The 57,671-nt window shown below is 42.4% G+C and carries 54 protein-coding genes (1 of these 54 running past the window's edge); 32 read left to right on the plus strand and 22 right to left on the minus strand.

Annotation, left to right across the window (positions count from 1 at the left end; genetic code table 11):
• The 4 genes from FTU38_RS01750 to FTU38_RS01765 all read left to right on the plus strand — a co-directional run.
• Window positions 1-254: transposase family protein (locus FTU38_RS01750; protein WP_180065296.1), on the plus strand; the 254-nt coding region annotated here is incomplete at its 5' end.
• Between the two features lie 40 nt (window positions 255-294).
• Window positions 295-1,107, plus strand: coding sequence for a M48 family metallopeptidase (locus FTU38_RS01755; RefSeq protein WP_180110441.1), 813 nt, complete (start codon window positions 295-297; stop codon window positions 1,105-1,107).
• A gap of 246 nt (window positions 1,108-1,353) precedes the next feature.
• Window positions 1,354-3,765 carry a YgiQ family radical SAM protein gene (locus FTU38_RS01760; protein WP_180005214.1) on the plus strand — a complete coding sequence of 804 codons (2,412 nt, stop codon included), beginning with the start codon at window positions 1,354-1,356 and terminating at the stop codon, window positions 3,763-3,765.
• 434 nt (window positions 3,766-4,199) lie between these two features.
• Entirely contained in the window at window positions 4,200-4,742 is a 543-nt protein-coding gene (locus FTU38_RS01765) for a DUF2726 domain-containing protein (protein WP_078189487.1), read from the plus strand.
• Window positions 4,743-4,823: 81 nt separating this feature from the next.
• On the opposite strand, the gene FTU38_RS01770 is transcribed toward FTU38_RS01765, so the two are convergent.
• The 6 genes from FTU38_RS01770 to mdtD all read right to left on the minus strand — a co-directional run bounded on the left by FTU38_RS01770 (window position 4,824) and on the right by mdtD (window position 11,208).
• Window positions 4,824-5,180, minus strand: coding sequence for a RidA family protein (locus FTU38_RS01770; RefSeq protein ID WP_180005213.1), 357 nt, complete (start codon window positions 5,178-5,180; stop codon window positions 4,824-4,826).
• A gap of 29 nt (window positions 5,181-5,209) precedes the next feature.
• Window positions 5,210-6,526, minus strand: a complete 1,317-nt coding sequence (gene shiA, locus FTU38_RS01775) for a shikimate transporter (RefSeq protein ID WP_180005217.1) — start codon at window positions 6,524-6,526, stop codon at window positions 5,210-5,212.
• A gap of 235 nt (window positions 6,527-6,761) precedes the next feature.
• Entirely contained in the window at window positions 6,762-7,817 is a 1,056-nt protein-coding gene (gene dinB / locus FTU38_RS01780; protein ID WP_180110442.1) for a DNA polymerase IV, read from the minus strand.
• Between the two features lie 63 nt (window positions 7,818-7,880).
• Window positions 7,881-8,894: an MBL fold metallo-hydrolase gene (locus FTU38_RS01785; RefSeq protein ID WP_180110443.1), complete on the minus strand. Its 1,014-nt coding sequence runs from the start codon at window positions 8,892-8,894 to the stop codon at window positions 7,881-7,883.
• A gap of 59 nt (window positions 8,895-8,953) precedes the next feature.
• The gene (locus FTU38_RS01790; RefSeq protein WP_180110444.1) at window positions 8,954-9,739 is read right to left on the minus strand and encodes a GH25 family lysozyme; all 786 of its coding nucleotides are present in this window, start codon (window positions 9,737-9,739) and stop codon (window positions 8,954-8,956) included.
• A gap of 77 nt (window positions 9,740-9,816) precedes the next feature.
• Complete coding sequence (gene mdtD, locus FTU38_RS01795) at window positions 9,817-11,208, minus strand: multidrug transporter subunit MdtD (protein WP_180110445.1); 1,392 nt, start codon at window positions 11,206-11,208, stop codon at window positions 9,817-9,819.
• A gap of 200 nt (window positions 11,209-11,408) precedes the next feature.
• Here mdtD and FTU38_RS01800 point away from each other — a divergent pair, with 200 nt between their 5' ends.
• Both FTU38_RS01800 and FTU38_RS01805 read left to right on the plus strand, forming a co-directional pair.
• Window positions 11,409-11,546, plus strand: a complete 138-nt coding sequence (locus tag FTU38_RS01800) for a hypothetical protein (RefSeq protein ID WP_180005189.1) — start codon at window positions 11,409-11,411, stop codon at window positions 11,544-11,546.
• A 156-nt stretch (window positions 11,547-11,702) separates the two neighbouring features.
• Window positions 11,703-12,668: a hypothetical protein gene (locus FTU38_RS01805; protein WP_180005208.1), complete on the plus strand. Its 966-nt coding sequence runs from the start codon at window positions 11,703-11,705 to the stop codon at window positions 12,666-12,668.
• 85 nt (window positions 12,669-12,753) lie between these two features.
• Here FTU38_RS01805 and FTU38_RS01810 read toward each other — a convergent pair whose 3' ends face one another.
• Entirely contained in the window at window positions 12,754-13,374 is a 621-nt protein-coding gene (locus FTU38_RS01810) for a TIGR00730 family Rossman fold protein (protein ID WP_078189478.1), read from the minus strand.
• A gap of 320 nt (window positions 13,375-13,694) precedes the next feature.
• Here FTU38_RS01810 and FTU38_RS01815 point away from each other — a divergent pair, with 320 nt between their 5' ends.
• The 6 genes from FTU38_RS01815 to FTU38_RS01840 all read left to right on the plus strand — a co-directional run bounded on the left by FTU38_RS01815 (window position 13,695) and on the right by FTU38_RS01840 (window position 22,503).
• A complete protein-coding gene (locus FTU38_RS01815; RefSeq protein WP_180005207.1) occupies window positions 13,695-15,266 on the plus strand; it encodes a TerC family protein in 1,572 nt (523 codons plus the stop codon).
• Between the two features lie 389 nt (window positions 15,267-15,655).
• Window positions 15,656-16,123, plus strand: a complete 468-nt coding sequence (locus FTU38_RS01820) for a YchJ family protein (protein ID WP_180110446.1) — start codon at window positions 15,656-15,658, stop codon at window positions 16,121-16,123.
• A 59-nt stretch (window positions 16,124-16,182) separates the two neighbouring features.
• Window positions 16,183-16,827: a trimeric intracellular cation channel family protein gene (locus FTU38_RS01825; protein ID WP_078189475.1), complete on the plus strand. Its 645-nt coding sequence runs from the start codon at window positions 16,183-16,185 to the stop codon at window positions 16,825-16,827.
• Between the two features lie 144 nt (window positions 16,828-16,971).
• The gene (locus tag FTU38_RS01830) at window positions 16,972-18,291 is read left to right on the plus strand and encodes an MFS transporter (RefSeq protein WP_180110447.1); all 1,320 of its coding nucleotides are present in this window, start codon (window positions 16,972-16,974) and stop codon (window positions 18,289-18,291) included.
• Between the two features lie 163 nt (window positions 18,292-18,454).
• Window positions 18,455-20,674 (plus strand): DNA topoisomerase IV subunit A, encoded by a 2,220-nt coding sequence (gene parC, locus FTU38_RS01835; protein WP_180024223.1) that lies wholly within the window; start codon window positions 18,455-18,457, stop codon window positions 20,672-20,674.
• Window positions 20,675-20,823: 149 nt separating this feature from the next.
• Complete coding sequence (locus FTU38_RS01840) at window positions 20,824-22,503, plus strand: long-chain-fatty-acid--CoA ligase (RefSeq protein ID WP_168378241.1); 1,680 nt, start codon at window positions 20,824-20,826, stop codon at window positions 22,501-22,503.
• Between the two features lie 58 nt (window positions 22,504-22,561).
• On the opposite strand, the gene FTU38_RS01845 is transcribed toward FTU38_RS01840, so the two are convergent.
• The gene (locus FTU38_RS01845; protein WP_168378240.1) at window positions 22,562-22,951 is read right to left on the minus strand and encodes a hypothetical protein; all 390 of its coding nucleotides are present in this window, start codon (window positions 22,949-22,951) and stop codon (window positions 22,562-22,564) included.
• A 107-nt stretch (window positions 22,952-23,058) separates the two neighbouring features.
• On the opposite strand from FTU38_RS01845, the gene FTU38_RS01850 reads away from it, so the two are divergent.
• Together FTU38_RS01850 and ppa are read left to right on the plus strand one after the other, a co-directional pair.
• Window positions 23,059-23,457 carry an MAPEG family protein gene (locus tag FTU38_RS01850; protein ID WP_078189470.1) on the plus strand — a complete coding sequence of 133 codons (399 nt, stop codon included), beginning with the start codon at window positions 23,059-23,061 and terminating at the stop codon, window positions 23,455-23,457.
• Between the two features lie 115 nt (window positions 23,458-23,572).
• The gene (gene ppa, locus FTU38_RS01855) at window positions 23,573-24,109 is read left to right on the plus strand and encodes an inorganic diphosphatase (protein ID WP_168378239.1); all 537 of its coding nucleotides are present in this window, start codon (window positions 23,573-23,575) and stop codon (window positions 24,107-24,109) included.
• 103 nt (window positions 24,110-24,212) lie between these two features.
• Here ppa and FTU38_RS01860 read toward each other — a convergent pair whose 3' ends face one another.
• Window positions 24,213-25,553 carry an OprD family outer membrane porin gene (locus tag FTU38_RS01860; RefSeq protein ID WP_180005203.1) on the minus strand — a complete coding sequence of 447 codons (1,341 nt, stop codon included), beginning with the start codon at window positions 25,551-25,553 and terminating at the stop codon, window positions 24,213-24,215.
• 706 nt (window positions 25,554-26,259) lie between these two features.
• Between FTU38_RS01860 and FTU38_RS01865 the strand changes: the two genes are divergently transcribed.
• Window positions 26,260-27,036, plus strand: coding sequence for a TorF family putative porin (locus tag FTU38_RS01865; protein WP_180005202.1), 777 nt, complete (start codon window positions 26,260-26,262; stop codon window positions 27,034-27,036).
• Window positions 27,037-27,432: 396 nt separating this feature from the next.
• On the plus strand, window positions 27,433-28,170 hold the full coding sequence (locus FTU38_RS01870; RefSeq protein WP_180008086.1) for a TorF family putative porin: 738 nt from the start codon (window positions 27,433-27,435) through the stop codon (window positions 28,168-28,170).
• A gap of 43 nt (window positions 28,171-28,213) precedes the next feature.
• On the opposite strand, the gene FTU38_RS01875 is transcribed toward FTU38_RS01870, so the two are convergent.
• Complete coding sequence (locus FTU38_RS01875) at window positions 28,214-29,704, minus strand: YifB family Mg chelatase-like AAA ATPase (RefSeq protein ID WP_180110448.1); 1,491 nt, start codon at window positions 29,702-29,704, stop codon at window positions 28,214-28,216.
• A gap of 66 nt (window positions 29,705-29,770) precedes the next feature.
• Window positions 29,771-29,998: an accessory factor UbiK family protein gene (locus FTU38_RS01880; RefSeq protein WP_168378234.1), complete on the minus strand. Its 228-nt coding sequence runs from the start codon at window positions 29,996-29,998 to the stop codon at window positions 29,771-29,773.
• A gap of 278 nt (window positions 29,999-30,276) precedes the next feature.
• Here FTU38_RS01880 and glnK point away from each other — a divergent pair, with 278 nt between their 5' ends.
• From glnK to FTU38_RS01915, 7 genes are all read left to right on the plus strand, one after another.
• On the plus strand, window positions 30,277-30,615 hold the full coding sequence (gene glnK / locus FTU38_RS01885) for a P-II family nitrogen regulator (protein ID WP_067763174.1): 339 nt from the start codon (window positions 30,277-30,279) through the stop codon (window positions 30,613-30,615).
• 61 nt (window positions 30,616-30,676) lie between these two features.
• Window positions 30,677-32,083: an ammonium transporter gene (locus FTU38_RS01890; RefSeq protein ID WP_180022078.1), complete on the plus strand. Its 1,407-nt coding sequence runs from the start codon at window positions 30,677-30,679 to the stop codon at window positions 32,081-32,083.
• Between the two features lie 138 nt (window positions 32,084-32,221).
• Complete coding sequence (gene nrdR, locus FTU38_RS01895; protein ID WP_067763170.1) at window positions 32,222-32,680, plus strand: transcriptional regulator NrdR; 459 nt, start codon at window positions 32,222-32,224, stop codon at window positions 32,678-32,680.
• 36 nt (window positions 32,681-32,716) lie between these two features.
• A complete protein-coding gene (ribD, locus tag FTU38_RS01900) occupies window positions 32,717-33,820 on the plus strand; it encodes a bifunctional diaminohydroxyphosphoribosylaminopyrimidine deaminase/5-amino-6-(5-phosphoribosylamino)uracil reductase RibD (protein WP_180110449.1) in 1,104 nt (367 codons plus the stop codon).
• Window positions 33,817-35,109 carry a DNA adenine methylase gene (locus FTU38_RS01905; protein WP_078189462.1) on the plus strand — a complete coding sequence of 431 codons (1,293 nt, stop codon included), beginning with the start codon at window positions 33,817-33,819 and terminating at the stop codon, window positions 35,107-35,109. Before ribD ends, FTU38_RS01905 begins: the two co-directional genes overlap by 4 nt.
• A 33-nt stretch (window positions 35,110-35,142) precedes the next feature.
• A complete protein-coding gene (locus FTU38_RS01910) occupies window positions 35,143-35,802 on the plus strand; it encodes a riboflavin synthase (RefSeq protein WP_180110450.1) in 660 nt (219 codons plus the stop codon).
• A 112-nt stretch (window positions 35,803-35,914) separates the two neighbouring features.
• Window positions 35,915-36,460: a VTT domain-containing protein gene (locus tag FTU38_RS01915; protein WP_078189460.1), complete on the plus strand. Its 546-nt coding sequence runs from the start codon at window positions 35,915-35,917 to the stop codon at window positions 36,458-36,460.
• A gap of 62 nt (window positions 36,461-36,522) precedes the next feature.
• Here FTU38_RS01915 and FTU38_RS01920 read toward each other — a convergent pair whose 3' ends face one another.
• The 4 genes from FTU38_RS01920 to FTU38_RS01935 form a co-directional block, all read right to left on the minus strand.
• Entirely contained in the window at window positions 36,523-36,741 is a 219-nt protein-coding gene (locus FTU38_RS01920) for a hypothetical protein (protein ID WP_180035948.1), read from the minus strand.
• 142 nt (window positions 36,742-36,883) lie between these two features.
• Complete coding sequence (locus FTU38_RS01925; protein ID WP_078189458.1) at window positions 36,884-37,522, minus strand: hypothetical protein; 639 nt, start codon at window positions 37,520-37,522, stop codon at window positions 36,884-36,886.
• A gap of 39 nt (window positions 37,523-37,561) precedes the next feature.
• Window positions 37,562-37,969 (minus strand): DNA polymerase III subunit chi, encoded by a 408-nt coding sequence (locus FTU38_RS01930; RefSeq protein ID WP_078192594.1) that lies wholly within the window; start codon window positions 37,967-37,969, stop codon window positions 37,562-37,564.
• Window positions 37,962-39,410, minus strand: a complete 1,449-nt coding sequence (locus FTU38_RS01935) for a leucyl aminopeptidase (RefSeq protein ID WP_180110451.1) — start codon at window positions 39,408-39,410, stop codon at window positions 37,962-37,964. Before FTU38_RS01935 ends, FTU38_RS01930 begins: the two co-directional genes overlap by 8 nt.
• Before the next feature lie 159 nt (window positions 39,411-39,569).
• On the opposite strand from FTU38_RS01935, the gene lptF reads away from it, so the two are divergent.
• From lptF to FTU38_RS01955, 4 genes are all read left to right on the plus strand, one after another.
• Window positions 39,570-40,670 (plus strand): LPS export ABC transporter permease LptF, encoded by a 1,101-nt coding sequence (lptF, locus tag FTU38_RS01940; RefSeq protein ID WP_180110452.1) that lies wholly within the window; start codon window positions 39,570-39,572, stop codon window positions 40,668-40,670.
• A gap of 1 nt (window position 40,671) precedes the next feature.
• Window positions 40,672-41,742: an LPS export ABC transporter permease LptG gene (lptG, locus tag FTU38_RS01945; RefSeq protein WP_180010687.1), complete on the plus strand. Its 1,071-nt coding sequence runs from the start codon at window positions 40,672-40,674 to the stop codon at window positions 41,740-41,742.
• A gap of 122 nt (window positions 41,743-41,864) precedes the next feature.
• The gene (gene gpmI, locus FTU38_RS01950) at window positions 41,865-43,412 is read left to right on the plus strand and encodes a 2,3-bisphosphoglycerate-independent phosphoglycerate mutase (protein WP_180084517.1); all 1,548 of its coding nucleotides are present in this window, start codon (window positions 41,865-41,867) and stop codon (window positions 43,410-43,412) included.
• 17 nt (window positions 43,413-43,429) lie between these two features.
• Entirely contained in the window at window positions 43,430-44,605 is a 1,176-nt protein-coding gene (locus FTU38_RS01955; protein ID WP_180110453.1) for a S41 family peptidase, read from the plus strand.
• A 22-nt stretch (window positions 44,606-44,627) separates the two neighbouring features.
• On the opposite strand, the gene FTU38_RS01960 is transcribed toward FTU38_RS01955, so the two are convergent.
• The 3 genes from FTU38_RS01960 to FTU38_RS01970 are packed head-to-tail and all read right to left on the minus strand — an operon-like array spanning window position 44,628 to window position 48,298.
• Window positions 44,628-46,055 (minus strand): sigma-54 dependent transcriptional regulator, encoded by a 1,428-nt coding sequence (locus FTU38_RS01960; protein WP_180004697.1) that lies wholly within the window; start codon window positions 46,053-46,055, stop codon window positions 44,628-44,630.
• Window positions 46,056-46,074: 19 nt separating this feature from the next.
• The gene (locus FTU38_RS01965; RefSeq protein WP_180110454.1) at window positions 46,075-47,640 is read right to left on the minus strand and encodes a PAS domain-containing sensor histidine kinase; all 1,566 of its coding nucleotides are present in this window, start codon (window positions 47,638-47,640) and stop codon (window positions 46,075-46,077) included.
• 22 nt (window positions 47,641-47,662) lie between these two features.
• On the minus strand, window positions 47,663-48,298 hold the full coding sequence (locus FTU38_RS01970) for a response regulator (protein ID WP_078189449.1): 636 nt from the start codon (window positions 48,296-48,298) through the stop codon (window positions 47,663-47,665).
• A 212-nt stretch (window positions 48,299-48,510) separates the two neighbouring features.
• Between FTU38_RS01970 and FTU38_RS01975 the strand changes: the two genes are divergently transcribed.
• Entirely contained in the window at window positions 48,511-49,560 is a 1,050-nt protein-coding gene (locus FTU38_RS01975) for a serine hydrolase (protein ID WP_180004717.1), read from the plus strand.
• Between the two features lie 126 nt (window positions 49,561-49,686).
• Here FTU38_RS01975 and thrC read toward each other — a convergent pair whose 3' ends face one another.
• The 4 genes from thrC to xerD form a co-directional block, all read right to left on the minus strand.
• A complete protein-coding gene (thrC, locus tag FTU38_RS01980; RefSeq protein ID WP_078192584.1) occupies window positions 49,687-50,826 on the minus strand; it encodes a threonine synthase in 1,140 nt (379 codons plus the stop codon).
• Window positions 50,827-50,888: 62 nt separating this feature from the next.
• The gene (locus tag FTU38_RS01985; protein WP_078192857.1) at window positions 50,889-52,193 is read right to left on the minus strand and encodes a homoserine dehydrogenase; all 1,305 of its coding nucleotides are present in this window, start codon (window positions 52,191-52,193) and stop codon (window positions 50,889-50,891) included.
• Between the two features lie 130 nt (window positions 52,194-52,323).
• Entirely contained in the window at window positions 52,324-53,136 is an 813-nt protein-coding gene (locus FTU38_RS01990) for a DsbC family protein (protein WP_078189446.1), read from the minus strand.
• Window positions 53,137-53,232: 96 nt separating this feature from the next.
• Window positions 53,233-54,150 carry a site-specific tyrosine recombinase XerD gene (xerD, locus tag FTU38_RS01995; RefSeq protein WP_180004695.1) on the minus strand — a complete coding sequence of 306 codons (918 nt, stop codon included), beginning with the start codon at window positions 54,148-54,150 and terminating at the stop codon, window positions 53,233-53,235.
• A gap of 172 nt (window positions 54,151-54,322) precedes the next feature.
• Between xerD and FTU38_RS02000 the strand changes: the two genes are divergently transcribed.
• From FTU38_RS02000 to murD, 4 genes are all read left to right on the plus strand, one after another.
• A complete protein-coding gene (locus FTU38_RS02000; protein WP_078189444.1) occupies window positions 54,323-54,586 on the plus strand; it encodes a FeoA family protein in 264 nt (87 codons plus the stop codon).
• Window positions 54,583-56,448 (plus strand): ferrous iron transport protein B, encoded by a 1,866-nt coding sequence (gene feoB / locus FTU38_RS02005; protein ID WP_180004694.1) that lies wholly within the window; start codon window positions 54,583-54,585, stop codon window positions 56,446-56,448. Before FTU38_RS02000 ends, feoB begins: the two co-directional genes overlap by 4 nt.
• 36 nt (window positions 56,449-56,484) lie before the next feature.
• The gene (locus FTU38_RS02010; protein ID WP_180004693.1) at window positions 56,485-56,736 is read left to right on the plus strand and encodes a DUF6587 family protein; all 252 of its coding nucleotides are present in this window, start codon (window positions 56,485-56,487) and stop codon (window positions 56,734-56,736) included.
• 159 nt (window positions 56,737-56,895) lie between these two features.
• Window positions 56,896-57,671, plus strand: partial view of a UDP-N-acetylmuramoyl-L-alanine--D-glutamate ligase gene (gene murD, locus FTU38_RS02015; protein WP_180110455.1) — the 5' portion only. 571 nt of this gene lie beyond the right edge of the window; the window shows 776 of its 1,347 coding nt (coding positions 1-776); the start codon lies at window positions 56,896-56,898; the stop codon falls past the right edge of the window.

Consider the following 57,671-nt stretch of genomic DNA (forward strand, 5'->3'; position numbering starts at 1 on the left):
GTTATCAGGGAATTTATACAGTGTATCCAAATAGCTTGTTGCCATTAAAAGCAAAGAAGCGCTGTAAACTGGATTCCGAACTAAAAATCTATAATCAGGAAATCAATAAAAGAAGAATTGGAATTGAGCATGTATTTGGCAGTTTGAAAACCTTCAAAATTCTTGCTGAGCGATATCGCAATCGAGGCAAAAGACTAGCATTGAGATTCAATCTAATTGCTGGAATTTATAACTTAGAGCTGAGTGAAAAATGACTTATGAAAGAAATCTATTGGTATTAAAATTAAGGCGATTATGAAAAATATAACTATTTTAATGATGGCTTTATTTTTTATCTTAATTTCAGCTTGTGTAAGTACCACGAATTTAGGGACAGCTGGTGCAGAACGTAAACAGTTTTTTATCGTTCCTCAAAAATTATTAACTAAACAGGCGGACAGATCTTATCAACAATTTATTCATCAGTCTAAAGACAAACAACTTTTGATCATTTATCCGAAATTGGATCAGGTTTTAAATAAACTCAAAAAAAATGCGGAGTTTTACCGTCAAGGTTCGAGTCAATGGGATTGGCAAGTCAGTGGGAATCTCAATAAAGATTTAAATGCACATGGTTTTCCAAGTGGGAAAATTGTCATTAACACGGGTTTGTATTGGAGTTTAAAGCTGACTGAAGATGAATTGGCATTTGTGATGGCGCATGAAATGGCACATGCATTGCGTGATCATCATCGTGAAAAGATTTCTTTGCTGTTTGCTAGTCAGGTGGCGATGATTTCTTCGACTGCGGGTATCGGCGCGCTTGCAACGGCTGCCAGTAGTGTGACTGGGCAAGCGGTTTTTCTGCCTAAAGTTTCAAAATTTGAACTAGAAGCTGATGTTCTCGCACTTGATCTTATGTCGAAAGCGGGCTTTGACCCAAATGCAGCATTGAGTTTTTGTCAAAAATATCAGCGGGAAACGACACGCCGTCAAATGCTTGATGTAAAACCATTGATGACTCAAGACAGTATAGATAAGCGTAAGATTTATATTGAAAAATATTTACCTGAAATGCACATCAAATTTCAACAGGCGCAGGCTTTAATGTTGAATAAAATGCGATAACTCATGGCACATTCTAGGTTGATTTAAACTAAAGCAAAGTTACAAATGATTTATTTAAATCTTGTTTTATAGTCGTGCTACAGCACTATTACATCTGATGTCTATATAAAACAATTCAATGATTCTGTAGCTATTGTATAAATTATAATCAAGCATGATGAATGGAATTCATGGTAAAATGATCGGCTTTCATCTTCTTTGATCTTTTTTTAGATCATTCCATCTGCCAGCCGAGAATTGCTAGCCATGTCTACTGCTTATACTATGCAGACTGCGCCAAAAGCGTTGTTTGATTACGACAAATATTGGGCGTCTTGTTTTGACCCTGCGCCATTTTTGCCGATGTCACGCGAAGAAATGGATCAACTCGGTTGGGATAGCTGCGACTTTATTTTGGTTTGCGGTGATGCGTATATCGATCATCCATCATTCTGTTCAGGCATTATCGGCCGTACCCTTGAAGCACAAGGTTTCCGTGTCGGGATTATTGCTCAGCCAGACTGGACCAATGTAGAAGCCTTCCGTGTATTGGGTAAACCAAATATTGCTTGGGGCGTGACAGCCGGCAACATGGATTCGATGATCAACCGTTATACAGCTGACCGTAAAATCCGTTCAGATGATGCGTATTCTCCGGATAATCAGCCGAATAAACGTCCAGACCGCGCAGCAACAGTCTATTGCCAGCGTGTGCGTGAAGCTTATCCAGATGTGCCTGTATTATTGGGCGGTATTGAAGCCTCGCTGCGCCGTATTGCACATTATGATTATTGGTCAGACAAAGTCCGCCGTTCAGTATTGATGGACTCGAAAGCCGATCTATTGATGTATGGTAATGGTGAACGTTCAATCACGGAAATCATGCATCGTTTGGCTCGCGGTGAAAAAATCCAAGAGATTACGGATGTCCGCGGTACTGCATTTATTGTGAATAAAAATAACCGGGCTTCAAAAGCGAAGTTTATTGAAATCGCATCAAATGATGTCGATGCGATTGGCCGTGTCGATCCGATCATTAACCCGTACGTGATGACTGAAGACCTTGAAGGCTGTGAAATCGAGAAAGGCAAAGACAGCGTTACGCAATATCAAGGCTTCCAAAAAGAAGCGGTAGCAAATCCGATTGTTCGTGAAGGTGATAACTTAGACGCCGATACGCAAATCGTGCAGCTGCAGCCTGCATCAAAAGCCATTAAGCATAAATTGCCGCCGCGTGAATTGGCGGTGATTCGTTTACCTGCCTATGAAGATGTGGCGAATGATCCTGTGCTGTATGCACATGCCAACCGTATTTTGCATTTGGAAACTAATCCGGGCAATGCGCGCGCGATGGTGCAAAAGCATGGTGAACGTGATGTTTGGCTGAATGCACCGCCGATTCCATTGACTACAGAAGAAATGGATTATGTGTTTGACTTGCCGTATGCACGTCTGCCGCATCCAGCTTATGGTGAAGCGCGTTTTCCTGCCTTTGACATGATTAAGTTCTCTGTAAACATTATGCGTGGCTGTTTTGGCGGCTGTACCTTCTGCTCAATTACAGAGCATGAAGGGCGTATCATTCAAAACCGTTCTGAAGAATCGATTTTGCGTGAAGTTGAAAAAATTCGTGATACCGCACCGGGTTTTACCGGGATCATTTCTGACTTAGGCGGCCCAACGGCCAATATGTACCGTTTGGCATGTAAAGATCCTGAGATTGAAAAGAACTGTCGTAAGCCGTCGTGTGTATTCCCGGGTGTATGTCAAAACTTACATACCGATCATGCACCTTTAACGCAGTTATACCGTAAAGCACGTTCATTGCCGGGGATTAAAAAGATTCTGATCGGTTCTGGTTTACGCTATGACCTTGCGGTGTTAAACCCAGAATATGTCAAAGAATTGGTGACACATCACGTCGGCGGTTACTTGAAGATTGCGCCTGAACATACCGAAAAAGGTCCATTATCGAAGATGATGAAACCGGGGATCGGGACCTATGACCGTTTCAAACAAATGTTTGATCGTTTCAGTAAGGAAGCAGGGAAAGAGCAGTATCTCATTCCTTACTTTATTGCAGCGCATCCGGGTACGACGGACTATGACATGATGAACTTAGCGATTTGGCTGAAGAAGAATGGTTTCCGTGCCGATCAGGTGCAAACCTTCTATCCATCACCAATGGCGACTGCAACGACCATGTATTACACCGGTAAAAACCCGCTGGCTAAAGTGGCGCGTTATACCGAAAATGTCGATATCGTGAAAGGTGAAAAACGCCGCCGTTTGCATAAAGCCTTCTTGCGTTATCATGATCCAAACAACTGGCCATTGCTACGTGAAGCGCTCAAAGAAATGGGGCGTCAGGATCTGATCGGGAACTCAAAACAGCATTTGATTCCGACGTATCAGCCTGCGGGTAGTGCTGAGGGCCAATACCAATCTGCACGTAAAAAGAACTCAAGCATTGCGGGTGATTCACAAAAACGTACAGGCGAACAAGGTAATCGGACGAAGGCTGCTCAATCGCGTCCTTCAAATACCAAGAAGCGTCCTGAGCGTGGTCAAATTTTGACGCAGCATACTGGTCTGCCGCCGCGTGAAACGGGTGAAGCGAAAAAACCTTTTGGCGGTTCGAAACCCAAAGGAAAATCGAAGTCTAAATCACGCGCTTAAAATGGATAGATAAAAAAAGACACTTCGGTGTCTTTTTTTATGGGTGTTATGCTCGGCAGCATAAGAAAGTTTGCATTTTTATATGCTGTTACAAGCTCAATGCCATATGTGTGTCGGTTATCTCAATGAAATACGAGCAAAATTTGACAGCTTATCGGAATAGTCTGACAGTGAGAGGAAATGCACTTGCTGTCGTTTTAGCGAATGATCTAAAGTATCTGTATATAGCAATGGATGCTATTACTCTGAACGAAGTGGCATGTGATGTTTGACGCTTTAAGTTTGCAACTTTTTGTCAGTTTAAATACGTATTGTGTGAAAGTTAGAGTTATTTTTTTTAATAGGAAATTAAAAAAATAATACTGGTTGTATACTTCGTATTCATAAGAAGTATGTCAAAAACCAAAAATATAAGAAATATAAAGGATTATGAGATGACTATATACATAGTAATAGGGAGTATTTTACTCTTCTGTGTGCTCATAATGGCTTGGAAAAGTTTAGAAGGTGATTCTAAGCAACAAGATAGCGCATTGAAACAACGTGCTATTTTCAACATTAATGAGCAATTAACCTACACGCGTTTAAAAGAAATTTTGCCTAAGCATACAATCCTTGCGCATGTGTCTTTTGATGCACTGTTGACCACGAAATATTATCGGACGCGGAACAAGTATCGAAATATGGTGGCGGACTTTGTCGTCCTCGATGAACAGCACCAAATCTTAGCGATCGTCGCTTTAGATGATCCAATGGTACTCAAACGGATGCAGCAGTCGCAATATCAAGATGCTTTGCTCGCTTTGGCAGGCTATCGTGTCATTCGTTATGATGATGTGCCTGAGTACGTTCAATTACGCGAAGATTTCTTAAATGAGCAGCGTGTACAAGCGCCATTTGTACCGGTTAATGATTTGAAAAAATATCATTTATATTCAGATTTGGAACGTAAAAAGATCAAAATTATTGGATCTTAGGGATTCAAAGAGCAAAGCCTTTTGCAAAAAAAAGCGTGTCTTTAGACATGCTTTTTTTTAATGGTTATTTAGGCTTAATGATTATTCAGGCTTAACGGCTACGACGGTTAATTCTACCAGTACACGCGGGTCGTATAATTTGGCTTCAACACAAGTTCTGGGTAATGCTTCAATGTCTGACACCCACGCATCCCATACCTCATTGAATGCGGCATAATCCTGTTCAATATCTTTCAGATAAATGGTCACTGACATAATCTGGCTTTTATCTGTACCGGCATCTGCAAGAAATTGATCAATGATCTCAAATGTTTGCTGTGTTTGTCCTTTGATGTCTAAATCAAGGTCTGTTGCCAATTGACCTGCTAAATGGATCAATTGACCGGAAATAGCGATTTCGGAGAAGCGTTTTGAAACATGCAGGCGTTGGATGGTCATGCGGAATATCCTGAAAGCAAAAAGGTCACTTAATCTTGAGTTTTAGGCATTGTAGCTGCAACTAAGGCCGTCAATAAACAGCCGACAGCAAGGTAAATTGCCACATAATGCCATGAACCATCACCCCAAATCACCAAAGCTGCTGCAATCATTGGGGTAAAGCCACCACCGATAATACTGGCCACTTGATAGCCGACACCTGCGCCACTGTAGCGATAGGCGGTACCAAACAAGGAGGTAAAAATCGGCTGGTGTACACTCACCACCATATCATGGGCAATATTGGCAAGGAAAATTGCACCGACAATAATCAGCCAAGTATTTTGAGCATCAAGGGCCATGAAGAATGGAAAGGCAGAAAGCGCACCAATTAAGCCACCCAGCACACACATCTTACGATGATCAAATCGATCTGCTAGCCACGCAAAGAGGGGAATGCTGAAGCAGCTAATTGCACCAACCATTAAGGTGATATTGAGGAAGAACTGCTTGTCCATACCCAATTGAGCGGTGGAATAATTCAGTGCAAAGTTCGTCACCAAATACATGGTGAGTAACTCGGTCAGGCGCAGCGCAATAATGTAAAAAAAGGCTTTGGGGTGTTGGCTAATCGCTTGCAGAATCGGTAATTTTTGCGGCGTTTGTCGAGCTTTGACCACATTGTCGATGAATTCTTGTGATTCGTCTTGATCACGTCGAATCCACATCGCGATAGCCAGCAAGACAATACTGGCAATAAAGGGAATTCGCCATGCCCAATCAGCAAAAGCATCTTCACCCAAAGTGGCAATAATCAACGACACAGCGCCTGTTGCCAGAACGAGTCCGACGCCATAGCCAATTTGTACACCACTGCTGTAAAAGGCTTTTTTGCCTTTCGGGGCATTTTCCACGGCCATCAGGGCAGCGCCGCCCCATTCACCACCGACGGCAAAACCTTGTATTGCCCGAAGTGTTACGAGCAGGATCGGGGCCAACCAACCGATGGCCGCAAAATTGGGCAGTAAACCAATGCCGACCGTCGAAATGCCCATCAGGATGACGGTGAGCACCAACATTTTTTTCCGACCCAGCTTGTCACCAAAATGTCCAAACACAATGCCGCCTAAGGGGCGGAACAGGAAGCCGACGCCAAAGGTCGCCAAGGCTGCCAAGGTTCCCATATTGTTGCCAATACTGGGGAAAAACTGATCTTTGAAAATGAGTGCGGCAACAATGCCATAAAGTAAAAAATCGTACCAATCGACTACGGCACCAATGAAGCTACTTAATGCGGCTTTACGCGCACGTTGTTCTTGATTTTGTGAAATATTTTGAGGATTTGGAGCAGATTTTGCAGAAGGCATACAGCGGGGTATTCCATGATTGACAACAGAGTTGCCCTGTAATATTCGGATTTGATCGTCACGCCAATCACAGGACAGCATGCTGAAAGTAAAGGTGATTTTCAGCATCTCAGCGCATACACGGATAATGTAGTGCGCTGATAGAGTACTCTAATTTTAGGCTTTGTGAATAGCAAATTGCTTTAAATTTGTTCTTCTGCCTAAATCTTAAGCAAATACGATCTTCTTGAAGTTTTTAGAGCAGCGAAAGTTGTGTTTCTTGGTTTTGCGCACTTAATTGATAGACCCCTACGCCAATCAGGCGAAATTGATCTTCCTCAGAAATATGCATTTCATGCAGTAATTGCTGTAATACCTGCGCAAGGTCTTCACGATGATTCAGTGACGTTTTAAAACTTTTACTGTGCTGTAGCACTTGGAAATTCTTCAGTTTTAATTTGGCCGATACACCACGTGCGCTTAACTGCTTTTTTTCTAAACTAGACCAAACTTGGTCAATCAGTTTGGGCCAATAGGGCTGACATTGGCTCAGGGTGAGATCATCATCAAAAGTGGTTTCTTTGGAGATCTGTTGACGCTCGCGGCTAGATTGGACCGGTCGTTCATCAATCCCTTGTGCATACAGATAGAGTTGTCGGCCATATTTACCGAAATGATGAATCAGAACGGCTTCTTCAATTTGTTGTAAATCACCCAATGTATTGAGTTGCATGGCTTTTAATTTTTCTTGAGTCACTTTTCCCACACCGGGAATTTTTTTCAGTGCCAAGTCATGGATGAAATGCAAAACTTGAGACGGTTTGATAATACAAATGCCATTGGGTTTGTTCCAATCAGAAGCAACTTTAGCCAAAAATTTATTGGGCGCGACACCTGCGGAGGCAGTTAAACCAGTGCTTTGTAAAATCTCTGCCTGAATTCGCATAGCGACTTCAGTGGCACTCGGAATATGTTGTAAATTTTCTGTGACGTCCAAATAAGCTTCGTCTAAAGATAGCGGCTCAATCAGAGACGTATAGCGTTGAAAAATGGCATGAATTTGCGCCGAAACAGCACGATATTTTTCAAAATTAGGTTCGATCACCACGACCTGTGGGCAGAGTTTACGGGCCTGTGCCATCGACATTGCAGAACGTAAACCAAATTCACGTGCAGGATAGGACGCGGCACAGATGACCGCACGAGGGTGATGTGAAGACACAACAACAGGAAGCTGTTTGAGTTCGGGGCGTTCCCGCAGCTCTACTGATGCAAAGAATGCATCCATGTCGATATGTATGATTTTCCTCATGCCTAGTTAGATCAGTGCCTAAAAATTGAATGTCAGTATCGCACAGTCAATCTAGCGCTTTCCTCAATTTTTTAACTCGAACGACACAGGTTGACTGAGTAAAACCACCTTGGTGTTTTGATTTGCTGCTGACTGTATTAATAGATTTAGGCTTTGAGGGGTGTCATCGGCAAAGCGAGGCAAAAATTCGAGCTCTGGATTCAGTGGTTTGAAAAAATTATCCCAATGAATTGGAATCACGGTGCTGGGTTGAAGAGTCGCTAAGGTTTCTTTGAAATATTGCTGTTGAAACGCTGTCGTTTGCTTGGAAAGCTGAGCGATGCCTAAAAATAAGGTATCGACTTTTAGTTTTTGCAACTGTTTGGGCACATCACCTGTACTGGCTTTGACTAAACTGTAATGCGGCCCATGTTGGATGAGATAGTCATATGATCCACCTTCTTTAAACTGACTAAAATGTGCAGGGAGTTGCAGTGGCTGCGAAATTTCTTCCCCCAAATCATCATTAACGGCCGTTGGCGGAGTATGTTGCGCGGGGATGGCAGTAATGGTGAATTTACCGATTTGCATCGGCTGCCATGCTTGAACTTCGTGTAATTGTGATTCAGCGATTGGCATCGCCCGTGCAATATTTAAGGTGCTTTTAGAGCCGACAATCATGGCCTTGGGGGGGTGGTGGGCCAACATTGGAATATCGAGCGCATGATCATAATGCGAATGAGTCACGAAAATAGCACGAGTGCGTTTTAAGTCGTATTGGTCGATATAGCTATGTAATAAAGGCTGATCACTTTGGATTTGAGTAAATACGGTCCGACTGAGTGAAGGTCGACTAAAGAAGCCGTCTATGAGAATTTGCTCTTGGCCATCGTCAAAAAGTAAGGTGGAAACGCCAAAGAATTTGACGTGATAGGGCGCCGCTGAGCGAGTATCTGTAGTGCTTTGTGTGGGAAGTTGATAATGCCACGTTTTAAACGCTGCCAAGGTCCCTGAAGGTTGGATCAAATATGCCAATATCCCGATGGCGAGGATCATAAAGACTGAAAATATAATAAGAAAAATTTTTAAAATACGCATCCTGCGACTCAGTTTTCATGGATTATTTTGTTCGATGTTGTCCTGAGTCGGTGAATAAATCAACGGGGTTTGATCGGGGAAACGCCATTTTTGTCTAAAAAATCAGTCCAAGCCTTATCATCACCTGAAAATACATTTAAATCGACGCTGGTCGAGATGCCTTGAATTTGTCCTTGATTGGTATGTTGCCAAATCAGCCATTTCGGATTGTTTTTTAGATCGGGCGGGCCTTTATATTCACGGACCCACAGCGGCGTCTGTTTAAACTCGCCAGCTAAAACAATATTATAAAAAGACTTCGAGGTATAAAAAATCGGTTGTTTGCCATAATGGCGGTGCAAGCGATCATGCATATAAGTGATTTCTTTGAGTAACTGCTCTTTGCTGTAGGTGTTAATGCAGTTGGTGTCATATTCCAAATCAATCACGGGAGGAAGGGCATCGGCTTTTTTTGGCACGGAAGCAATAAAATTTTCTGCCTGAATCCTGCCATCACGGCACAGACGGTAAAAATGATAGGCCCCAACTAAAAAGCCGTTTTCCCGCGCTTGCAGCCAGTTATCTTGAAATTTCCGATCTTTAAAATCACCACCTTCTGTGGCTTTGAGATAAACGAATTGGTATTTTTTAGGTGAAATTTTTGACCATTGAATATCTTTTTGATGATGGGAAACATCAAAACCTTTGACTGGATATTCTTCTGCAGATGCAGGGCGATGCGGCATAACGGCTAAATAACCCAGTCCTGCCACCACCAAGACGCCGCTGATAGCGCTGAGTGCAATAATCGGGCTGTATTTTTTGAGTGAACTTTTTGTGGTACGTGATTTGGCTTTTTTAGGCATGAAAATGTATCCAAGTATCTCTTTTATCATAACCCTTTAATGGCTGATCTGTCATAGATTTGCCCGATGACACGGATTTAGACATCCACATGTTTAGGAATCTGCCAAAAAATCGCTGCGGTAATCAGGTTAATACAGCCGAGTAAAATCAAGGTGCTATGGAATGCTATTTCGATTTGTGCAGCACCATAATAGGCCGTAAACACGTTGACTAAAGTCCCAGCCAAAGCCACACCGATACTCATCGACACCATCATAATCATCGACAAGAAACTGTTGCCACTGCTGGCATCTTGTTGGGGTAAATCTTTGAGGGTTAAGGTATTCATCGAAACGAATTGCAGCGAATTTAAAATACCAAAAATAAAAAAGTGTAAGGCACGTAACCACGTGGGGGTCTCAGCCGTAGAGAGTGCAAAACTGCAAATACAAGCGCCGACCAAGAAGGTATTTACCAATAACACTTTGCGATAGCCAAAGCGTTGAATAATTTGACGAATAATCGGTTTAGATGCCAATGAGCCGAGTACAGTCGGTATCATCAATAACCCTGTGATAAATGGCTCAAAGCCAAAAGCCACTTGTAGCATTAAGGGAATCAAAAATGGCATGGCATTGCCGCCAAGGCGGGCAAAGAAGTTGCCGATAATGCCGATGGCATAGATCCGATTTTGAAATAATTTACTGCGAAACAGCGCATTGGCGTGGGTATGTGCATGAAAGGCATAGATCAAACTGGCGATGATGCCTGCAGCGACCAAAAGCAGGCTCCACCATAGCGGCAGATGCGGGCTGGCAAAGTTTTCAATGCCTAACGATAAACCCACCATGGCGACGACCAATAAGAAAAAACCCATAAAGTCGAAGCGTTGTACGCTCGGTTCGGTCACATTGGGCATGGCTTTAAAGGTAATAAGAACCCCTAACAGCCCCATTGGAATGTTTATTAAAAAGATCCAATGCCATGTTGCGACTTCCACCATCCAACCGCCAAGGGTAGGGCCAATTAAGGGGCCCATCAAACCGGCAAGGCTCATCAGACTCATAGCCGATAAAAACTGTGTCCGAGGAATCACTTTGAGCATTGCCAAACGCCCAACAGGTAGCAGTAATGCGCCACCTATGCCTTGAATTACCCGATAAACCAGCAGCTCATTCAGGCTATTGGCCATGCCGCAGCCTAGCGATGCTAACGTAAAAATAATAATGGCTGTGAAATACGTATTTCGTACACCAAAACGATCGGCCAACCAACCACTTAAGGGAATACACGCTGCGACAGACAAGACATAGGCCACGACCACACTATGCATTTGAAGCGGGTCTTCGCCCAAACTTCTTGCCATCGCTGGGATTGCGGTATTGACGATGGTCGTATCCAGGCCTTGCATAAAAAAGCCAATAGAGACCAATAGCACTAGAAGTCTAAATTCGGGTTGTAAAGCCTGATGCGTTGGCGTGCTATTCATAAGTCAATAAAGCTGAGATTTTTAAACAGTTTAAATGAATATTGCCATTTGGATGTAGTAAAAGCTTTGCATAATTGAGCCAAAAAATTGCAAGAAAAATGCAATGAAAGTTTCATCTCTATGCAACCTAATGTTTATAAATTGGTCATATTTTAATAAAAGACGAATGAAAACATGAAACTACAAATTTCGGCGCTGATGTGGTTAAACAAGGCGATGTGGGACCTGAAGATCTGATTTTTATTGCCGCCAAAGACTCGCCCAATGCTCAACCTTTGTTGGTGGTTAGAAATGAAGTGAACGGTAGCACTGCGGTTTATCAGATTAAATTGAAATAATTAAATTTTAAATTTTTGTTTTATTTAAAGTTTTTATTTTGATGTCGAGAAAAGCACGGCACAAAATTGTATGAACGCCAGATAAACTGTCATAATGCGCTCAAGTCCTTCATTTATTGGAGGGCTTTTTCTTTATGGCAAAGGTGTTTTGTTTTCATGACAATCGAAATTCTGATGGTCATAGGCTTCTGTCTCGCGGCCTATTCTATTGTCGGTAATGATGTGCCACAGACATTGGGAACCTTTATTTCATCCAATGCGCATCGCCCTTGGTGGCTGTTGTGGATCTATGTCAGCAGTATTTTAGCCATTGTATTGGTTTATGGTTGGTACAGTTCTGGCGTGGGGGATGCATCTTATGGTCGTTTAGAAACGATTCCATTTCCCGCAGAAGGGGTCACGTGGCTCTATATTGTGCCACCGATCTTACTGATCACTTTGACTCGCTACGGAATCCCAGTCAGCACTACATTCTTAGTGTTGACGATTTTCTCTCCGAGTAGTCTCGGCTCGATGTTAACCAAGTCCATGATGGGTTATGCGGTAGCTTTTGTTGTCGCAATTATTGTTTATCGTTTTGTAATTAAAGGCATCTCGGTTTATTTCAGTAAAACACGTGATGAAACACCCTCGAATATTTGGGTGGGACTACAGTGGGTTTCGACGGCATTTTTATGGAGTCAGTGGCTGATTCAGGATTTGGCCAATATTTTTGTCTACGTCCCTCGTCAGGTGCCGCTGGAGTTCCTGATTTTTGCAATTGTGGTGTTTATCGTACTGCTTGGGATCATTTTGTACCAACGTGGCGGGGCGATTCAGGGCATTATCGACACCAAAACGGGTGTGGCTGATATTCGTTCTGCAACCATTATCGACTTTATGTATGCCTTGATTTTATTGGTGTTCAAAGAGTGGAGTAATATTCCAATGAGTACCACTTGGGTGTTCTTGGGCTTACTCGCAGGACGTGAATTTGCCATGTCCATGCATTTACATGAAGTGAATAAATATCGAACTTCACGAAATGTCAGCAAAGATGCGATGAAATTGATGCTTGGTTTATTGATGAGTATTTTCTTAGCGACAACCTTGCCATGGTTCTATCGTGTGGTGTCGGGATAAGTCGGCACGATCTCGATTTGAAGTAGGACATCGAGCAATAAAAAAGGGGAATGCATTATTCCCCTTTTTGACATCTAAAATACAGTTAGACCACGAAATTTTTCGGGCAATCTAAATTTTTCAGTGCACTAAAGATCTGCTTCGAAGAATTACATACGATCAGTTTGGCACGATGCTGCGGCGGCAAGAAACCTTCAGCGACCGCATGGTCTAATTGTGCAATCAGTGCATCATAGAAGCCATTGACGTTATAAAGCATCATCGGCTTTTGGTGTTGATTCAACTGTCCCCAAGTGGCGATTTCTAAAATTTCTTCGAATGTACCGAGACCACCGGGCAGGGCAACAAAGGCACTTGCACGTTCTGCCATCATGGCTTTACGCTCATGCATACTGCGCACGACGTGTAGTTCAGTCAAATGATTATGTGCAATTTCATAATCCAACATAAACTCAGGAATCACGCCAACGGCTTCGCCGCCATGTTCGACCACAGCGTCAGCGACTTGACCCATCAGGCCAATACTGGCGCCACCATAGACCAGACCAAAACCATGTTCAGCCAAGCCTTGCGCCAACGCGATGGCTTTTTCTTGATAAATTGGATTGTTTCCAGAGCGGGAGCCGCAATACAGTGCGATTAAAGGTTGTGTTGTAGCAGGAGAAGGATTACCACGTTTTTCTGTCATTTTTAATCCGCTATTCATTACGTTTTAATTTTACCTTAGCATGTTATTTTTTATGACACTACATTGGCAGCTAAATATGACAATTTAATGTCATCACTGGGTTTAAATTCTTCCATACTGAGATTGTACTTTGGTAAAAAAGGGTGAATTTTTACCTTAACTTGCTATACTTAAAACTTCATTTCAAGCTAAAGAACCGTCATGGGTAGTGGTTGTTGTCACTCAGCACACATCAAAATATTAGAAAGAACGCCATTAAAAGCGTTTGCGCATGTCCAATGCATTTCATCTTCAAATCAGCATGATCTACGTGTGAATAACATTCAGGAGATACAACCATGATCTTTGAATGGATGTCCGATCCTTCTGCATGGGTGGGTTTATTGACACTGGTGGTGCTTGAGATAGTTTTAGGTATCGATAACTTGGTTTTTATTGCGATTCTTGCGGAAAAATTACCGCCAGAACAGCGTAATACTGCACGGATTGTCGGCTTATTGCTTGCACTGTGTATGCGATTGGTCTTACTGGCCTCAATTGCATGGGTGGTGACCCTAACCAACCCACTGTTCCATATTTTCGACCATCCATTTTCAGGTCGAGATCTAATTTTACTGTTTGGTGGGGTGTTCTTACTATTTAAAGGCACCATGGAACTGCGTGAACGTCTTGAAAACAAGCCCATGCTAAAGGAAGAAAATCCTGTGCATGCGACGTTTTGGATGGTGATTGTGCAGATTGTGGTGCTCGATGCCGTGTTCTCTCTCGATAGTGTGATTACCGCTGTCGGGATGGTGAAACACCTGTCAGTCATGATGATTGCGGTCATTATTGCTGTCGGCATTATGCTGTGGGCATCTAAACCACTGATGAACTTCGTGAACCGTCACCCAACAGTGGTGATTCTGTGCCTGTGTTTCTTGATGATGATCGGTTTCTCGCTCTTAGTCGAAGGCTTTGGTTTCCATATTCCAAAAGGTTACTTATACGCGGCCATTGGTTTCTCTGTCATGATTGAGTTCTTGAACCAAACCATGCGTCATAATCAGGAAAAAATGGTGACAACCACAGACTTACGTTATCGCACAGCCTCAGCTGTGATGCGTATGCTCGGTGGGAAAAATGTTGCAGACAATCAAAATGAAAATGAAGATGTGCTTGCAACACGTGCTTTTGCTGATGAAGTCTTTGATGAAGACAACGGGGTTTACCACAGTGTGATGGTACAAGGGGTACTGGGTTTATCTGAGCGTCCAGTAAAGTCCGTGATGACACCTCGTCCTGAACTGGAATGGATTGATTTAGATGAAGAACCTGAGGCGATTCGTGCTCAATTACTCAGTACCACGCATTCACGTTTAATTGTGGCACATGGTGAGCTTGACAATATTGCGGGTGCGGTACTGACTCATAAAGTCATGAATGACTATATTGAAACGGGCGTACTCGATTTCGAAAAACATCTCCGTGAGCCAGTGGTGGTGCATGAAAATGCTCAAGTTTTGATGGTGATGGAACAACTGCGTCAAGCGCCGTTGCAAATGGCCTTGGTGTTAAACGAATACGGTTCAATTGAAGGGATTGCAACACCGATTGATGTCTTAGAAGCGATTGCTGGTGAGTTCCCCGATGAAGATGAACCGGAGACAGCAGCAGAAAGCCTCGATGATGGTTCATTGTTACTCGATGGCTCAACTGACATTCGTCACGTGTCTTTATTGTTGGGTCGTGACTTGGTGGATGATGCTGAACAGTATTCGACACTGTCCGGATATATCTTATTCCATTTGGGCCGCTTACCGGCTAATGGTGAAAAATTCAAAGCGGATGAACACATCTTTGAAGTGGTCACGATGGATGGTCATAAGATTGAAAAAGTGCATGTCATTCCCATGCCAACTGAAGATTAAGTTGCGTATCGGGGGGTAATCTATATAGATCACTGATGTTACGCACGTAAAAGTAATTACGCATTTTTAAAATGATTTTTAAGTCTATTCGACGGAGTCTTACATCTAGGGTTTAAATAAAGGGATTAGCCTTCGGCTGGAGGTACTTTTGTTTCGGCAAAAGTACCCAAAACCATTGTCATCCGCAAAACTCGTTCACTACCGTCAAATTATTCAAAGCATTGCAAAAACATTTTTGATTAGAAGTAGTCCTGTCTCAAACACTTGCGGATGACCTTACTGTGTATCATTCTTTTATTTGAATCGATACGGATCTACTGATGAAAATTGTGTGGAAAGATCCGTTAAAATAGCCTGCATTGTCAGGCTATTTTTTTATGGAAACAAACATGTCACAAGTCCAATGTCCATGTGGCAAAGGTGAGTATGCCAACTGTTGTCAGCCCTTACATGCGGGGCGTGAAAATGCACAGAGCGCAGAGCAGTTGATGCGTTCACGTTATAGTGCTTTTGTACAGCATGAGATTGATTATATTGTACAAACAACTGCGCTTGGACAGCAGCAAGCCTTAGATGTCAGTGCCATTGCAGCGTGGAGTCAGGCCAATCAGTGGTTAAAGCTTGAGGTTGTCCAAGCCCAAGAAAAACTCGATAAAAACCATGCTCAAGTTGAATTTAAAGCCCATTATCACGATGGGCAGCAAGCGCAGGTACATCATGAAATTTCACACTTTGTGAAGTTCGAGCAGCGCTGGTATTTCCTTGATCCGACCACAGAGATGAAAATCACCATGAAGCAACCCTGTATTTGTGGTTCTGGACGAAAATTTAAACAATGTTGTGCGCAATTTTTATAACATTTGAGCAGATTTAGCTTAGAATAGCGCGCATCTCAACCCTCAGTGGAAGAAGGGCGATGTTACTTACCGTTATTTATATTATCGCAATTACGGCAGAAGCAATGACAGGTGCATTGTCTGCGGGTCGGCGGAGTATGGACTGGTTTGGGGTAACATTGATTGCCTGTGTCACGGCACTGGGGGGCGGTTCGGTTCGTGATGTGCTGCTTGGGCACTATCCACTGACATGGGTTAAGCATCCAGAATATCTCATGCTGACCTGCTTTGCTGCATTTGTCACTATCCTGATTGCAAAGTGGATGCGTCATCTTCGTAATATCTTCTTGGTTCTCGATGCCCTTGGTCTCATAGGTTTTACCATTATTGGCTGTCAAATTGCTTTAGAAATGGGCCATGGTTTTGTCGTCTCTGCAGTAGCAGGAGTGCTAACAGGTGTTTCTGGCGGTATTCTACGAGATATTCTATGTAACGATGTGCCGCTGGTGTTCCGTCGGGAACTTTATGCCAGTATTTCTTTTGTGTCCGTGATTTGTTATTGGCTCTGCATTGAGATTGGCTTATCGCTAGAATTGACCGTCATTGCGACGCTCATTTTCGGTTTCACCTTACGTCTGATCGCCATTTACTTTGGCTTAGAAATGCCTAAATTTATTTATAAAGATGATGATGATCAGTCAGTATCTTCAAAAGATTTGTCGTAACCGCGTTGCCATAACATCACATTAAAATGCTAAAAAGACGGATCAATGGTCGGTCTTTTGCATGGATCTATACTAAAAAACGCAAAATCATACATCCTGTTGGGAAAGCAGTGTTCATCCTTCCACCAGTTCAGAGATCTTGTTATGGACTTAGTCTCACGTATACAACGCTTACCCATCGGTAAGTTTCACTACACTTTACTTTGGGTTATTGGCCTTGGCTGGATGTTTGATGCCATGGATACGGGACTCATTTCCTTCATCTTAGCGAAAATGGCTGAAGATTGGGCCATGACACCAAATGATAAAAGTTGGGTAGTCTCGATTGGTTTTGTTGGGATGGCGATTGGCGCAGTATTTTCTGGTGGATTGGCTGATCGCTTCGGCCGAAAAACAGTCTTTGCATGGACATTGGTGATTTATAGCTTAGCCACCGCTGCATGTGCGTTTGCACCTAATCTAACTTGGTTGTTGGTATTTCGTTTTATTGTCGGCCTAGGTTTAGGGGGGCAACTCCCTGTCGCGGTGACTTTGGTCAGTGAATATATTCCGGCGCATGTGCGTGGTCGTTTTATTGTCTTACTAGAAAGTTTTTGGGGACTGGGCTGGTTGGTTGCAGCGTTGGTCTCACGCTTTATTATTCCGGATTTTGGTTGGCATGCAGCGTTCCTGATTGGCGGTATTCCTGCGTTATATGCGATCGTGATTTGGAAAATGGTGCCCGAATCGGTGCCTTATTTAATCAACCGTGGACGTTTTGATGAAGCACATGCATTGGTGAAAAAGATTGAAGCCAAATGTGGTGTAGAAGTTGTTGAAATCTTTGAAGTCAAACCAGTTGCAGAAAAGCACAATATCAGTTTTTCACAGCTTTGGTCAGGCATTTTTGCACGTCGTACTTTAATGCTGTGGCTCATTTGGTTCGGTATCGTCTTTTCTTATTATGGTATTTTTACATGGTTACCAAGCTTATTGGTCAAAGAAGGCTACACAATTGTTCAATCCTTTGAATATGTTTTGGTCATGATTTTGGCACAATTGCCAGGTTATATTGCAGCTGCATGGTTGGTCGAAAAATTAGGTCGTAAAGCTACGTTGGCGGGCTTCATTGGGATGTGTGCCATTTCGGCATATTTCTTCGGTCAGTCTGGCAGTGTGACAGAGATCGTGATCTGGGGCTGTTTAATATCCTTCTTTAATCTCGGTGCTTGGGGCGTACTTTACACCTATACACCAGAACAATACCCGGCCAATATTCGTGCCTTTGGTTCGGGCTGGGCCGGTGCCATTGGTCGGATCGGGGGCATTGCCGCGCCTTTTGCTGTGACACATATGATGGATATGGATCATGGTTTTAGCTATGTCTTTATGATGTTTACAGCAGTCTTAATTGCCGTTGCCGTGGTGATTTTGGTTTTAGGTGAAGAAACCAAAGGCAAAACTTTAGAATCCATTGGGCTATAAAGACTGTTGAATTTTTAGTTGATCATGGTGAATAAAATGGATATTTTTACGCCATAAGACACAATTTGTCGCAGAGTGTTAGATCATCCCCTTGTATAGGGGGCACCTGCGACATAGCATAAGAACCCAATAAAGAACGAACAATTTAGGATTACAGGTTGTTATGACAAGCCTTGCGCATCATGCGACAGAAAACCGTTCCGTAGCAGAATTTACCGAACAAGCATATCTCAACTACGCCATGTACGTGATTATGGATCGTGCATTGCCACATATCAGTGATGGTCTAAAACCCGTTCAGCGTCGTATCGTCTATGCGATGAGCGAACTCGGGTTAAAGCCAACGGGTAAGCCAAAAAAATCTGCACGTACGGTTGGTGATGTACTGGGTAAATACCATCCTCATGGTGACTTAGCTTGTTATGAAGCCATGGTCCTCATGGCGCAGCCGTTTAGTTATCGCTATCCATTTATTGAAGGTCAGGGAAACTGGGGCTCACCAGATGATCCGAAATCCTTCGCAGCGATGCGATATACCGAAGCAAAACTGTCTGCTTATAGTGATTTATTATTGTCTGAGTTAGGACAAGGAACCTGTGATTGGCAGGATAACTTTGATGGTTCGATGAAAGAGCCAGTGAATTTACCGGCACGTGTTCCAAATATTTTACTCAACGGCACAACGGGTATTGCTGTGGGTATGGCAACGGATATTCCACCGCATAACTTACGTGAAGTGGTGAAGGGCACGATCGCCTTAATTCGCAATCCAAACTTAACCGATGAGAAAGTCGCAGAATATATTCCTGCACCTGATTTGCCTACACGTGCGGAAATTATTAGTTCTCCAGAAGAATTACTTAAAATTCAAACCACGGGTCGCGGTAGTTATCGAACTCGTGCTGTGTACAGTATTGAGAAAAATGAAATCGTGATTACGGAGTTACCGTATCAGGTTTCAGGTTCGAAAGTGATCACGCAGATTGCAGATCAAATGCAGGCGAAGAAGTTGCCATTGGTCACGGACTTACGTGATGAGTCAGATCATAAAAACCCAACACGTTTAGTGATCGTCCTGCGCTCGAATCGTATTGATGCTGAATCGGTGATGAGTCATCTATTTGCAACCACCGACTTAGAGTCGAGCTATCGTGTCAATATGAACATGATTGGCGCTGACGGTCGTCCGCAAGTGAAATCGATCCGCCGTATTTTGTTGGAATGGATTGAAATTCGTAAAAATACCGTAACACGTCGTTTGACTTATCATCTGAATAAAATTGAAAAACGGTTACATATACTTGCAGGCTTAATCATTGCCTATCTGAATATTGATGAAGTGATTCGTATTATTCGAGAAGAAGATCAGCCTAAACCGGTGTTGATGACGCATTTTAATATCGATGAAATTCAAGCCGAAGCGATTTTAGAACTCAAGTTACGTCATTTGGCAAAACTTGAAGAAATGGAAATGCGCCGTGAACAAGAAGAATTGGAAGCCAAAGCTGCCATTATTCGTGAACAATTGGCGAATCCTGAATCATTAAAAGCATTGATCATTAATGAACTTAAAGAAGATGCGAAGAAATTTGGTGATGACCGCCGTTCTCCAATTGTGAAACGTGCAGAAGCCCATGCGATTAATGAACAAGATATGCTTCCTGCAGATCCTGTGACTGTGGTGTTGTCTGAAGCGGGTTGGATTCGCTCGGCGAAAGGTCATGAAGTCGATGCTGAGAACTTAAATTTCCGTGCAGGTGACCAATATCTCAGCCATGCACAAGGTAAATCAAATCAACGTGTTTATGTCTTAGATGATGCCGGTCGTAGCTATGCTTTGGGCATCAATACCTTGCCATCTGCGCGTGGTTTAGGTGAGCCTCTGAGTTCTAAGCTTGCACCTGCAAGTGGTGTTGGCTTTAAACAAGTGTTTATTGCTGAAGATGAAACAGAAGTCTTGGCAATGAGCAGTAAAGGCTATGGCTTTAAAACCCAAGCGAAAAATCTTGATACCAATGCCAAAGCGGGTAAAGCCTTCCTTAGCTTGTCTGAAGGGGCGGCGGTTATGAATTTAACGGCGATTGAGAATGCAACACATCTTGCACTCCTCAGTTCTGCGGGGCGTTTGCTGTTGGTTGAACTTGATGAATTACCAGTGCTGAATAAGGGTAAAGGTAATAAATTGATACAACTTGAGGCAAAAGATCAAATTGTATCCATGACAACTTTGAATTTAGATGAAATAATTCAAGTGCTTGCAGGAAATCAACAATTAAAGCTTAAAGGCGACGATCTGCAAAAATATGTGGGCAAACGTGCATCGAAAGGTGTGTTGTTACCACGTGGATATCAAAAAGCAAATAAACTGTTCATTCAAAGATAATACTAGCATCCATGGAACGAAATACGTTATATATGCTGTTATTCGTGAAATGGATGCAATATTAAGCACAAACAAGTTAAATAATGACCGCTTAATATTGAAAAAAAACAGTTGGATTATTAAGGATTACGACAGGAGAATTGGGCGTTATGGAAAAGATTTGGTTCGCTGAATACCAAAAGACAGGGATTCCAGAAACTGTAGAATTACCCGCAGAAAATACCTCATTGGTCGATATTTTTGAGCGTAATTTCCAGAAGTTTGGCTCAAGAGATGCCTTTATCTTTATGGATAAAGTCTTAACTTTTAAAGAACTTGATGAAGCTAGTCGTAAATTTGCAACTTATTTGCAAAGTTTAGGTTTGGCCAAAGGTTCACGCGTTGCAGTCATGATGCCGAACGTTCTTCAATATCCTGTTGTCGCATTGGGTGTATTCCGTGCTGGCCTGGTATTGGTCAACGTGAATCCACTGTATACCTCTCGTGAACTTGAGCATCAATTGAATGACTCTGGAACAGAAGCTCTTGTTATTATTGAAAACTTTGCATCTGTTTACCAAGCGATTATTGGTAAAACCCCAGTAAAACACGTGATCGTGGCATCTGTGGGTGACATGCTTGGTACGCTGAAAGGTACATTGGTTAACTTTGTATTACGTTCAGTACGTAAACAAATTCCAGCTTGGAACATTCCAGGTCATATTCGCTTTAATGCAGCAATGTCTAAAGTGAGTGCAAACAATTACAAACGTCCAAACTTAACTTTAAGTGATACTGCTGTACTTCAGTATACCGGTGGTACAACTGGCGTATCTAAAGGCGCAGAATTGACCCATCGTAACCTTGTGTCAAATATGTTGCAGTGTGATGGTATTTTCCAAAGTAAATTTGGTCAGAAAGATGGTCAGCCAGATGATCGTATCTTCTGTGCATTACCGCTGTATCACATCTTTGCATTTATGGTGTGTGCACTTTACGGTATGTACAAAGGTCAGGCAAACGTATTGATTCCTAACCCGCGTGACCTACCTGCGGTAATGAAAGAATTACGTAAATACCAACCTTCATTCTTCCCAGCAGTGAACACATTGTTCAATGCTTTGGTGAACAATGAAGAGTTCAAGCAACTTGACCACAGTAAGCTAAAAATGGCGATGGGTGGTGGTATGGCAGTGCTTCCTTCGACTGCAGAAGCGTGGAAGAAAGTTACAGGTACCAATATTATCGAAGGTTATGGTTTATCAGAAACTTCACCTGTTGCAACCGCAAACCCTCCAGCATCAATGGAATTCAGCGGTACGATTGGTATTCCATTGCCACTGACTGAAGTTGCTATTTTAGATGATGATGGCAATGAAGTTGCTCAAGGTGAGCAAGGTGAAATTTCGATTCGTGGTCCTCAAGTCATGAAAGGCTATTGGAACCGTCCAGATGAAACTGCCAAAGTAATGACGGCGGACGGTTTCTTCCGTACAGGTGACATTGGTGTCATGGATCCACGCGGTTATGTGAAGATTGTAGACCGTAAAAAAGACATGATTTTGGTGTCTGGCTTCAACGTTTATCCTTCTGAAATTGAAGAAGTTGTTGCAAAACATCCAAAAGTGCTAGAAGTTGCTGCGATTGGTGTTCCTGATGAAAAATCAGGTGAAGTACCTAAATTATTCGTTGTGAAAAAAGATCCATCTTTAACGACTGAAGAAGTTTTGGCATTCGCAAAAGAAAACTTAACTGGCTATAAACGCCCACGTTATGTTGAATTTATGGATGAATTACCAAAATCAAACGTTGGTAAAATTCTACGTAAAGATTTGCGTAAAACCGCATAATACGATGCATAAAAAAAGCGCCTTCGGGCGCTTTTTTTATCGCTTTAAATTTAGCTCATTAAAGCTTGCCTTTATTCATCGACCAGCGATCAAAGTAGCGACGTCCTACTCCAAAAACACCTAAGAAAATAAACATCGCACCGAACTGACGACTAAAGCCGGATTGGTTATAGCTGCCATAGGTTAAAATATTGTCGACTAAACAATACAGTGCAATGACAATGACCCAATGCCAAAGGGGAAGTTGCTTGATGGAAACTGCATAGAATGCAACCCACATGATGACAAAGCTGAAAACAGTCGACCAGACATTTAAGTTGGCGCAGATCACAGCAAGTAAAAATGCAGTCACAGGGATGACGATTTTTAAGGCACGATCGACGCGAAGCTGATGGCGTTTTTGCTCTTCAAGAACTTCAAATAATTGATCTTGATCAGAAGTGCTCATAGAGGATCCTTTCATCTGCCGATTATAAAAACACTATATTTAACAAAAATTATTCACGAAATGCCATGGTATTATAGCAGCCATAAAATCTTCCTGAGAAAAAACACATGCACAGCATCAGTGGGATCATCTATCTCATTTTGGCCGCTTGTTTACTGCCATATGTATTTACATTTATTGCGAAGCGAGCTGCAGGTTTTAAGTCGAGTGATAATCAAAATCCACGTGAAGTTTTAGCGCGCTCTACAGGGTTGGCGAGCCGCGCACATGCAGTGCAGCAAAATAGTTTTGAAAGTTTACCTTTATTTATTGCGGCTATTCTAATGGCCGAATACATGGTGATTCATCAACAATACATCATGACCTTTGGGATAGCCTATCTCGTTTTACGCGTTATTTATGGGCTATGTTATTTAGCCAATTGGGCAACTTTACGTTCAATCATTTGGACCTTGTCGATGTTATGCCCGATTTGCCTGATGTTATTGGTCATTAAATTAAGCTAAATGTTCTGCTTGATGATTAAATTATCAGCATGATCGCTAAAATCACAAAAAAAGCGATAAAACCGTTATAATTGTGCCGGATTAAAAGATTTAACTTTGTTTAAAGAGTGATGCTATGAGCTACAGCAATATCCCAGCGGGTAAAGATGCACCAAACGACATCTATGTCATTATTGAAATTCCTGCAAATGCAGCACCAATCAAATACGAAATCGATAAAGATTCTGATGCGTTATTTGTAGACCGTTTCATGGGTACTGCAATGTTCTACCCAGCGAACTATGGTTATGTTCCAAATACATTATCTTTGGATGGTGACCCATTAGACGTACTTGTGGTAACTCCACATCCAGTAGAGCCAGGTTCTGTAATTCGTTGCCGTCCTGTTGGTAAATTGAACATGGAAGATGACGGTGGTGTTGACGCAAAACTTGTTGCTGTTCCACACGACAAATTGACTCCGCTTTATAAAGATGTTCAAGAATATACCGATCTTCCTGCATTGTTGATCAATCAAATTGAGCATTTCTTCCAACACTACAAAGACTTAGAGCCTGGTAAATGGGTTAAGTTAAGTGGTTGGGAAGGTGCTGATGTTGCGAAACAAGAAGTACTGAGCTCAATTGAAGCTTACCAAGCTGCGAACAAATAATATTGTTTTAAGCTGAGCATCGCTTTTATATGAAAATGATGCTCATAAAAAAAACCTGCACAGTGTGCAGGTTTTTTTTCGCTATCTTAGAGTAGCTGCGAAATTAAAATAATTTCACAGGGATGTCTAAGAATAAACGCCATTCGTTTGTATCACCGATATAGTTACCAGCTTGGTAGTTATCACTTGCGCGGTAGTAAGAATGACGTACACGTAAGCTTGCGTCCTTAGCAAAACCAGATTGAACAGTATATTTCACTTGGTTAAAGAATTCGCGCTCTTGGCCTTCTTTTGCTGAATTGTTGACTTTAATATCCCAGCCATAAACGAATGCAGAAGTCCAGTTCAAGCCTGGCACACCATAATCAGTAAAGTTTAAGTTATATTGAACTTGTGCCGATTTTTCATGATTACCGATAAAGTCAGATAGATAAGAGTTCGCGACATAAATAGATTGAGCACCGTCAGCATTTTCACCATAGTCATAGCCAGTGTTGCCCGTATTTTGTTGGTAAGCCAACATGACTGAGTGAGCACCTTGGTTCAATGTACCAGCAAGCGACCAAATGTTATTGCTTCGGTCAGCAGGGTCTACATTTGGAGATGTTGAATAAGTACCTGCTTCTTTATCCCATTCAGTGTGATAACCATTAAAATCTAAAGTTAAAGAACGCTTTTCAGCCAATGGTAATGTGTAATTTGCATTGATGTAGTGACGTTCGAGAGCATCTTCACTGTCTAAGCCATAATAAGATGCATTGAGTTGGTCATTAAATTTGTATTTTGCGCCCCAAACGATCGCATTATCTAAATGACGACCATCAGAGTTAATTTGGTCTGAATATTGGTTTTTAGTGAATTTACCAGCAATCACTTCTAAGTTTTCAATTTCATGGCTAGTTGCTAAAACACCTGTGAAATATTCAGGCACCATACGTGCAGTATTCGATGCAAGCACTGGAATATCAAGAACTTGGGTGCCGTATTCAACAGTTGTATTTGATATACGTGCTTTTACACTGGCACCACCACGTGCCCAATGATCATAGGTATCACCGATGCCTTTTTGTAATTCACCTTTATCATTGATTCCAGTTTCACGAGGAATCATGCCATTGCCAGCATTATTATTACTGCCTAATTTGAATGAAGCATCACCAGTAATGTTTACACCAAAACCAACCACACCTTGAGTAAAACCAGATTCAAGTTTTACGATCGCAGACTGAGCAGTTGAGCTTGTGTCAGTTACACGTTTTTCTGCACCGGTACCATTTTCGATATAATTTGTTTTGTCACGATGTAAATAACCTGTACGGAACAATACAGAGCCTTCGGCATCTTCCACAAAGCCTTTAGATTCGCTTTGTTCGCTAGCAAAAGCAGTAGAAATAAGAGCAGCGTTTACTAATACTGCAAGTGTTAGTTGTTGAGCTTTAAGCATTGGGAGAGAGCCTCATGCAAATTTGGTTAATATGTAGTGCGATTGTATATTTTTTCTTAAAAAATCACTATTTTTAATGCGCTTATTACACTAAAGTTAGAAAACATTCAGATCATCGGTCAATCTGTAATAAGCAAATGTTTCGTATGTTATTGTTGTTTAACAAATAGTTTATTTAAATTGAATATATATTAAGCTAAAGAGAAGTTTATTCATTGCTTATCATAAAAAAATATAAAAAATTTCATTTAACTTGCTGATTTTTCATTACTCTTCGCGACAATTTGTGCTGAATTTAAATTGGTATTTTGATCAAAAAGTATAACAATGATTGAGGTGCATGGCATCACTGTTCAGGCACAGTAAGCACCGTTGGGGTGTATTTTGTAAATAGAGAATGACTTTTAGCGAAGTCGTCAGAAATGTTTTCCTTAAAAATACATTTCAATAAAAAGATGATATTAATCGTGATAAATATATATAAATGAATGCATTAAATTGTTGTTAAAGACTTGAACACGATAAAAGATATTTTATGAATCAAAAGCTTATTTTTTACTATTTTATATAATCTTAGCTTTGTTTTTAAATGATTTAATTTATCAAAATAAGAAAAAAGGGGCTATACAGGGCGGTAAAATCGATTAAAATCGGCGCTAAATTTTACTCAACCCAATCCACGATCGATCCGATGTGGGGACTAAACATGATTCAATTTTATAAAAAAGCAATTTTAAGTATTTTAGTGACCCTAGGTACAGCCCCTGCATTTGCAGAACAAACTGAACAAGTCACAACAGCACAAGGGAATTGGTCTGGAAGTTTGGGCGTGGTAAACAAATATGTGTACCGTGCGAGTGAAGAAAATGATCAAGCTGCATTACAAGCCGGACTGGAATATGCACACAACAGTGGGCTGTTCGCGGGCTATTGGGGTTCTACACTCAACTATGACCCTACGGACGACAGTCAGTCACATGGTTTTGAACATGATTTCTATGTTGGATATGGACGTGAACTGAATGAAGATTGGAGCTATAAGTCACAAGTGATGGCCTATGTCTATCAAGGTGGCGGTTCAGTTTATAATGACGACCGATCTGAAAAGCGTCGCACGACAGGCGTCGAATTTATTCAGGACATTAGTTATAAAGATTTAACAGTAGGCATGGCTGTATTGTTGTCTGATGTTAATTATGGCAACGCAGGAGATGTATATCTGAATGCTGCTTATAGCTATGCATTACCTTATAATGTTTCATTAAATTCATCGCTTGGTGTTTCTGTTTTTAATGACAGTCGTGATGACAGCCTATTAACAACCACAGAAGATGTAGTATTCACTGAAGCACGTTTGGGCTTAAGTAAACCGATTGCAGATACTGGATTTGAAATTGCTGCTGACTATGTATGGGGCGGTAAAGATCGTGAAGGCGAGGAATTAGACGATAACGTTGTGGTTGGATTGACCTATTCTTTCTAACATTAACGAGTTGATCGTATTCGGTCATATTTTTGAAAGTGCACAATGGTGATTGTGCACTTTTTTTATGCATTTTTGAGATCGGTGTTGAAAAAATATACTCAAAAAAGCGCATTTTTAAAATCCTGTTACAACTATCAACCTAAGGATTTAAATAATCTGAATAGTTGACAATCTGCATTCTAAAAAAAAATTTAGAGAAAAATAGTTAAATAGAGTAATTAAAAAATAACAAATAAAAACAGTATCTTGTATGTTTTATGAAAGCCAAAATCGTGACCTTTATAAAAAAAATATGTGTATATTTTTAAACATGGCACAGCGCTTGCTAATACCTCATTGAGTTCAACGAAATAACCAAAAAATACGTCGTCGCACGATGTGGGGGAACAAACCATGAAATTTGCACTTAAAGCTTTATCAATCGCTGTACTTGGAGCAGCATCGACGTTTACATTTGCTGAAGCACCTGCTTCAGAGCATTCTGTATCTGGAAATATCGGCGTACTGTCTAGCTATAATTTACGTGGTATTACCAATGTGCCTGAAAATAAAGATGCGACAATCCAAGGTGGTTTGGATTATAGCCATGCATCAGGCTTCTATGCAGGTTGGTGGGGTTCAACATTAAACTATGGTGATGACCTACCGAATGGTTTTGAAAATGATTTTTATGCGGGCTATAACGGTTCAATTAATGATGATCTTGGTTACACAGCAGGCCTAACTTACTACTATTACTATGATATTGATACAAGTGATGCAAACGGTTTAGAAACAATGCTTGGGCTAAGCTATAAAGATTTTGGCTTAACAGCGCAAACTTTGCTTGAAGATGTTTCATGGGGTAATGCAGGTGATACTTATATCAAAGCATCATATAGCTATGCACTTCCTAAAGACTTCAGTCTAGATACCGCGCTTGGTTTATATGCATATCAAGATTCAGGTGATTTTGAAGATAATTTAGGAACAACAGAAAGCTTTGGTTTCCGTCACTTTGATATTGGTCTAAGCAAGCCTTTAGCAGATACAGGTGTTACCGCAAGCATGAATTACACAGTTGGTGGTTATGACCGTGCGGATGAAAAACAAAAGAATAAAGTCGTATTTGGTTTGAAATACGAATTCTAATGTTAAAAAGCATTAAAAATGGCGACCTAGGGTCGCCATTTTTTTAAGTATTGAGCTGGCTTCGATAGGACAGTGCTTCAGAAACGTGCTGAGCTTGAATGTGTTCACTTTGAGCTAAGTCGGCAATGGTTCTGGCAACACGTAATACGCGATGATAAGCACGCGCAGATAAATTCATTCGTTGCTGTGCTAACTGTAAAATATTCTGCGCAGTAGCATCCAAAACCGCTTGTTGCTCCAATTGCGTCGGCGTGAGCGCCATATTGGATTTTTGCTGACGCTCTATTTGTAACTCATAAGCTTGAATGACACGATGTCTAACTGTACTTGAACTTTCAACCTCTTGCGAACTTTGTAATTCATGCGCTGCCAGTGGCGGGACATCTATATGTAAATCAATACGATCTAATAATGGACCTGACATACGGTTTTGATAGCGTTTAATACTTTCAGCACTACATTGACAACGGCTGTCTTGGTTAAAGGCATAGCCACATGGGCAAGGATTCATTGCTGCGATCAATTGAAAATTCGCAGGGAAGGTGATTTGACGAGAAGCCCGTGAAATCACAATTTCTTTGGATTCGAGTGGTTGCCGTAATACCTCCAATACCTTTCGATCAAATTCAGGAAGTTCATCTAAAAATAAAACCCCTAAATGTGCCAAGGTGATTTCACCCGGTTTAGGATTTGATCCTCCACCGACGAGGGCGATCGCAGATGCAGTATGGTGCGGCGCACGAAATGGACGCTGCCCAAAATGATGATTTGCACCTGCAATGGAATAAATACTCGCGACTTGCAAATTTTCTTGCATATCTAAGGGCGGAAGAATGCTGGCTAAACGCGAGGCGAGTACAGTTTTACCTGTGCCTGGAGGGCCACGAAATAGCAGGGAATGACCGCCAGCCGCCGCAATTTCTAAAGCACGACGTGGTCTCAGTTGACCTTTCACATCAGATAAATCAAAAGGGTAACTGTGTTGATTGGCTGACGATGTCGAGGGGTGGCTGCTGATTAAGGCTGAACGACTCAAATGTTCACATACATCCTTAAGATGCTGAGCAGGAAAGACTTGGAACTCCGGCAGTTGCGCCGCTTCATCGGCATTGAGTGCCGGTAGAATCAGATGATGCCCGATATGCTGACAGGCAATGGCTATACTTAAGATGCCACTGACAGGTCGTAAATAACCATCGAGCGCTAATTCTCCAATAAATTCAAAACCATCTGCTGCATTTTCAGGAAGTTGTCCCGATGCGATCAGAATCCCTAAAGCAATGGCGAGATCTAAGCGAGAACCATCTTTGGGTAAATCTGCGGGTGCAAGATTAATGGTCAGGCGTTTGGTCGGGAACTGAAAGCCACTATTAATAATCGCAGAGCGGACACGGTCTTTACTTTCACGGACGGCGGCCTCAGGTAGGCCCACAATGGTCAATGAAGGCAGACCTTGGCTGACATGAACTTCAACTTCAATTTGGGGTGCATTTAAGCCGAGCAAACCCCGAGTATAGATTTTGGCAAAAGACATATTATTGTTCCGTTATGGTGCATTATTTTTAATCGTTATGCGTCTTTTGTTGCACTAAAAAGGTGCTTATTTTTTGTTCTGAATTTTTTGTTCGAGTTCTTCGACGTGTTTCAACAATTCATTTAAACGTAAATTGGCATTATTCAGTGCAGTACGTTGGCGTTCGATTTCTTCTTTCGATACAAGATCCATTTTGCTCACAGCTTCGTTAAGTAAGCTGCGAAGGTTATGTTCGATGTCTTTTTTCGGTTGATCGATTTGTTCTAATATCGCTTGTAATAAGGTTTCAATCATTGTTGTGATCATCCTCAGTGAATTGGTGGCAGCAGTTTAACATCGCGACATTCATGACCATAGTGCTTTTATTTAAATATACGTTTAATCGATCAGTAAAATCGTAATTCTTCTAGTAAAAACGTCTATTTTTATAAGCATACGCAAGATTATCCGTATAAAATAGGTTATAAAGAAATCTCATGCTGGGCTGACTATTTTCCCCCGACTGTAGTCATATTGGCATGAAAATTGAACATAAAACCTTACAGGTGAAATAAGCCGAAGGAAAACAAAACATGAAGCTCGTAACTGCAATTGTAAAACCTTTTAAATTGGATGACGTGCGTGAAGCACTCTCTGAAAATGGTGTTCAAGGGATCACTGTCACTGAAGTTAAAGGCTTCGGTCGCCAGAAAGGTCACACTGAACTTTATCGTGGTGCTGAATATGTGGTTGATTTCTTACCAAAAGTAAAAATCGAAATCGCAATCAGTGATGAAATGGTCGATACCGTAATTGAATCAATTACTCGTGTTGCAAGCACAGGAAAAATTGGCGACGGTAAAATTTTTGTAAGCAATCTGGAACAAGTCATCCGTATCCGTACTGGTGAAACAGGTGCAGATGCCGTTTAAAAAATTGGCATGAAGTTTGCTGAGTAGCTAATAACTCAGAAAATCAGGTCGGGGGATACGAATGAAAAAAATGCTAATTGCACTCGGCTTGTCCAGTGCACTTTTAGGTGGTTCTGTTGCGTGGGCTGAAGAAAGCGCAACAGCACCTACAGAAGAAGTCACAGTAGTTGATACTGCAAATACAACAACGCTAAATACAACAGAAGCTGCAGTTCCAGTTGAAGCAGCGCCAGCACCTGCAGAACCAGCACCTACAGAAGAAGAACCTAAGCTCGATACAGGTGATACAGCATGGATTTTAGTGTCCACTGCACTTGTTTTACTCATGACAATTCCCGGTTTAGCATTATTTTACGGCGGTATGGTCCGTAAGAAAAATGTACTCAGCACCATGGCACACAGTTTTGTTGCGGCAGGTGTCGTGAGCTTAACGTGGGTGATTGTGGGTTATACCTTAGCATTTGGTGAGGGTAATGCCTTTATCGGTAGCTTAGACAAATTTATGTTGTCGGGTATCACCACAGAAGCCTTGTCCGGTACGATTCCAGAGATTCTTTTTGTTATTTTCCAAATGACATTTGCCATCATTACCGTTGCCATTATTAGCGGTTCGATTGCAGAACGTATGAAATTCGGTGCTTTCGTTGCGTTCATCGCAATTTGGAGCGTCGTGGTTTATGCACCAATTACCCACTGGGTATGGGGCGGTGGTTGGTTAGGTAACGACGGTGCGCTTGATTTTGCGGGTGGTACGGTTGTTCACATCAACTCAGGTGTTGCGGGTCTTGTTGCAGCGTACATGCTTGGTAAACGTATGGGGCTTGGCCGTGAATCAATGGCGCCACATAATCTAACGTTAACCGTCATCGGTGCAAGCCTTGTATGGGTTGGTTGGTTCGGTTTCAACGGTGGTTCTGCACTGGGTGCAAATGGTTCCGCTGGTTATGCATTGGTAGTAACACAAGTTGCAGCAGCGGCAGCAGCAGTGGCATGGTTAATTACTGAAAAAGTAGTTCGTGGTAAAGCGTCTGTCTTGGGTGGTGCTTCTGGTGCGGTAGCAGGTCTTGTGGTGATTACACCTGCGGCAGGTTTCGTAACCGTTGGCGGCGCTTTAGCGATGGGTCTGATCGGTGGTGTAGTTTGCTTCTGGGGTATTACTGCGCTGAAACGTGCGTTGAAAGCGGATGACTCTTTGGATGCGTTTGGCCTACATGGTGTCGGTGGTATCGTCGGTGCGATTCTTACAGCATTCTTTGCCAGCGAATTCATCATGGGTGATAAAGCACCGAGCAACTTAATGCATCAATTATGGGTTCAAGTCGAAGGTGTACTAGCGACTATTGCTTACTCAGCAGTGATGACATTCATTATCTTGAAAGTGATTGATCTGGTGATTGGCATCCGTGTTGAAGCTGATGACGAACGTATGGGTCTAGACTTAAGTCAACATGGCGAACGTGTAGAATAATAAGATCACAGTAAATCAATATATTGTGTAAAACAGCCCGAAAGGGCTGTTTTTTTTCCATATCTAGCGTAAAGCTCTACAAATTTCAAAATTTTTGCTACACTCTAAATCCATTCGGATTTGTTCAATTTAACCGCTATGCATTGTCCATTTTGCAACGCTGAAGACAGTAAAGTGATTGACTCACGTCTTGCTGCTGAAGGCTGTCAGATACGCCGCCGCCGTGAATGTATTAGTTGCGGTGAACGTTTTACAACTTTTGAAAGCTATGAAGTGGTGATGCCGCGTGTCATCAAGTCTGATTCAAAGAGTGAACCTTTTGATGAAGCCAAGCTCCGCCGCTCGCTCATGCATGCCTTGCAAAAGCGTCCAGTAACGCAAGAGCAAATTGAAACGGTACTCAGTGATATTCAATTGCAAATTCGCCGTTTGGGTGAACGTGACGTGAAATCACGCACCATTGGTGAAATTGTCATGCAGTCTTTGTTTGCTTTAGATCATGTGGCTTATGTACGTTTTGCTTCTGTGTATCAAGACTTCCAAGATGTAGAAGCTTTTCGTCGTCAAATTGAACAAATGCAGCAGCGTGAGCACTAATGCACATCTGCTTCCATTTTTATCATGAGTGATTACATGTCTGAGTTAGATCAAGTGCCTTTGCAGCAGCATCAACAGTGGATGCGGCGTGCAATTGCATTGGCACAGCAGGGGCAATACAGCACTCGTCCCAATCCCAATGTGGGCTGTGTAATTGTCAAAGACGGTCAATTGGTTGGTGAAGGCTTTCATCCCAAAGCGGGTCAGCCGCATGCCGAAGTCTTTGCAATGCGTGATGCAGGTGAGGCCGCACGTGGCGCAACCGCTTATGTGACTTTAGAGCCTTGCGCACACTATGGACGTACGCCACCTTGTGCCAAAGGTTTGGTAGAAGCAGGTGTTGCTCAAGTCGTTGTGGCATGTCCCGATCCGAATCCATTGGTTGCGGGTAAAGGTGTACAAATCCTACGTGATGCTGGCATTGAAGTGATCACAGGTATTTGTGAAGCAGAAGCGCATCAATTGAACTTGGGCTTTTTAAAAGCCATGGCGACGGGCATGCCTTATGTCCGGCTCAAAGTCGCATCGAGCCTGGATGGGCGTACTGCCATGGCCTCGGGTGAGTCTAAATGGATTACCGGTGCAATGGCGCGACAAGACGTACAGCATTGGCGTGCGATATCAGGTGCTGTGATTACTGGGATTGAAACAGTATTAGCAGATGATTGCTTACTCAACGTACGTCAACTCGATGATGCTGTTGATATGCGAAGCGTGGTTCAGCCGAAACGTATCGTGCTAGATCGCCAAGGCCGCTTGCCATTAAGCGCAAAAATATTGCAGCAACCTGAAACCGTGATGGTCATGGGGCCATATCGTCAGGAACTTGCTGACTTGGGCGTGGTACAATTTGAAATTCAGCCTTTGGCCGATCTGTTAGCAGCATGCGTTCAACAGTTCCAAATTTATGATGTCCTTGTGGAAGCCGGTGCGACACTTTCGACCGCTTTCTTACAAGAACATTTGATCGATGAAATGATCAGTTATGTTGCACCGACCTTGTTGGGTCAGTCAGCACGTGCGATGTTTAATGCGGAATTTGACCGCATGGCAGAGCAGCTTCGATTTAAGCTGAAAGATGTCACTCAATTGGGTGATGACATTCGCTTAAGGTTAATCCCTTCTCAAGAGACGCTATGAATTCAGAGTCTACGGTTTATCACAAACGTCGTCATGCGGCTCGTACCACAGACGAATATCTTTTCCATCAGTTGGTTCCTTATTTGGGAAACAAACGCCGCCTATTACATCTGATTTTAGAAGCACTTGAGCAAACGGGAACCTTAAAACGCGAAGATGGTCGTGCGCCGATATTTGCAGACTTTTTTGCAGGTTCGGGTGTGGTATCACGGTTGGCTCGTCAAAACGGCTATCGTGTTATTGCCAATGACTGGGAACCCTACAGCCATGCCTTGAACAGCGCGATTCTCTCTTGCGTTGAAGCACCTGCTTTTAAAGAGTTGGGTGGCTATCAGAAAGCGATTGATTATCTGAACCGTTTGCCAGAAGTTAAAGGTTGGGTGACCCATAACTTGTGTCCACGTAATGATGAAATCTACGATCCGGCACGTGACCGTTTATTCTTTAAACGTCGTAATGGTATGCGTATCGATGCGATTCGTCAGCAAATTGCAACTTGGCAGGCTCAAGGCGCGATTGATGATGTGGAAATGAGTGCTTTGTTGGCACCGTTATTGTATTCAGCAAGTTTTGTCAGCAATACCAGCGGTGTATTTAAAAGCTTTCATCATGGTTGGGGTGGTAAAACCCAAGCAGCCTTAGATCGTATCGGTTCATTGTTATGGCTGACCCCAAGTCGTTTTTGTGAAATTGGTGATCCGAAAAAACCCGCCGCGGAAATGTGGTGTGTCGACGCACAGCATTTGGCCAATCAAATGAGCGGCTTTGAAGTAGATGTGGCTTATCTCGATCCACCATATAACCAACATGCTTATAGCAGTAACTACCATGTGTTGAATGCCTTAACGTTATGGGATCAGGTGGATTTACCAACGCCAGATACCAAAGGCTTTAAGAGCGGAATCGACCGTGCATGGCGTAAAGAACGTCCAAGTCCATATAATTCTTCGAAGCATGCGAAAGAAGCTTATGAAAAATTATTAGAAACCATCAATGCACGTTACATCCTGACGAGCTATTCAACCGATGGTAATATCAGCGCCACAGATTTGTTACAAGCCAATTTAAAACGTGGCCGAGTAAGCTTATTGACGCAAGATGTACCACGTTACCGCGTGAGTAAGCAGCGTCAGTCTGAACGTGCACGCGTACTAGAGTTTATTGTCATCACGGATACGCATGCCAAATCAGGTCCACCGATCCGTCAGTTGTTGAGTCAATTGCACCATTTTGCAGAATTGGGTGGTGTCGATACCTCTGGCGTGAGCACGCAACTTGATTTGTGGTAAAAATCATCGGCCCATATTTTTCAGGGATTGAACATGTTTACAGGCATTATTGAAAGTCTAGGTAAGGTTGAAAGCATTCAAAACGTGGGTGGCGATGTCCGCTTGCGTATCCAGACAGATTTAGACATGTCGGATGTGCAATTGGGGGACTCGATTGCCACCAATGGTATTTGTTTAACTGTGATCGACTTTGGCAGCAATTGGTATGCAGCCGATGTATCACGTGAAAGTTTAAATCGAACCACCTTGGAACACTGGAAAGCAGGGCAGGCGGTAAATGTGGAAAAAGCCATGTTGCCGACTACGCGTTTTGGTGGACATATTGTCAGTGGTCATGTCGATGCCGTGGGTGAAATCACTCAAGTTCGTTCAGATGCGCGTTCTATTTATTTTGAAGTGACCGCACCGAAAGAAATTGCACGCTATTTAGCGGAAAAAGGCTCTGTGACCGTAGATGGTATTAGTCTGACAATTAACCATTTACGTGGCAATGTGCTGAGCTTAAATTTAATTCCGCATACGGCTGAACGAACCAATATTGGCACGTGGAAGGCTGGGGCTAAAGTGAACTTAGAAGTAGATGTTTTAGCACGCTATATTGAGCGTTTATTGCTTGGTGATAAAGCCGCTGAGACCACAGCGCAATCAAAAATTAGCTTAGATTTTTTAGCTGAAAATGGCTTCTTGAAATAAGTTGATACCGAAGAAAACCAAACAGTCTGATTGAAAAATTAGACTGTTTTTTTATTTTTGGTGATAATGCGTCGCGGAATGACATATATGATGAATAATCAGACAGGTGATAATGATTGATTTCTTACTGAATCTGGAACAGTGGTTACCCATGTTATTGGAAAATTATGGTGTGTGGATTTATGCCATTTTATTTCTGGTGATATTTTCAGAAACGGGTTCAGTATTTATGTTCTTCCTGCCGGGAGACAGCCTGTTGCTTGCCATCGGCGCATTATGTTCAACGACGGAAGTGGTGCATTTACACACCATGGGGCTGATGTTATTTGTCGCATCGGTCTTGGGCTACTGCGTCAATTACTATACGGGCAGCGTGTTAGGCATTAAGTACTTTAATAAGCACACACGTTACTTTAAGCCCGAATATATGGTCAAAACCAATAAATATTTTATGAAGCATGGCGGTAAAACGATTTTAGTCGCACGCTTTGTACCTTTTGTACGTTCTTTTGCGCCTTTTGCCGCTGGGTCTGCGCGCATGAGCCTCGGTACATTTATGTTTTATAACGTGCTGGGTGGTTTCATCTGGATTGGATTATTACTTGGTATTGGTTATTTCCTAGGACATACCGTTTCTGCAGTTGCAGATTTGGTCTAAGCCAAACTTAGACTGAGAAAAAGCCCACTGTTGTGGGCTTTTTTTATGGAGTCGATGACAACTTAGTGTTTTGTAACGGTCACCACATCAAGGGTTTGAAAAATCGAGCTGCGGGGCAGTTGCTGAATGCTAAAACCACCTTTTTCTGATTCACGGCTGAGATACACCGAAATACTATGAAAGTCTGAATGACTCAGCCAAAGATCTTTGGCACGAATGTCCCATTGTTCTCCAGCAGATAGAGAGGATATTTTCTGGGTAATCTGGTGAATGATGTCCATATTGAATTCCCATCTGGATGCATGATTATATCTTTAGGATGCCTGAAGCATTGTGTTTTGAGGGACAATGCTTCAGCCATATGAACATCATGTTGCAAATACATGTCAGTTTAATGACAGTGACCAGATTTCGATGGACGGCTTAAGATGCTTGGGACGATGTAGATTCTGTCGAAAAATTGGAGTTTTCTAAGATATAGTCAATTTCTTCTTGTGCTGCAGCTTTCAATTTTGCACGGAAATCACTGACTGCCATTTCGATTTGCGTTTCTGCCTCAAGTTCCAAACGCACGCGTACACTTTCAAGTTCTGACAACATTTGTCCTTCGCTAACCGATAAGCTTTGGCTTAATCCCGCTAAACCCGTTTCAGGGTTTTTATGATAGCGAGCGGCATAGTGTTGTACTTCACGATCAAGATTATGCTGCATCATGGTGAGCGCTTGCGTTTGTGCAGCAAAGCGTAACTCTTCGTCACGTTTCAGTTGTTCTGCATAGGCCTGTTCAGCTTCACGTTTTTCTTCTAAGGCTTTTTCTAAAGCCAACTGTTTGCGAATACGAGCATCTTCTATCAGCTGTGCTTTCAAATCTGCATAGGCAGATTCAATTTTGTCAAAAGACACTTGCTGTTGCTGTTGGTCATTGACTAGCCATTGTTGAATGTCTGTGCTTGGATTGAGTACATCGCAAACGCGACCAAGGTCATCAATAAAGGTCTGACGAATAGCTTCAGGTACTTTTAACCAGCGCTGTTTAAAGTCTGGACCGACATTCAATGCCATGGTGCACCTCCTTGCAAATAGGGTAAAACCAATATCACGTTAAAGTTTATGGGTCTGCGGTTGAACGCCCAAACGTCGATATTGTTTATATTTTTCACGCCCGATAATTTTAGCGGGTTCGTTATTTTCAATAATTTCGATAATGTGACTAAAACTTGCGAACTGTTCAAGTGCTTGATCGTTAAAATTAAACACAATCCAGTCGGCTTGCTCAGGCAATTGGGCAGAAATACAGACCGTTGCCTCGGGTTGATCGATACCATGGGGAATGAAACCTGTGTGATCGAAACTCCACAGGCGTTCATCAAGTTGTTGCTGTAAGTCTGGGTCAGCACAATGTAGCCAAATACGTACAGGCTGACGCAGGATCTTACGGCATAAACGACAAGTGCTTTCGACTTGTCGTTCAGGACTTTTTTCAAATAAATAAAAGCTAACTTTAGCCATTCGCTTGAGCACGATTCGCTAAGAATTGCATTAATAATGGTACAGGACGACCTGTTGCGCCTTTATTTGCACCAGAGTTCCATGCAGTCCCAGCAATGTCTAAATGCGCCCAACGATATTCACGCGTAAAGCGTTGAAGGAAACAAGCAGCTGTTACAGAACCTGCTTTTGGACCACCAATGTTGGCAATATCTGCAAATGGAGAATCAAGTTGTTCTTGATAATCTTCAATCACTGGCATACGCCATACGCGGTCAAAGCTGTGTTGACCCGCAGCAGTCAATTCAGCCGCAAGTTCATCATCAGGGGTGAACATACCAGTAAGGACTGAACCCAGTGCCACGACACATGCACCTGTGAGTGTTGCGATATCAATCACCAGTGCAGGGTTAAAGCGTTTTACATAGGTCAAGGTATCGCACAGAACCAAACGACCTTCGGCATCGGTATTTAAAATTTCAACGGTTTGACCGCTCATGGTGGTTACGATGTCACCCGGGCGAGTGGCATGACCAGACGGCATGTTTTCTGCAGCAGCAATTGCGCCGACCACATGAATCGGTAATTTCGCTTCACACAGCGCACGGATGGTACCCAAAACTGATGCAGAGCCGCACATGTCGAATTTCATTTCGTCCATGCCCGCACCCGGCTTAAGTGAGATACCACCCGTATCAAAAGTCACGCCTTTACCAACAAGCACTACAGGGGCTTCTTCACGATTTGAAAGGTATTCGATGGTAATAATACGGCCTGGACGGTCAGAACCTTTGCTCACAGCAAGGAAAGCACCCATACCGAGATCAGCCATTTGCTGTTCATCGAGTACAGTCACTTTGAGTTGATCTGGGAATTCAGCTGCAAGTGCTTGAGCTTGTTCGGCTAAATATTCAGGGAAACAGATATTGCCCGGACGGTTACCTAGGTCACGGGTAAAGCTTTGACCTGATTGCACTGCAGAAATTAATTCAAGCTGTGCAGTGGTTAATGGGCTTTCAGCAGCGATTAAATGGATCTGCTCTAAAACGAATTCATTTTTCTTAGACTTGTATTCATCAAATGCATAAGCCGCTTGGGTCAGGCTAAGTGCAAATAAATAATGTTGTTCTTGTGGTAGAGCAGAGATATCGACACTGATCTGTTTGAATTTTTTTTGTGACGCTTTAATAATGGTTTGTGCAATTTTTGCAAATTTATTGACCTGTAATTCAGCAACTTTGCCGAGACCTAAAAGTGCGCTATTGCGACAAGCGGCAATGTTCGCCACCAAAGGCAGGCTTTCATTGAGTGCTGCTTTAAATTGAGTCGCGTCAATTAAATTATCTAAATCATTGATTTGATATGAAGTAGCTGCATTTGTAACGTGCTCAGAATCTACTAATATCAACAAATATTGGCTGGACGCATTCGCTTGGAATGACGTATTAATAGAAAGTTTCATGTGCGGTATTTATGCCTTTTTAAATTTATAAACCATTAAACCATTGAAACATTTATATGAATAGAGTTTCAATGAGCAACAAGGGTATAGGTTTTATATTTTCTACATTCGGGTAAACTAACGCTAGTTTTTATTGGCCCTATTTTTGGAAGAATTAATTTGATTATTCGGCGTTATCTGGTCAAGCAAGTGGTGTCGACATCACTGGTTGTGATTGCCTTATTGACCTTGATCATGATGGGTGGTCGTTTGATCAAGTACTTTGGTGTGGCGGCGCAGGGTCGTTTAGATGCAAGTATTTTATTTAGCATCATTGGCTACCGTTTGCCTGAGTTTTTAACCTTAATTCTTCCGCTCGGTTTCTTTATTGGTCTGATGTTGGTCTTTGGTCGTCTGTATGTCGATCATGAAATGGCTGTGCTCAATGGTAGTGGTGTCAGTCGAAATCAATTGTCACGTTTATTGGTGCCGATGACTGTGGTCTTTATGGCTGTTCAAGCATTTTTGATGCTGTGGGCTTCGCCTTGGGGCATCCGTCAGTTTGAAGCATTAACGACTTCACAAGCGGTACGAACAGGCTTTGACTTGGTTCGACCAAAAGAGTTTATTTCCTCTGGGCCCTATACCATTTATGCAGGGGACTTGTCAGAAGACCGTAAAAACTTAAAAGATATTTTCTTCTATCAGCGTGCAGAAAAGGAGGGTAAGCCTGATGTCATTATTTTGGCAAAAGAAGCGACCCGCGTCGAAGTGCCCAATGATAATGCCAATGTCGTTGATTTAGTTGAAGGTCGCCGTTACGAAATCTATCCGGGACAACCGCGTTATTCTCAAGCTGAATTCCAAAGTTATCGTTTACGTTTAGAAAATGATAAAGAAGCAAAATTTGAAAGTACCGAAGTAGAAGCTTTACCTACCTCGAAGTTATGGGATAACCGTAACGATCCTGTGGTTGCCAGCGAACTCGGTTGGCGGATGTTTGTGCCGTTCGCTATTTTGGTGGCGTTATTACTCGCTACCGCTTTGTCTGAAGTGAGTCCTCGTCAAGGGCGTTACCTGAAACTGTTCCCAGCCTTACTTATTTTTGCCAGTTTAATCGTAGCCTTAATGGCGATCAAAACGCGGATCAGTAAAGATGAAATGGGCATCTGGGCTTATCCACTGGTCTTAGTGATTTACGGCATTGCAGCAGCATTGTTCTCGCGTAAACAAAAATTAGCGCCCAAAATTAAGAAACAAATTCAGCGAGTGAGGTCTTAAAATGTTGGCACGTCGTATAGTTGCAAAACATGTGACCAAAACTACTGCTTTAGCCATGCTTGGTGCGACCGCGGTATTGGCTGGCTTACAAGTGCTTTTTACTTATTTAGGTGAATTGGGCTCGCTGAAAGAAGGTTATAACGCATGGAATGCTTTGCAGTATGTGTTATGGAGTTCACCGAATTATTTATATGAAATTTTACCGATTTCAGCCTTGATTGGCGCGGTATTGGGTTTAGGGACTCTAGCTTCAAACAGTGAATTGATTGTGATGCGTTCGGTCGGCATCAGCCTTTGGCGGATTGTGGGCTGGGTGATTCGTTCAGCACTCATTTTGGTGGTTTTATCCTTTGCATTAAGCGAATGGGTCATTCCCTATACAAATGAACAAGCCAAAAGCGTCAAAAGTCACCGCACTGCGGCTGAACTGGGCGAAGTCAAAGGCTATTGGTCACGTGAAGGCCAACGCTTTATTTATATTGACTATGCCAATTCACAAGGTCAAATTAAAGATGTTCAGGTTATTGATTTTGATCAAAAATATCGTTTGCGAGGCACTTTGGATGCTGAGCAAGGGAATTTTGTCAAAAATGGTTCTTGGTCGCTGCAAAATTCAACCCAAGTGGATCTATTAGCGACGGGTGATGCTGTAGCGAAGCAAAATGCTGAACAACCGCTTTCATTGGCCTTGCAACCCAAATATGTGCATATGGTTACCATTGACCCTGAAGATTTATCACCAAGTCAATTGGTGAGCTTTATGAGCTATATGCATGAATATAGCCAAGTCCCGAAGACCTACCAATTGGCGTTTTGGCAAAAGTTTGGTTCGCCCTTTGCTTTAATTGCCTTAGTGGTGATTGCGTGTTCATTTATTTTTGGACCTTTACGTCAACAGTCGATGGGTTTCCGCTTGGTGATTGCCTTATTTGCTGGACTGGGCTTTTACTACTTACAAGATTTCTTGGGTTATGCAAGTTTGGTGTACGCTCCATCGCCTGCATGGTTCGTCTTTATACCAATTATTTTGATGTTTGTAGCGGGTGGCTATCTGCTGCACCGCGCACGTTAAGTGCATGCAAGATTGAGTAAAACAATGTTGATGACCTAGATAAACCATGGTTGTCACATAGAGTCTTCACCGAAAATTCGGTAAGATAGTATGATTAATTTATAAACGAAAGAGTGTTCATTATGACGGATGCAACTGCTGGCAAAATCCCACACGTATTGGTAATTATGGATGGTGTGGGTCATCGCGAAGCGGTCGAGGACAATGCCTTTTTAGCAGCAAAACGACCTAACTTGACTGCAATGCAGGAAAAGCATCCGCATGGATTGATTTCAGGCTCTGGCGAAGACGTTGGTTTACCTGATGGTCAAATGGGTAACTCTGAAGTGGGTCACATGAACCTTGGTGCAGGACGTGTGCTGTATCAAGACTTTACTCGTATTACCAAAGATATTCGTACCGGTGCCTTCTTTGAACATGACGTATTAGTCGATGCGGTTGAAAAAGCCAAAGCTGCAAACCGTGCTGTACATATCATGGGCTTGTTGTCTGAAGGTGGTGTGCATTCACATGAAGATCACATTGTGGCGATGGCTGAATTGGCATTAAAACGCGGTGCAAAAGTTTATCTTCATGCATTCCTTGATGGTCGTGATACGCCACCAAAAAGCGCACAACCTTCGCTTGAAAAATTAGATGCGCTGTTTGCTCAGTATCCGGGTCAAGGTCGTATTGCTACCATGATTGGTCGTTACTTTGCGATGGACCGTGACAACCGTTGGGATCGTGTTGAGCAAGCCTATCGCCTATTAACTGAAGGTGAAGCAGTGCGCACTGCAGCGACTGCTGTTGAAGGTCTAGAGCAGGCTTATGCTGCTGAAGAATCAGATGAATTTGTGAAAGCGACGCGTATTGGTGATTTAGCACCGATCCAAGATGGTGATAGCGTTGTCTTTATGAACTTCCGTGCTGACCGTGCGCGTGAAATTACCAAAGCTTTTGTGGAAAAAGATTTTGCAGGTTTTGAACGTAAAGTGGTTCCTGCTTTATCAAAATTTGTCATGTTGACACGTTACCAAGCAACAATTGATGCACCTGTGGCTTATATGCCAGAAGCGTTGCATAACTCGATTGGTGAATACCTGTCTAATTTGGGTAAAACACAACTTCGTATTGCTGAAACTGAAAAATATGCACACGTGACCTTCTTCTTCAGTGGTGGTCGTGAAGATGAATATCCGGGTGAAAAACGTATTTTAATTCCATCACCAAACGTTGCGACTTATGACTTAAAACCAGAAATGAGTGCTTATGAAGTCACTGATGAGTTGGTTGCCGCAATTAACTCAGGTGAGTACGACTTACTCGTGGTGAACTATGCCAATGGTGATATGGTTGGTCATACTGGTGTGTTTGATGCAGCAGTCAAAGCAGTTGAGGCCGTAGACACGTGCTTAGGTCGTGTATATGAAGCTGTGATGGCAAATAAAGGTCACATGTTAGTGACCGCCGATCATGGTAACGTAGAGCAAATGCAAGATTACCAAAGTGGTCAGGTGCATACTCAACATACCACTGAACTTGTGCCGTTTATCTATGTTGGCCCGACCAATGCAACAATTGCAGAAGGTGGTGTTTTGGCTGACGTAGCGCCGACACTTTTAACGCTTATGCACATTCCTGTACCAACAGAAATGCAAGGTCGTAACTTGATTACTCTTGAAGCTTAAAATGTAAGGAAGCATGAATGACTAAAGCACACTGGACGTCAGTTGTAAGTCTTACAGCCTTGCTGCTGTGTTCTAGTCATTCGACATGGGGAGCCGATAATGCAAAGTCGGCTTTCGATGAATTTGATGGCAGCTATGAACAAAGTTATGCCGAAGTACCTGTCGAATCAATCCAACAATTTGTTCAAATCTATGGTATTGTCAAAGAAAATTATGTCGTTGAAAAAAATGACGATGCATTATTCCAACAAGCCATCAAAGGCATGGTCAGTGGTTTAGACCGCTATTCACGATATCTTTCATCTGAAGACTATAAGCAGCTTTTGCAATATACCGAAGGGGATATTGCGAGTGTCGATTTCAATTTGCGCTTTGATGCAGGTCTACAGCAATGGGTCATCACCAATTTAAAGCCTGATGCCGACTCAGCAAAGCTAGGTCTGAAAAATGGCGCGGCGGTGTTTAAAATTGATGATCAAGAACTCAAAAAACTTAATCAAGATCAAGTGCGACACCTGCTCACCGGCAGTATAGGCTCGACGCTGAATCTACAGCTGATAACTGCAAGTCAACCGATCAATTTGGTCAGAAACACTAAAGTTGAAACAGATATAGAATCTAAATTATTAAATAATCAGGTTTTAGTATTACACGTTAAAGTTTTTCAACAAGATACTGCCAATGAAATAAAGCGTTTAATTGAAAGCCATGGTTCACGTGTCAAAGCCGTATTGTTTGATTTAAGAAATAACCCCGGTGGGTTATTGTCCGCAGCTGTCGAGTCTGCCGATTTATTTTTGAATCAGGGCATTATTGTGTCGACACGAAGTCGATCTGAGGGTGACCAACAATTTCAGGCTTTACCAAGTTTTGAATTTCAAAATATGAAAGTCGGCATCTTAATCAACAATCGTTCTGCTTCTGCCGCAGAGGTCTTTACCGCAGCCTTAAAAGAGCATAAACGTGCATGGGTAGCGGGTGAGAAAAGTTATGGTAAAGGTGTGGTTCAAAAACTATTTCCATTGAGTAATGGTGCGGCTTTACAAATGACTGTGTCGCAATATCTGACCCCGAATGGCAAAATGATTGAAGGAATTGGGGTGCAGCCAGACTATAACTATCCGCTGCAACATGATGCGCGTGAAGATCACTATGTCGATCATGTTGCAGAGTTATTGCTGAATCAAAAATAAACAGCAATACGTTGGAAAGCTTTTACTCTTCGTCTTCGGTATCTAAACCGAATTTTTTCAAACGATAGCGCAATGAACGGAATGACATGCCTAATTTTTTTGCGGCAAGGGTTCGGTTCCAGTGGGTGATGTTCAACGCATTCATGAGCACTTCTTTTTCGATATTTTCTAAAAAGAGCTCTAAGCCTTCTTCAGGTAGTTTGCGAGGGACCACACTCTGTTCGTTGCTGTTTGCACCTAGCTGAGCGGATTCATTCGTTGTTGGAGCGGAATTGAACTGAGCACTTGGTTGTCTTAATGGCGCACTTTGCAGATGTTGAAGATCAATCTGATCATCATCGCAGAGGGTCATAGCGCGTTCGATAATATTGCGGAGTTCACGCACATTACCTGGATAATATTGGCTGAGCAGGAAACTCTTCGCACGTTCAGTTAGAGGCTTAGTAGCAATTTCCCATTCATGGCTAATTTTTTGAATAAAATGTTGCGCCAATAAGAGGATATCGTCGCCACGTTCACGTAAGGCAGGCAACACTAAATCCATCACATGGATGCGGAAGAATAAATCTTGGCGGAAGCGACCTTGTTGGACGAGTGCTTCTAAGTCCTGATGGCTGGCGCTGATCACACGGAAATCAACGTCAATTTCACAGTCTGAACCCACAGGACGAATACGTTTTTCCTGTACCGCACGTAGCAGTTTAACTTGCATGGCTAAAGGTAATTCGGCAATTTCATCCAGAAATAAGCTACCACCATGTGCAGATTGAATCAGACCTTGTTTGTCTTGGGTGGCACCACTAAAGCTGCCTTTTTTATGGCCAAAAAGTTCACTTTCCATTAACTCTGTGGGAATTGCCCCACAGTTAATAGCAATAAAGGGCCCTTCATTACGGTTGCTTAAACGGTGAACCAGATTGGCCACGACCTCTTTACCGGTACCAGATTCACCCGTAATAAAAACAGGTGCTTGTGAACGTGCAATTTTCTTTAGAGTTCGACGCAATTGCTGGATTGGGAGCGATTCACCAATCAACATTTTATGCTCTAAAGCATCTTGCGAAGTAATGTCTTCGTCCAAAGGCTTATTCAGGGCTTTTTGTAGCAGTTGTTCAAGATGTTTGGGATTGATCGGTTTGCTGACAAAATCGAATGCTCCCGCCTTTAATGCGGCAATGGCAATGTCCATGTTGCCATAGGCTGTAAGCACAGCAACGGGCAGGGCAGGACAGTGTTCATTCATCCAATCTAAGAGCTGTAGACCATTACCATCGGGTAAGTTGAGATCGGTTAGGCAGGCATCGTAGCTATAGGTAGACAAGGCTTTTTTAGCTTCGTCGAGGCGATGTGCAACATGCGTTTTAACCCCCATCCTTGATAAAGACATCTGCATCAGCATACATAAGTCTTCTTCGTCATCAACTAACAATACCAGTGGTTGTGAATCCACAGTTTTCCCCTAAAAACAATTAAATAACAGCTTGTAAGCACTCAATCCTAAAGCAAGCCCCCTGTTTTTGTTCTACATAGGAAAGCTGTGCTTGATTCGCTTCACAGAAGCTATGAGCAAGATATAATCCTAAACCAGTTCCAGTAATTTCGGTACTAAAAAATGGTTGAAATAACTGTGCGCGGTTTTGTAAAGCAACCCCATGACCGAAATCTCGGACATCGATCTGGACTTTTTTCTGATCCGTACGCGCCACCACTTCGATATACGACATGTCCGGATTGTTATGGCGAATCGCATTACGAATCAGGTTGATTAAAATTTGTCTAAACTGTGCCTCATCAAAATCGATCAAGGTTTTGGCCTGTACATTGAGCCGAATGTTCTGTTGAATGTCTGCCAGATCTTCTTGCAGGAACAGCGGTAAAAATTTTTCTAGATTCAGACGAGTCGGATGGGTTTCCTTATTGCGCACCATATTTAGGGTGTCTTGAATAATTCGGTCAATCCGCACCGCTTGACGTGAAATCATATGATTCAACATGTGCTGTTGTTCGGTATCACTTTGCGGATATAAATCATTGGCATGCACAATTGCGGCTAAAGGATTGCGAATTTCATGTGCAATACTGGCGGAGAGTTGCCCTAAAGCGGCTAATTTTAGTTGTTGCACTTGCTGATTGAGTTTTTGTGCATCTTGTAAAATCAGCAAGGTCAGCATTTGATGCGGCACAACGAGTTTTTGTACGAGTACCTGAATGTGGTATTGGCTTTGTTGCGATTCAAATTGAAATTTTTCCCCGCTTTTTAAATCTTCAAACTTGAGTAATTCAAATAAGTCGGGCTGCGTGGTATACAGTGGATATTGATCATGATGATAAGAATTTGGCATGCCGAGTAAATGGCAAGCAGCAGGATTACTCAGCACCACATGACAGTTTTCATCCAAAACCAAATAGCCCGTATCAATCTGTTCTAAAATATAGCGGTTAATGTTTTGTAGTCGATGTAGCTCTAAAGATTGCGAAAAATTCAGATTTTCCAATAACTGAAAACGTTTCACGGCAATTTGCGCACTGCCATACACTACACAAAATAAAAAAGCCAAAATCGCACTGTTGGTTAAATTTTTAAGTGAGGTAAATTCAAGAATTGAACCTAAAAACAGTTGATATACCACACAGATCACAGCGATGAGGGTGATGACCAAGGCTTTTTGGGCATCTAATAACAGGGATGCTGCAAAAATCGTAATCACAAACAGTAAACTCAAATGTAAATTAGGTCCATCGATGGCTAAGGTCAGTAAGCTCAGCGAAATGACATCTACAATGAATAACAGCAGTAACTGGTTTGGAATCCGGACTTTGAAACGTCCAAGCGACATGAATTGAATGCTGGTAAACAGCAAATAAATCGTCAATACATATAGGTATAAACGTGGGTATTCATAATCTGAAGTGAATTGAGTGTAGGTCAGTAAAAAGACCAGTAACAGACAGGCACTGATGATAAAGCGATAAGCACTGTACCAAAGGCCCAAATGATACTGGTTCAATTCACTATGAATTGAACGCTGTGTCATAAGTAACTGGATGTACGTTGTGTTAAGGTTTGATTAACCCGTAGCGAATCGCCAAGTGAGTTAGTTTGACATCACTATCAATATTCAGTTTTTCAAAAATGCGGTAACGGTAGGTATTCACTGTTTTAACGCTAACGAATAATTTATCAGAAATTTCTTGTGCACTAATACAATTGACCACCATCATGGCAACTTGCATTTCACGCTCAGACAGGGCGTCAAAAGGTGATTGTTGTGTATCAGACAAATATGAGCTGGCCAGTTGTTCTGCAATGTCTGCACTGAAATATTTGCCACCTTGCATCACTTTATTAATCGCACGGACCATTTCAGTGACTGGTGCACCTTTGGTGATATAGCCTTTGGCACCTGCTTTTAACAATAAAGACGGATAGGGTTCTTCAGCAAGTCCACTGACTGCGAGGACTTTTGTATCTGGCGCTGTTTGAAGTAGGCGACGTGTAGTTTCTACACCCCCGATACCTGGCATATTGACATCTAATAAAACAACATTTGGATGGTGTTGGCGAACAAGTGTAATCGCATCTTCACCCGATTCGGCTTGTCCAATGACTTGGACATCTGCATGGTCTTCGAGCATACGGCAAATACCAGTACGGACTAATTCATGGTCATCTACCACCAAAACTGTGATCACCTACACTCTCCCTCAAATCAAAATCTGTTTTTTTTGTTACATAAAGCAAAATAAGCTTGCAATGAAACGACAAAATTAGCAATCCTATTCTTATATGAAATAAAAAACTTCATACACAATGTGTGAGCAAAAAATGTTCGTAGTTGTGACCAATGTACGGCATATTGCTGGTCTTGCGCAAATGTTTAGTATCCTGAGTTGAGTGAGCAATGGTGAAAAAATTAAATAAATCCTTCATGCACGTTTTGGGCATGTCAATTTTATTCAGTATGAGCAGTTTCAGTTCTGCTGAAATTGTGATGAATAGTGCTGCAAATCAGCAGTCAAATATTAGCTGGTCATCTGAAGATGCAAACCAGTTACTCAACGGTGACGTGTCTTATAGCGCTGAAGAGCCATCTCCTCAAGGGTCAACGAAAGTGACTACTTCTGTACGTAGTACAGGCGGTGTGGTACAGACAGCACCATCGAAAACGGTCCGTATTATTGATACCAATCAATACGCAGGACAGCCCTCTGTAAATGCGCGTGCAGCACTGGTTATGGATGGTCAAACTGGTGAAGTGCTATATAGCAAAAATAGCAATACCGCTTTACCGATTGCATCAATTACCAAACTCATGACAGCAGTAGTGATTTCAGATGCCCGATTAAACATGTCTGAAAAGATTACCTTACAACAGTCTGATTTCTCATGTTCAGGCTGTAAAAGCTCAAGTTCAACGCTGCGTGCTGGCGACAGTATGAACCGCGCAGAAGCTTTGCTATTTGCTTTGATGAAATCTGAAAACCCAGCGGCTTCGGCATTAGCACGTACTTATCCAGGTGGTCGTTCTGCATTTATTTCAGCGATGAATGCGAAAGCACGCTCATTAGGGATGAATTCGACACATTATATGGAATCGACAGGTTTGCATCCTGGTAATGTCGCTTCGGCACGTGACTTGGGGATTTTGGTGAATACCGCTTCGCAGTATGGTTTGATTCGTCAATTTTCAACCACACCAAGTTATGACTTTAATTTGGGTTACCGCGTATTGAAATCAAACAATACCAATGCGTTAGTGCGTAATGGTGGTTGGAATATTAATATTTCAAAAACAGGATTTATTAATGAAGCAGGGCGCTGTGTTGTGATGCATACCACACTGAATAACCGTCCAGCGGTGGTGGTGTTATTGGGTGCGGATTCTTCAGTGGCACGAACCAATGATGCGACTCGTTTAATGAACTGGGCGAGCCAGTTACCAAAACGTATTTAACAAGATTTCAGATTTTTCATTCTTTCAGTATTTAGATTTACTCAACGTTTAAATGCTGAAGTGAATGCAAGATATAAAAAAAGCCCTGCAAGAGCAGGGCTTTTTTTTATTCAGTCAGCATATAAATTACATATTTGACAGAATTGAATCACGAACTTGATCCATAGTTGCATCAATCGACAACATTACGGCATCTTGGCATTGCTTGATGGCAGTGTCAGGATCTTTTAAACCGTTACCTGTTACAGTACATACGATCACAGAACCTTCAGCAATTTTACCTGCTTTGATGTCACGAATCGCGCCACCGATAGAAGCTGCAGAAGCAGGTTCTACGAATACACCTTCGTACATAGATAGTAGACGCTGTGCTTCTAAGATTTCAGCATCTTGCAGTTCGTCAAACCAACCTTCTGAGTCGCGGACTACGGCTTTAGCATGGTTCCAGCTTTGTGGATTACCAATACGGATCGCAGTTGCTACAGTTTCAGGGTTTTCTACAGGTGCGCCGCGTAGGAATGGTGCCGCGCCAGCAGCTTGGTAACCCACCATTGTTGGTAGACCCGCAGGTTTTGGACCTGTGAATTGATCAGTTTCAGGATCATAAACTACTTGTACAAATTCTTCTTTAGGCTGATTCGCCACAGCTTCGGTATAACCCATCCAGTGTGCTGTGATGTTACCCGCATTACCTACAGGTAGGCAGTGGTAGTCTGGTGCACGACCTAATTCGTCAACGATTTCGTAAGCAATGGTTTTTTGACCTTGCAGACGGTATGGGTTGATTGAGTTTACAATCGTAACTGGTGCTTGATCTGCAACTTCTTTTACAAGACGCATACCGTCATCGAAGTTACCGTGGATTTGCATCGTTACCGCGCCATACATCATCGCTTGTGCCATTTTACCCATGGCAATTTTGCCTTCTGGGATGAGCACAAATGCTTTAATGCCTGCACGTGCAGCATAAGCAGCCGCTGCAGCAGATGTATTACCTGTAGATGCACAGATAATTGCTTTAGAGCCTTCTTCAACTGCTTTTGTTACAGCCATGGTCATACCACGGTCTTTAAATGAACCAGTCGGGTTTAAGCCCTCGTACTTCACATAAATTTCAACATTTTTGCCAATAATGCGTGGAATATTTTCAAGCTTAATCAGTGGCGTATTACCTTCGCCCAAAGAAATTGCGCGAGTAGTTGCAGATACGGGTAAACGGTCGCGATAGCGGTCAACTAAACCAGTATAACGATTGGCATTAGACATGATGATGTTCCAATTGTGTGTAGAGCTTGGCGAGAGGAACTGAAATATTCCCCTCGACCCGATTAATTATCAAGCGATTCTAAACGAATTCGTACAATTTCGCCATGAATGACAGGCAATGCTTGAATTTGTTGAAGGGCTTCATCCATTTTAGATTCTTTGACTGGATCAGTCAGAATCACGATAGGAATAAGGTCTTTTAAGCGCGGCTGTTGCATGATCGCATCGATGCTAATTCCTGCACGGCTTAAAATCGTAGTGACATCAGCAAGAACGCCAGTTTGATCTTCGGCATTAATACGGATGTAGTATCCAGTGGTCATTTCTTCACGTGGAAGAATTGGTAAATCAGTTAGGGCTTCAAACGCAAGCTGTGGAATTGTGCCAGCACCATCTTCGGTATAGGAGATGTCACGGACAATATCGACAACATCAGCAACCACCGCTGATGCGGTCGGGCCTGCACCTGCACCTGCGCCATAGTAAAGCGTTGGACCAACGGCATTGGCTTGAACCAATACGGCATTTTTAACGCCATTTACATTGGCAATCAGTTGGTCTTCAGGGATCAGCGTTGGATGAACACGAAGCTCAATACCTGTTGCAGCACGACGTGCAATACCTAAATGTTTAATACGGAAACCGAGGTCTTCTGCATATTTGACATCTTGCGCAGTAACTTTGCTGATGCCTTCAGTGAAGACTTTGTCAAATTGGAGTGGGATACCAAAAGCAATAGAAGCCAGCAATGTTAACTTGTGCGCCGCATCGATCCCTTCGACGTCGAATGTTGGATCTGCTTCGGCATAACCGAGTTCTTGCGCTTCTTTGAGAACGTCTGCAAAGGCACGACCTTTTTCACGCATTTCAGTCAGGATAAAGTTACCAGTACCGTTAATGATACCTGCAAGCCAGTCAATTTTATTGGCTGCCAAACCCTCACGGAGGACTTTAATAATTGGGATACCACCTGCGACAGCTGCTTCATAAGCAATCTGAACGTGATGATCATCGGCCAATTTAAATAATTCATTACCGTGTTCAGCTAATAAAGCTTTGTTGGCTGTGACCACTTGTTTGCCATGAACGATTGCTTCACGAATCACTTCATACGCAGGGTGAATGCCGCCCATAACTTCAACCACAACGTCTACATCGGGTTGACGGACGATATCCAATAAATCAGCACTTTGCTTCACTGAAGCAGGCAGTTCTAAATCAGGACGAGGGCGACGCGTACCCACATGGGTAATTTCAATTTCACGACCGGTGCGACGTTTAATCTCAGCAGCATTTTCTTTTAGTAGTTTAAGGGCACCACCACCCACAGTACCAAGACCGAGGATTGCCAGACGAACTGGTTTCACGTCACACTCCATTTATTTCATCATTGCTTTAAGTGAGTTTAGATCATAGCTAAAAAAACGTTCGGACTCTAGGGTAGAAATCACTTTATTCCTACCCATAAAAAATATTCATTTAACCTATAAAAATTAGTTATTTAAGCGCACTTTCAAGTTCGGAAGCCGACATGTAAGCACCGATGTGTTTGCCTTCTGCGTTATAGATCGCTGGCGTACCATTCACACCAATATTTAGACCCATTTCATACATGCTGCGCACTGGGTTTTTACATGATGCTGGCTCGATTTGCTCACCGGCAATGGCTTTATCAAATGCGGCACGACGGTCTTTGCTACACCAGATAGTTTCCATCATTGGCATGTGTTGTTCACCACGTGGCCAAGCGATATAACGGACTTCAATGCCACGGGCATTAATATCATCCATTTGTTCATGTAATTTGTGGCAATAAGGACAGCTGACATCGGTAAACACATAAACCACGTGTTTAGTTTTACCTTTGGCTTTATAAATCAGTAGGTCTTCAGTTTTTAATTGATCAAATAATTTTTTGTTGGCCTCTGCTTGTAGGGTATCGCCTACATTAAAGAGTTGTTTTTCACCTAAACGAACCACGTCGCCTTGGAAAATGTATTTACCATCAGCTGTAGCATAGACCGCAGGCATGCCTTCAAAGCTTACCCAAAACAAATTAGGAACTTCAGTCGCTTTCACCCCAGTGACTTTGGCATTGATATTGGCTTTTTGCAGATTGGATTGCAAAGTATCAATTAAACGCTGCTGAGCATTACGTTCAGATAAATTCGAAGCTTCACCAGTTGCAGGCGTACTTGCCGTTAATGTCGCATCTTTCTTTTCGTCATTATTTGAATTAGAACAAGCCACTAACGCCATACTGGCAACAAGTGTCGATGCGAGAAAAATTTTTGAACGGGTAAATAACATAAACAACCCTTTTCTTTTAGCTTTATCAAACAGGTGAGTAAGCATAGCAAAAAATATCGGGCACAATAGAACTTCTTGGTCTGATATTTCCTGCCGTTAAGCTCTCGGATGATAGTCTGCATGTAATTTTTGCATACGAACCTGCGCAACATGGGTATAAATTTGTGTGGTGGATAAGTCACTGTGGCCGAGCAGCATCTGCACGACACGTAAGTCGGCACCGTGGTTGAGCAAATGCGTGGCAAAGGCGTGGCGTAAGGTATGTGGTGATAATTCGGCTTGAATGCCTGCAATGAGCGCATAGCGTTTAATCGCGTACCAAAAGTTTTGGCGACTCATCATTCCACCAAGTTGAGTGAGAAATAAAGCATCGGTTGCACTTTTGTATAAAACGGGACGTGCTTCAGCTAAATACTTCTCGATCCATTCCACCGCCATTTGTCCTAAAGGGACTAAGCGTTCTTTATTGCCTTTACCGGTAATTCGTAAATAGCCTTGTTTAAGATTGATCAGTTCTAATCTTAAATTTAATAACTCAGAGACACGTAAACCACAGGCATACAGCACTTCGAGCATGGCACGATCACGTAGACCCAATGCGGTGTTGAGGTCTGGGGCATTAATCAGGGCTTCAACATCTGCTTCAGATAAATCCTTTGGTAGGGCACGACCCAATTTGGGTGTTTTATGGATTGCAACAGGATTATCATTGCGTATTTTTTGTTCACGCAAGAACTTGAAAAATGAACGCAGTGCAGAAAGTGAGCGGGCGATCGAGCGAGGGCTTTTTCCTTGTTTAGTCAGGCTAAGCAAGACATCTGAAATGTCGTCACTGCTCCAATCAGTCATGACATGCGTATGACACTCACTGCATTGAATTAAATCAGATAAATATGCATTTCGAGTGTGTGGACTGACGGTTTGAGCTATTAAATCATCACGATATCCGTGTAAAAAACTGAGTGATTCTGGAATTTGGACAGGGGTTGGAATACGTGGTTTTTTATTTAACATGTGCTGCTCATTTTCGAAATTAAACCAAGAAATCACAATGGTTTAATGCAATGTAATTTAAAAAAATAGTCGTGTCGATGCTAGATTGTTAAATGAGAATTGAAATCGAATCCGATTTGTTAATTATTCTCATTTGTTTGTATAATATTCAAAATTTTTTAGGGTTAGTTGCGTGCGATTATCTGATTTGAAAGTGAAACAAAGCGCAGTCATTCATAAGGTACATCGTAACCAGAATGGCAACAATGCTCCGGCTGATTTAGTCGCTAGCCGTTTAGAGACTTTGGGTTTTGTTCCCGGAACAAAAGTACAGGTGATTACCAAAGGTATTTTTGGTGGTGACCCGATTTTAATTCAAGTTGGGTTTACTCGTTTTGCACTGCGAAAAGTAGAAGCTGAAAAAGTGGAAATAGCAATGGAAGGGGCATCAGCATGAGTGATGCGTTACGTATTGCCCTCGTTGGTAATCCAAACTGTGGTAAAACTTCATTATTCAATCATTTAACGGGTACACGTCAGAAAGTTGCGAACTATGCTGGAGTAACGGTTGAGCGTAAAGTTGGTCAATTTACTTTGCCATCGGGTAAATCTGTTCGAGTTTTGGATTTGCCGGGGACGTATAGCTTAGAAGCGACGAGTCCTGATGAAGCGATTACGCGTGATGTCGTGCAAGGTAAAATTGCAGAAGAAGGGCATCAAGATGTCTTTTTATGTGTAGTTGATGCGACAAACTTAAAATTGCACCTCGGTTTGGTCATGGAAATGATCGATTTGGGTCGTCCAATTTTACTTGTCCTCAACATGATGGATGAAGCACGTCGTCGTGGCATGCAAATCAATACCCAAAAGCTGTCTCAGCGTTTGGGTGTGCCTGTTGTAGAAACCGTTGCTGTGCGTAATGCGGGTATTGAAAACTTAATGGGCGCTTTGGATGCTGAAGGTTTCAGAAAACCAGATGCGTCATTAAGTGATACCAATCTTTCTGGGACTAACCACGAAAAAATTGAACAAATTTTAAAAGACGTGGTGGTATTTGTTGATCATGAAGATAAACGCTCAGACTTCCTCGATAAAATTTTTCTACATCCAGTCTTTGGTTTAATTACCTTAGCGGTGATGATGTTTATTATCTTCCAAGCGGTGTTTGCATGGGCTGCGCCGTTTATGGACGGTATTGAAACCTTCTTCGGTTGGTTCGGTGAATTGGTTGGTGAACACATTTCACATCCACTCCTGAACAGCTTGGTGGTTGATGGGATCATTGCGGGTGCAGGTGGTGTGGTGGTGTTCTTGCCGCAGATTTTAATTTTATTCTTCTTTATTTTGGTTTTAGAAGAATCAGGTTATTTACCACGTGCAGCATTCTTGCTAGATAAGCTGATGTTTAAAGCCGGACTGAGTGGTCGTGCTTTTATTCCTCTGCTATCGAGCTTTGCCTGTGCTGTACCGGGCATTATGGCAACCCGGAGTATTCAAGACCCTCGAGATCGTCTGGTCACGATTTTAGTTGCGCCGTTGATGACGTGTTCGGCACGTTTACCGGTTTATGCCTTGCTGATCTCAGCATTTATTCCACAGCAAATGGTCTGGGGCGTCTTTAACTTACAAGGCTTGGTGTTATTTGCATTATATGCAGCCGGGATTGTGAGTGCCTTAATTGTGGCAACAGTGCTGAAATTCTTCCAAAAAGATAAATCACAGCATGCCTTATTGATGGAACTTCCAAGCTACCGTTTTCCAGATATTAAGAGTGTTTGGATTGGTTTATTGGACCGTGCCAAGATCTTCTTGAAGCGTGTTGGTGGCATCATCTTCGCTTTATCAATTTTGTTATGGTTCCTGTGTACGTTCCCGCAACCGCCAGAAGGTGCAACTTTGCCGGATATTGATTATTCATTGGCAGGTATGCTTGGGCATGTATTACAACCGATTTTTGCACCATTAGGTTTTAACTGGCAGATCTGTATTGCCTTAATTCCAGCGATGGCGGCACGTGAAGTCGTTGTGGCGGCATTGAGTACGGTGTATGCCTTGTCTGCAACAGATGAAGATGCCATGTCTCAAGGTCTGGCAAATTTAATTAGTAGCGATGGGTCATTGGGTTGGTCATTGGCAACCGGTCTATCATTATTGGTATGGTTTATTTATGCGCCACATTGCTTGGCGACACTGGCGACAGTTAAACGTGAAACTGGCTCCTTGAAAACGGTAAGTTTCATGACTATCTATTTATTTGGTTTGGCTTATCTAATGGCATTCATCACGTATCAAATTGCAACACGCTATTTTGGATCGTGAATTGTGAATGGCAAAAGCTGAACAAAGGAGAGAGACATGCTTGAATCAATAATTATTGCGGTATTGGTGATTTGGAGTGCTGTCGTGGTGTTTAAGAAGGTATTTCCAAAAACATCGAACTCAGTCTTCACAACTTTATCTGGGCACTGTGCAAACCGTGGTTGGAACAGTTTAGCCAAATGGTTAAAGCCAAAAATGGCCGCAGGCTGTGCAGGCGGTTGTGGATGTTCAGCTTCGGATAATTCATCTGCAAAAAAAGCTGAAGTACAAGCGGTGAAGTGGAAATAAGCTCACCGCCCGTTGCGTGAAGAAACCGCCCAAGATGGGCGGTTTTTTTACGAGCGGACACAAAAAAACTGCGAGAAAGTGAAAACATAAAAAGCATTCAAAACAGCAAAGTGCTAACATTTTGTCAGATTTAAAAACCGACCAAAAAATGGGGCGAAAATGTTAATACAGCGTGGTGGATTGAAGGTTGTTGCCGGATTAGGGATTTCTGGTGTTTCCGCAGTGAATTTCTTACATAGCCATGGCTACCGCGTTGCAGTCACCGATTCACGAGCAGTCCCACAGGGTCATGATCAAATTCCAAGTGATGTACAAACCAGTTTCGGTCAGTTGGATCAAGATTTATTACTCCAAGCAGAAGAAATTATTATCAGCCCGGGGCTAGATCCAAAATTACCGCAAATTCAGGCGGCCATTGCAGCCAACATTCCTGTGGTTTCAGAAATTCAAATTTTACGTCGTGCGACGGATAAGCCAATTGTCGCGATTACAGGTTCGAATGCGAAAAGTACTGTAACGACTTTATTTGGTCTTATGGCAGCAGATGCAGGCAAAAAAGTGGCAGTGGGTGGTAACTTGGGTCGTCCAGCTTTGGATCTCACCAAAGATGATCCAGAGCTTTATGTTTTAGAGCTTTCAAGTTTTCAATTAGAAACCACGTCGAACTTGGCAGCAGAAGTGGCTGTTGTATTGAACATGAGTGAAGACCATTTGGACCGTCATGGCGATATGATGGGCTATCACACTGCGAAGCATCGTATTTTCCAAGCGGTGAAAAAAGTGGTGTATAACCGTGATGACTCATTAACACGTCCATTGGTTCCAGATGTCACCCCAATGCAAAGCTTTGGCCTAAATGCTCCAGATATGAATCAGTTTGGTATTTTACGCGATACTGATGGCACAATTTGGTTGGCACGTGGTCGTGAGCGTTT

This window comes from Acinetobacter sp. YH12098 (assembly GCF_013419235.1).
Classification (GTDB): Bacteria; Pseudomonadota; Gammaproteobacteria; order Pseudomonadales; family Moraxellaceae; genus Acinetobacter; species Acinetobacter amyesii.

Bases quoted from the DNA above. Each gene is read 5' to 3' on its own strand.
- FTU38_RS01845 (WP_168378240.1), bottom strand. From the start codon at position 22,951: ATGAGCACTTCTGATCAAGATCAATTATTTGAAGTTCTTGAAGAGCAA.
- FTU38_RS01865 (WP_180005202.1), top strand. From the start codon at position 26,260: ATGATTCAATTTTATAAAAAAGCAATTTTAAGTATTTTAGTGACCCTA.
- ribD (WP_180110449.1), top strand. From the start codon at position 32,717: ATGTCTGAGTTAGATCAAGTGCCTTTGCAGCAGCATCAACAGTGGATG.
- FTU38_RS01990 (WP_078189446.1), bottom strand. From the start codon at position 53,136: ATGTTATTTACCCGTTCAAAAATTTTTCTCGCATCGACACTTGTTGCC.
- gpmI (WP_180084517.1), top strand. From the start codon at position 41,865: ATGACGGATGCAACTGCTGGCAAAATCCCACACGTATTGGTAATTATG.
- FTU38_RS01910 (WP_180110450.1), top strand. From the start codon at position 35,143: ATGTTTACAGGCATTATTGAAAGTCTAGGTAAGGTTGAAAGCATTCAA.
- FTU38_RS01770 (WP_180005213.1), bottom strand. From the start codon at position 5,180: ATGACCATCCAACGCCTGCATGTTTCAAAACGCTTCTCCGAAATCGCT.
- FTU38_RS01830 (WP_180110447.1), top strand. From the start codon at position 16,972: ATGGACTTAGTCTCACGTATACAACGCTTACCCATCGGTAAGTTTCAC.
- lptG (WP_180010687.1), top strand. From the start codon at position 40,672: ATGTTGGCACGTCGTATAGTTGCAAAACATGTGACCAAAACTACTGCT.
- FTU38_RS01965 (WP_180110454.1), bottom strand. From the start codon at position 47,640: ATGACACAGCGTTCAATTCATAGTGAATTGAACCAGTATCATTTGGGC.
- thrC (WP_078192584.1), bottom strand. From the start codon at position 50,826: ATGTCTAATGCCAATCGTTATACTGGTTTAGTTGACCGCTATCGCGAC.
- FTU38_RS01805 (WP_180005208.1), top strand. From the start codon at position 11,703: ATGACAATCGAAATTCTGATGGTCATAGGCTTCTGTCTCGCGGCCTAT.
- FTU38_RS01915 (WP_078189460.1), top strand. From the start codon at position 35,915: ATGATTGATTTCTTACTGAATCTGGAACAGTGGTTACCCATGTTATTG.
- glnK (WP_067763174.1), top strand. From the start codon at position 30,277: ATGAAGCTCGTAACTGCAATTGTAAAACCTTTTAAATTGGATGACGTG.
- shiA (WP_180005217.1), bottom strand. From the start codon at position 6,526: ATGCCTTCTGCAAAATCTGCTCCAAATCCTCAAAATATTTCACAAAAT.
- ppa (WP_168378239.1), top strand. From the start codon at position 23,573: ATGAGCTACAGCAATATCCCAGCGGGTAAAGATGCACCAAACGACATC.
- FTU38_RS01760 (WP_180005214.1), top strand. From the start codon at position 1,354: ATGTCTACTGCTTATACTATGCAGACTGCGCCAAAAGCGTTGTTTGAT.
- mdtD (WP_180110445.1), bottom strand. From the start codon at position 11,208: ATGAATAGCACGCCAACGCATCAGGCTTTACAACCCGAATTTAGACTT.
- xerD (WP_180004695.1), bottom strand. From the start codon at position 54,150: ATGTTAAATAAAAAACCACGTATTCCAACCCCTGTCCAAATTCCAGAA.
- FTU38_RS01925 (WP_078189458.1), bottom strand. From the start codon at position 37,522: ATGGCATTGAATGTCGGTCCAGACTTTAAACAGCGCTGGTTAAAAGTA.
- FTU38_RS01880 (WP_168378234.1), bottom strand. From the start codon at position 29,998: ATGATTGAAACCTTATTACAAGCGATATTAGAACAAATCGATCAACCG.
- FTU38_RS01955 (WP_180110453.1), top strand. From the start codon at position 43,430: ATGACTAAAGCACACTGGACGTCAGTTGTAAGTCTTACAGCCTTGCTG.
- FTU38_RS01870 (WP_180008086.1), top strand. From the start codon at position 27,433: ATGAAATTTGCACTTAAAGCTTTATCAATCGCTGTACTTGGAGCAGCA.
- nrdR (WP_067763170.1), top strand. From the start codon at position 32,222: ATGCATTGTCCATTTTGCAACGCTGAAGACAGTAAAGTGATTGACTCA.
- FTU38_RS01790 (WP_180110444.1), bottom strand. From the start codon at position 9,739: ATGCCTAAAAAAGCCAAATCACGTACCACAAAAAGTTCACTCAAAAAA.
- FTU38_RS01820 (WP_180110446.1), top strand. From the start codon at position 15,656: ATGTCACAAGTCCAATGTCCATGTGGCAAAGGTGAGTATGCCAACTGT.
- FTU38_RS01860 (WP_180005203.1), bottom strand. From the start codon at position 25,553: ATGCTTAAAGCTCAACAACTAACACTTGCAGTATTAGTAAACGCTGCT.
- parC (WP_180024223.1), top strand. From the start codon at position 18,455: ATGACAAGCCTTGCGCATCATGCGACAGAAAACCGTTCCGTAGCAGAA.
- FTU38_RS01755 (WP_180110441.1), top strand. From the start codon at position 295: ATGAAAAATATAACTATTTTAATGATGGCTTTATTTTTTATCTTAATT.
- FTU38_RS01810 (WP_078189478.1), bottom strand. From the start codon at position 13,374: ATGAATAGCGGATTAAAAATGACAGAAAAACGTGGTAATCCTTCTCCT.
- FTU38_RS01875 (WP_180110448.1), bottom strand. From the start codon at position 29,704: ATGTCTTTTGCCAAAATCTATACTCGGGGTTTGCTCGGCTTAAATGCA.
- FTU38_RS02010 (WP_180004693.1), top strand. From the start codon at position 56,485: ATGCTTGAATCAATAATTATTGCGGTATTGGTGATTTGGAGTGCTGTC.
- FTU38_RS01930 (WP_078192594.1), bottom strand. From the start codon at position 37,969: ATGGCTAAAGTTAGCTTTTATTTATTTGAAAAAAGTCCTGAACGACAA.
- FTU38_RS01920 (WP_180035948.1), bottom strand. From the start codon at position 36,741: ATGGACATCATTCACCAGATTACCCAGAAAATATCCTCTCTATCTGCT.
- FTU38_RS01890 (WP_180022078.1), top strand. From the start codon at position 30,677: ATGAAAAAAATGCTAATTGCACTCGGCTTGTCCAGTGCACTTTTAGGT.
- feoB (WP_180004694.1), top strand. From the start codon at position 54,583: ATGAGTGATGCGTTACGTATTGCCCTCGTTGGTAATCCAAACTGTGGT.
- FTU38_RS01765 (WP_078189487.1), top strand. From the start codon at position 4,200: ATGACTATATACATAGTAATAGGGAGTATTTTACTCTTCTGTGTGCTC.
- FTU38_RS01850 (WP_078189470.1), top strand. From the start codon at position 23,059: ATGCACAGCATCAGTGGGATCATCTATCTCATTTTGGCCGCTTGTTTA.
- dinB (WP_180110442.1), bottom strand. From the start codon at position 7,817: ATGAGGAAAATCATACATATCGACATGGATGCATTCTTTGCATCAGTA.
- FTU38_RS01815 (WP_180005207.1), top strand. From the start codon at position 13,695: ATGATCTTTGAATGGATGTCCGATCCTTCTGCATGGGTGGGTTTATTG.
- FTU38_RS01840 (WP_168378241.1), top strand. From the start codon at position 20,824: ATGGAAAAGATTTGGTTCGCTGAATACCAAAAGACAGGGATTCCAGAA.
- FTU38_RS01935 (WP_180110451.1), bottom strand. From the start codon at position 39,410: ATGAAACTTTCTATTAATACGTCATTCCAAGCGAATGCGTCCAGCCAA.
- FTU38_RS01905 (WP_078189462.1), top strand. From the start codon at position 33,817: ATGAATTCAGAGTCTACGGTTTATCACAAACGTCGTCATGCGGCTCGT.
- FTU38_RS01785 (WP_180110443.1), bottom strand. From the start codon at position 8,894: ATGCGTATTTTAAAAATTTTTCTTATTATATTTTCAGTCTTTATGATC.
- FTU38_RS01825 (WP_078189475.1), top strand. From the start codon at position 16,183: ATGTTACTTACCGTTATTTATATTATCGCAATTACGGCAGAAGCAATG.